Source organism: Spirilliplanes yamanashiensis (genome assembly GCF_016863475.1).
Classification (GTDB): domain Bacteria; phylum Actinomycetota; class Actinomycetes; order Mycobacteriales; family Micromonosporaceae; genus Spirilliplanes; species Spirilliplanes yamanashiensis.
Genome location: NZ_BOOY01000018.1, coordinates 1 through 57,671 on the forward strand (window position 1 = coordinate 1; position 57,671 = coordinate 57,671).

A 57,671-nucleotide genomic window follows, 5' to 3' on the forward strand; every position below is an offset into this window, starting at 1 on the left:
GAGGCCGAGACGCCGCCGCCGGTCACGCCGAAGGCGAAGCCCGACGCCGACACGCCGCCGGCGGCCCCCGCGGCGAAGTCGGCGACCGACACCCCGCCGCCGAAGTCCTTCAAGGAGCTGAGCCAGCACCCGATCGCGCAGGTGGTCGACGAGACCATCGACGAGGCCCTGGAGGAGGTCAGCCAGACGCTGCTGGCGTACATCCCCCAGTTCGCCGCCGGCGACCGCGACAGCATCGACCCCAAGGAAGTCCTCATGGCGCTCGCCGGCGGCGCCATGATCGGCGGCGTCGCGTCCACGGTCATGCAATTGTGGGCGAAGATGCTGCCGAAGTTCGCGCAGACGAACATCGGCCGCGCGCTCGGCTCCGGCGCGGGCGAGGTCCTCGGCGAGTTCCTGTTCAGCACGATCGTCAACGGCGACTTCAACGCCGGCGCCACGATGGTGTCGTCCATGTTCGGCTCACTGGCGGTCGACCTCGCGCACGACACCAACCAGGCCGTGGTCGGCACGCTCCCGCCGAAGGACGACACCGGCCAGGGCACCGTCCCGTTCGACCCGGACACGTCGACCGGCTCGACGCCCCCACCCGCCGGCCCGCCCGCCCCCACCGGCCCGGCCACCGTCGACGGCGGCGTGACGACCACCACCGGCGGCGACACCGTCACGACGGGCGGCACCACCACCACGGTCGACGCCACGACCACCGTCACCGGCGGCACACCCACCACAGTGGACGGTGTCACCACGATCACCGGCGGCACCACCGTCTCGACCGGCGGCACCACGACGACGACGGACAGCACCACCACCAGCACGGGCGGCACGACGTCCACATCGGGCGGCACGACGACGACGGGCGCCACGACTTCAGCGGATGGCACGACCACGGCCGGCGGCACCACGACCTCCACCGGCGGCACGACCACCACGACCGGCGGCGTCACGGTGACCCCGGGCGGCACGACCACCACCACGGGCGGCGTCACCACCATCACCGGCGGCACGACGACCACGAGCCCCGACGGCGTGACGACCACGACGGGCGGCACGGTCACCACGACGGGCGGCACGAGCACCACCACCGGCGGCACCCCGAGCACCTTCGGCGGCACCACCACCAACACCGGCGGCACCACGACGACCACGGGCGGCACCACCACCTCCGCACCCGGCACACCGCCCACGACGGCCGCCGACCCGGTGACGGCGGGCGGCCCCCCACCGGCGACCGCGGGCACGACGACCACCACGAGCGGCCCCCCGGCCACGACCGGCACGACTGGAGACACGGCGGGCAACACGGCTGGCGGACCTGATGGAAACGCCACCGGCGGCACCCCGACGACACCCGGCGGCACGCCGGCCACCGCAGGTGGAAGCACCCCCAACACCGCCACGAGTGGCACTCCCGCGACGACCGCGGGGGGTTCCACCACGGGCGGGACCACCACGTCGGGAGGGACCACCGCAACAGGCGGAACCCCCACCACCACGGGTGGCACCCCCACCACAACTGGAGGAACCCCCACCACCGGAGCAACGCCCACCACCGGCGGAACCCCGACGACTGCGGCCGGCACGACCACCACCGGCGGGACACCCACCACCACGGCTGGCACCCCGACCACGGCCGGCACAACCACCACCGGCGGAACACCCACGACCACCGGCGGCACGCCGACCACCACCGGCGGGACACCCACCACCACCGGCGACACCCCGACCACCACGGCCGGCACAACCACCACCGGCGGAACACCCACCACCACCGGCAGCACGCCGACCACCACCGGCAGCACGCTGACCACGACCGGCACGACCACCACCGGCGGCACGCCGACCACCACCGGCGGCACGCCGACCACCACCGGCGGCACGCCGACCACCGGCGGCAACACGCCGGCCACCAGCGGCGGAACACCCACCACCGCGGGCGGCACGACGACCACCGCCGCCGGGACACCAACCTCGACCGGCGGGACGCCCAGCACCACCGCGCCGACCACCACCGGCGGGACGCCGACCACCCCCGGCAGCAACCAGACCACCAACCCGCCCGGCACAACCCCGAAGGACCCGGCCACCGCGCCCGTCACCCCCACGACCGGCAGCACCCCCACCTTCCCGACCCCCGCACAGAACGGCGCCACCGAAAGCCCCGACACCAGCCAGCCATCCACAGAGGACAGAACCGAGACGACAAGGCCGGACCGCCCGTCGCTGCCGCCCCTGGACACCTCCGTAGGCGACGCGACCAGCCCGGTGTCACCGATCGACGGACCGGCCTACGACGGCGACTCCCCCGTCTCGCCGCTGGGGTCGGACGGCGACATGCCGCCGTGGCAGCAGGCGCCCGACTACGTCACCGTTCCCCAGGGCGGGCTGGTGTTGCTGGACGACGGGCCGGCGGAGCGGGACAACCGGGAGGCGGCGCGGGCCTACCGCACCCACCCGGACCGCTACCCGGTGCTGGTGCACGCTACCCCGGCCGGGCCGGTCGTGGGTGGGCGGCCGGTGGGCCTGGAGCAGTTGCGGGACCTCATCGTCGCCGATCCGCGGTCGGCCGGGAAGACGGTCGAGCTGGTGGCGTGTCACGGCGCCGTGCCGCAGGGTGGCTGGGCGGCGGAGCTGGCGTTGCTGTTGCCGGACGGCACGCCGGAGGTGATCGCGGCGACCGATGCGGCGTGGACGCATCCGACGGCGGACGGGGGGCCGACCCGAGTTTTCGCGTACGCGGCGGGGTTCGGCGCGGACGGCACGCCGACGTTGACGCCGGCGGGCTGGCAAGGGTTCGCGAAGCCGGCCGCGCCGGGGGGCCGGGGGCCGGTCGTCACGCAGTACGGCATCGCGAAGCCGGGGCCGGCGGAGCCGGGGGTCCGGCTGACCGGTCCGGACGGGACGCCGTTGCCGGCGCCCGAGGTGCGCGACGGGTTGGCGCGGCGGCCGCTGGACTTCACGCTGCCCGTCGACTCGGTCGCCGACCGGTCCGGCGCGCACCCGCCGCAGCCGGTGGCGTGGGCGGGCGGGGCCGCGCCGGCGGTGGCGACGCGGTCGTACGACGGCGGGTTGTCGCCGGCGGGTCAGGACGCGGTGGCGCGGGTGCTGGCGGCGGCGGACGGGTTGCCGGGGCCGGTGGCGGACCGGGTGCGGCGGTTCGCCGGGGACGTGCGGGGCGCGGTGTCGCAGGTGATGGTGGCCGCGGACCGGGCGGACGTGGCGCCGCTGTCGCCGCGCCGGGCCGACGTGGTGCTGGCGCAGCTCGCCGACCAGGTGGAGGCGGGCCGGGACCCGTTCACCGATCCGGCGTCGCCGCTGGCCGGCGTCCCCTACGACCCGGGTGCGGCGGACGCGGCGCGCCTGGCGCAGCTGGCCCTGGTCAACCTCAGCCCGGCGGGGCGCGCGGCGGTCACGGCGGACCCGCTGTTCGACCGGCTGGTGGCGGCGGATCCGCGGGTGCTGGCGGCGGCGCTGCGCGGCGGCCCGCACGACACGGTGGACGACGTGACCGCGGCGGCGCTGCGCGGCGGCGCCGGCATGGACGCGCAGCAGTTCCTGAACACGTGCCTGGCGGCGGCGGTGAACAGCCAGGTGCGGTCGCTGGCGCCGTCGATCGTGGCGCAGCTCGCGATCGGCGACGACACCGTGGCGCAGCTGGAGCAGCTGCTGGCCGACGCCCGGGCGGCGAACGCGCCGTGGCTGGCCGGTCGGGACCGGTCGGCGCGGACGCTCGAGCAGCTGGTGGCGGACCGGGTGGCGCAGGCGCGGGGTGCGTTCGCCGCGCTGCGCGCCGACGCGGACGGGCTGGTCACGAACGGGGTCCCCGACCCGGCCGCGTGGGCGGCGCTGAGCGACCGGTGGGGCCGGCAGATGCAGAAGCTGGCCGCGGTGGCGGACCCGGCCGGCGGCGTACCGGTGCTGACGCGCAAGCGGACGAACAGCTGGGCGCTGGGCGCGGTGCTCGCCGCGCCGGCGGGCGTGGACCGCCCGGGGCGCCGGTCGCAGGGCATCGACGAGAACGCGTACGCGCCGAAGGTGGCCCGGCTGCTCGACCCGGACGCCGCGGCGGCGGCCGTGCCCGCGGCGGTGCAGCCGCCGGTGGCCGGGCGGCCGCTCGCGGCGCAGGTCTCCGACGACTTCTGGAACCGGCTGCACCACCACGGCCCGCAGGTGGTGTCGCTGACCCGCACGGTCGCGCCGCTGGGCGGGCACGCCGCCACGATCAGCGCCGTCACCGACGACGACGGCGGGCGGGCGTACCTGATCGGCGACCCGGCGAAGCCGCGCCCGCAGGTGGTCTCCCCGGCCGGGATGCGGTCGTGGCTGGCCGGGTGGGGCAGCGTGGAGATGGCGCCGCTGGCGCCCGTGCCCGCTCCGGTGCGGGCGGCGCCGAACACCCCGTCGCAGGTGCCGGCGTTCCAGGCGCCGGGCACGATCGTGCAGCCGGACGACTACGTGCTGACCAGCGACGGCACGCAGCCGCCGTTCACCCGGGTGCAGCCCGACGCGCAGGTGCGCGACAACGGCCCGGACGCGTTCCCCCGGTTCACCGTCGAAAGACTCACCGTCCACGACGCCAAGCCGCCGCTGCTCGTGTCGCCCGACGGCAGCATCGCGGTGAACGCCGCCGGGCACGAGAACGGCGTCTTCGACAAGGACAACGGGCGCCGGCACGAGTTCTACACCACGCCCGAGCGGATCGCGCACGCCAACCGCCTGCTCGCGGAGGCCGGCAGCGACGTCGAGCTGCGGGCCGTGCCGGGCAACACGGTGCAACTGCCGGGCGGGCCGCCGCTGGTGATGGCCCGGCCCGCGTTCCTGAGCCCGCTGCCGGCGATCTGCCGTGACTTCGCCCAGGGCGTCGCGGGCGGCACGATCTCGCACGCCGTGCTGCGCCCCGCCGGCGGGCCGGCCGCGATCGCCCCGGTGAACGCCCAGGACGGCCTGGAGGTCACCGGCATCTACCACCTGGCCGACGCGCTGACCCGGGCCGTCCTCGACGACGCCGCCGGCACCGTGACGCCGGACTGGGGCGCGGCGGCGATCGCCGCCGACACCCGCCCGGTCGGCCGCACCGACGGCGCGCCGCGGCCCGGCCGCGAGTTCGGGCTGGCCGTCCACGGCGAGCCGGCGATGGACGACGCGCTGCGCCGGCTGGGCCTGAACCACCACACCGGGCCGGTGCACGTCGGCGAGGTGTTGATGACGGCGACCGTCGCCGACCGGGGCGAGGGCCCGGACATCGACCCGACCACGAACTACGCCGTGGACGGCAAGCCCGTCACAACCGGCGCCCCGTGGGGGTACCACTTCGCGCCGGTCGTCGCCACGAGCACCGACGAGGCCACGCACGTCACCCTGGAGAACGCCCGCCCGCAGACCAGCTTCGTGGGCGCCGCCACCGACGAGGCCCTCGCGAGGAACCTGGCCTACCACCGCGACCACCCGCCCACGGGCGAGCTCGGCCCCCGGCAGCAGGCCCTCTACGACACGCTGGTGCAGGTCGACGCCCTGGCCGACCCGGCCGCCCGCGAACAGGCCCTCGTCCGGGCCCGGTTCGACCTGCAGGCGCAGTCGCCGCACCTGCTGCCGGACACCGAGATGTGGCAGGTCCGGGTGTTCGGCGCGGCCCCGGAGCACTCGCACCACGCGTTCGTCCGTACCGGCCGGACGAACAACCCGCTGACCGCCGTCGTGCTCGCCAACGCCGCCGCCACCACGACGGTCGACAGCAGCGTCCCGCCGGCCGCCGACGACCAGCGCCTGCAACGCCTCGCCGACCAGGCCGCCCACGTGGCCCGCTGGAACGCCGACAACGGCCTGCCGCCGCCGGTCGTCGAGGCCACGACGACGGGCGACCGGCACACGCTGCGCATCAACCCCACGCCCGCCGCGACGCCGCCGGCCGCGCCGCCCACCGCGGCCGCCGCCACCGTGGCGAACACCCTGCGGGGCGTCCTCGCCACCACCGCGCCGGCCGTCACGGTCACCCACACCCCCGCCACGCCCGCGCCGGGCGTCCGCGGCACCACCGGCGGCCTGCTGCACCGGTTCAGCGCCGGCGTCCGCCGCGGGCTGCGCCGGGCCGCCCACTGGGGACCCGCCCCCGGCGACGCCCCGGTCCACGACCGCACCCCCACCGAGTTCGCCGAGTACGGCCCGGACGACGCGCCCCGCCTGGTGCTGCTCGACGACACCGGCGACAACACCGCCAACCGGGCCGTGGCCGACGCGTTCCGCACCCACCCGGACCGCTACCCGGTGCTCGTGCACGCCACCGCCGCCGGGCCGGTCGTCGACGGCAAGCTGCTCACCCCGGACCAGCTCGCCGAGCTCATCACCGCCGACCCCCGCAGCCACGGCAAGGACGTCGAACTCATCGCCTGCGAGCTGGCCGACCCCACCGGCAAGCCCGTCACCGACGCCTGGGCCGCCCAGCTCTGGCAGGCGCTGCCGCGCACCAACGCCCGGGTCATCGCCGCCATGGACAAGGCGTGGACACCCCTGCCCGGCGACAGTGCCGACACGGACACCGTCACGCCCGCGGTCAGCGTCACCGCCACCTTCGCCGCGGACGGCACCCCGACCCTCACCGGCTCCGCCGGCTGGCGCGCGTTCGGGGACCCGCCGGGCGCGCCCGCCGACGCGCCGCGCACCCGCCCGGTGGTCACCCAGTTCGGCGCGGACAAGCCCGCCCCGGGCGCGGCCGGCGTCCCGCTGACCGACGCCCACGGCACCCCACTCGCCGACCCGGACGCCGTCCGCGCCGCTTCCGAGACCGGCCCGCCGCCCGCGATCGACGCCCCCGGCGCCACGTGGGCCAACGCCCCGCCCGCCGACCCCGACACCGCCGCCGAGTCGGAGTCGGAGTCCGAGTCGGACGCCGGGTCGGAGTCCGGGTCGGTGGTGTCGACGCGGTCGGAACGCTCGTACCGGGAGGGGTTGTCGGCCGCGGGCGGCGACGCGGTCACGCGGGCGCTGACGGCGGCCGGCGGGTTGCCGGCGCCGGTCGCGGCGACGGTCCGCCGGTTCGTCGAGGACGTGCGCGACGCGCTGGCGCAGGTGATGGTGGCCGCCGACGGCACGGACGTGGCGCCGCTGACGCCGCGCCGCGCCGACGCGGTGCTGGCGCAGCTGGCCGACCAGGTGGAGGCGGGCCGGGACCCGTTCACCGATCCGGCGTCGCCGCTGCGCGGCGTCCCCTACGACCCGGCCGCGGCGGACGCGGCGCGCCTGGCGCAGCTGGCCCTGGTCAACCTGAGCCCGGCAGGGCGGGCGGCCGTGGCCGCGGACCCGCTGTCCGCCCAGCTGCTGGGCGCGGACCCGCGGGTGGTCGGCGCGGCGCTGCAGGGCGGACTGCACGACGCGGTGGACGACGTGACCGCGGCGGCGCTGCGCGGCGGCGCCGGCATGGACGCCCAGCAGTTCCTGAACACCTGCCTGGCGGCCGCCGTCAACACGCAGGTGCGCTCGCTGGCGCCGACGATCGTCGCGCAGCTGGCGATCGGCGACGACGCCCTCGGCCAGGTGCGGCAGACCCTCGCCGACGCCCGGGCGGCGAACGCGCCGTGGCTGGGCGACCGGGACCGGTCGTCGCGCACGGTCGAGCAGCTGGTCGCCGACCGGGTGGCGCAGACGACGGCGGAGTTCGCCGCGCTGCGCGCCGACGCGTCCCGGCTGATCACGGACGGCAGCACCGACCCGGCCGCGTGGGCGGAGCTGAGCAAGCGGTGGGGCCGGCAGATGCAGAAGCTGGCCGCCGTGATGGACCCGGCCGGTGGCGTGCCGAAGCTGACGAAGAAGGTGACCGGCAGCTGGGGGCTCAGCGCCGCCCTGGCCGCGCCGGTGGGCGCCGACAGCCCCGGGCGGCGAACCCAGGGCATCGACGAGAACGTGTACGCCCCCACGCTCGGCCGCCTGCTCGACCCGGAGGCCGCGGCCGCGGCGGTCCCGGCGGCCGTCCAGCCGCCCGTGGCGCCGCGCCCGCTGACCGCGCGGGTCACCGACGACTTCTGGCAGCGGCTGCACCACCACGGCCCGCAGCTGCTGTCGCTGACCCGCACGGTGGCCCCGCTCGGCGGGCACGCCGCCACGATCAGCGCCGTCACCGACGACGAGGACGAGCACGCGTACCTCATCAGCGACCCGGCGAAGCCGCACCCGCAGGTCGTGACGCCCGGCGGCCTGCAGGCGTGGCTCGACGGCTGGGGCAGCGTCGAGATGGCGCCGCTGGCGCCCGTGCCCGCCCCGGTGCGGGCGGCGCCGAACACTCCCTCGCAGGTGCCGGCGTTCCAGGCCCCCGGCACGATCGTGCAGCCCGGCGACTACGAGCTGACCAGCGACGGCGCGCAGCCGCCGTTCACCCGGGTGCAGCCGGACGCGCATGTCCGCGACAACGGCCCCGGCGCGTTCCCGCGGTTCACCGTCGCACGGATCACCGTCCACGACGCGAAGCCGCCGCTGCTGGTCTCCGCCGACGGCACCGTGGCGATGAACGCCGCCGGGCACGAGAACGGCGTCTTCGACAAGGACAACGGCCGCCGCCACGAGTTCTACACCACGCCCGAGCGCATCGCGCACGCCAACCGGCTGCTCGCCGAGGCCGGCAGCGCGGTGACCCTGGAGGCCGTCCCGGGCAACTCGGTGCGGCTGCCCGGCGGGCCGGGCCTGGTGATGGCCCGCCCCCAGTTCCTCACGTCGCTGCCGGCGATCTGCCGCGACTTCGCCCAGGGCGTCGCGGGCGGCACGATCTCGCACGCCGTCCTGCGCCCCGCCGGCGGGCCGGCCGCGATCGCCCCGGTCAACGCGCAGGACGGCCTGGAGGTCACCGGCATCTACCAGCTCGCCGACGCGCTCACCCGGGCGGTGCTCGACGACGACCTCGACGCCGTCACCCCCGGCTGGGCGGCCGCCCAGGTGGCCGCGGACACCCGCACCGCCGGCCGCACCGACGGCGCACCCCGGCCCGGCCGGGAGTTCGGCCTGGCCACGCACGGCGACCCGGCCATGGCGGAGGCCCTGCGCCGGCTGGGGCTGAACCAGCACACCGGGCCCGTGCACGTCGGCGAGGTGCTGATGACCTCGACGGTCGCCGACCGCGGCGAGGGACCCGACATCGACCCGACCACCAACTACGCCGTCGACGGCAAGCCCGTCACCACCGGCGCCCCGTGGGGCTACCACTTCGCGCCGGTCGTGGCGACCAGCGGCGACGAGGCCCTGCACGTCACGCTGGAGAACGCCCGCCCCCAGACCAGCTTCGTCGGCGCCGCCACCGACGAGGCCCTCGCGCGGAACCTGGCGTACCACCGCGACCATCCGCCCACCGGCGACCTGACCCCGCAGCAGCAGGGCCTCTACGACACGCTCGTCGAACTCGACGGCGCCACCGACCCCACCGCCCGCGACCGGGCCCTCGCCCGCGCCAAACTCGACCTGCAGAGCCAGTCGCCCGAACTGCTGCCCGACACCGAGATGTGGCAGGTGCGCGCCTTCGGCGAGGCACCGGAGCACTCGCACCACGCGTTCGTCCGCACCGGCCGGACCAACAACCCGCTGACCGCCGTCGTGCTGGCCAACGCCGCCGCGACCGCCACGGTCGACAGCACCACGTCGCCGGCGTCGCGCGGTCAGCGCCTGCAGCGCCTCGCCGACCAGGCCGCCCACGTCGCCCGGTGGAACGCCGACAACGGCCTGCCGCCGCCGGCCGTCGAGATCACCACGGCCGGCGACCGGCACACGCTGCGCCTCAACCCGGCGCCGGCCACGGCCCCCGCCCCGGCTCCCACCCCGGCCGCCGCGGCCGTGCAGAACGCCGTGCAGGGCGCGCTCGCCACCACCGCACCCGGCGTCACCGTCACCCACACCGCCGACGCCGGCACCCGCGCGCGCAGCGGCACCGGCAACCTGATGCGCCGGGCCAGCGTGAGCATCCGCCGCCGCCTGAGCCGGGCCACCCACTGGGGACCCACCCCCGGCGACGCCCCGGCCCACGACCGCACCCCCACGGAGTTCGCCGAGTACGGCCCCGACGACGCCCCCCGCCTGGTGCTGCTCGACCACTCCGCGGACAATGCCACGAACCTCGCGGTCGCCGACGCGTTCCGCACCCACCCGGACCGCTACCCGGTGCTCGTCCACGCCACCGCCGCGGGCCCGGTCGTCGACGGCAAGGTCCTCACGCCGGAGCAGCTCGCCGAGCTGATCACCGCCGACCCGCGCAGCCACGGCAAGGACGTCGAGCTGATCGCCTGCGAGCTGGCCGACCCGACCGGGCGGCCGGTCACCGACGCCTGGGCCGCGCAGCTGTGGCAGGCGCTGCCGCGCTCCAACGGCCGGGTCATCGCCGCGATGGACAAGGCCTGGACACCGCTGCCGGGCGACAACACCGACACGGTCACGCCCGTGGTCACCGCCACCGCCACGTTCGCCGCGGACGGGACCCCGACGGTCACCGGCTCCGCGGGGTGGCGCGCGTTCGAGGACCCGCCGGGCGCGCCCGCCGACGCGCCCCGGACCCGGCCGGTCGTCACCCAGCACGGCACGGTCAAGCCGGACCCCGGGGCGCCCGGGATCCCGCTCACCGGCGCCGACGGCACCCCGCTGAGCGCGGAGCAGGTCCGCGCGGCCGCGGACACCGCCGGCCGGCCGATCGACCCGGGCGCCCTGGCCGCCCTGTGGGCCGCCGGCATCGAGATCGAGACCCGCAACGTCCTGTCGTTCCCCACCGCCGGCGACGACTCCGACGACGACGGCGAGATCCCGTACCGCACCCCGCTGCTGGTGGGCGACGGGTTCACCGTGATGGTCGACCACTACGGCGGACGTCACCAGCCGATCGCGGAGATCGTCACCGAGCCGCTGCGCGTGTACGACGCCGAGTCGCGCGCCGACGCCGACCGCGTCCTCGACCGCATCGAGGCCGTCCTCGCCCGCTTCGCCTCCGTGCCGCCGGGGCGGCAGCGGTCGCTGCAGGACCTGTTCGGCGACCTGGACGGCGTCCACGTCGCCCCCGAGGTCGCCGGGATCGCCGGCCAGATCCAGGTCGCGGGCGCCGCCGCACCTAACCCCAACACCCAGTTCACCGTGGGTGTGCCGATGGCCGGGCTGGCGCCGTTCCTGCAGCACATGGTCGACCACGCCTACCGCGGGCGGGTCAACGACCCGAAGCAGCAGCTGCTGCGCGAGGGCCTCACCGCCGGGACGACCGTCGCGGACCTGTACCGCCGGGAGCACCCCGGCGCCACCGACGCCGACCTCGACGCGCTGCGCGGCTACACCGCCGTCAGCTACCCGATGGTCGCCGGCGGCCTGCTGTCCGCCCTGGACCAGCGCGCCGGCAACCCGTACCTCGCCAAGCACTATCTCGGCGCCGCCGGCCGCGTCGCCTACCCGGCCGTCCTCGCCGGACTGCCCCCGGCCGTGCGCGACTTCCTGGCCACCCACCACGCCGCCGTCCGCGACGCCCTCGAACAGCAGTTCCGCGCGGCGCACCCGGCCGCCGCCCCGGACCTCACCCGGGTGACGCGGGGGCGCCCGCCGCGGCTGTTCGACACCGAGTTCACCACCCACGACCCCGACCCGGACGACCCCTACCGCCCCGAGGTCCCCGTCACCGTCGACCAGCTCCTCGACAACCTGCTACTCCCACCCGCCCCCGGCCGGCCCAGGCTCACCCCCGAGATCTTCGGCATCTACACCCACTTCCCCACTCTCGACACCGACAACGGCCGCCTGCCCTTCCCCCTACACCTGCTCGAACTACGCACCTACGGCCGCAACACCGGCATCGACGGCATCCGCGCCAACTTCACCACCCTGCGCACCCTGCTCACCGCCCTCGCACCCGCGACGCGCACCCGCCCCGCCGTCCCACCCAAGCCCGCCGCCCTGCGCTCCGGCACCACGTGGACCGCCTGGAGCAGCGGCCCCGCGGCGGAGCCGGAAACCGAGTCGGACGAGGATTCGGACGTCGAGTCGGACGCCGGTTCCGTGGTGTCGACGCGCTCGGAGCGCTCGTACCGGGACGGGGTGTCGGCCGCCGGCACCGACGCGGCGGCCCGGGTGCTGGCGGCGGCCGACGCGCTGCCGGCACCCCTGGCCGACCGGGTCCGGCGGTTCGCCGACGACGTGCGCGACGCCGTGTCGCAGGTGATGGTGGCCGCCGACCGCACCGACGTCATGCCGCTGACGCCGCACCGCGCCGACACCGTCCTCACCCAGCTGGCCGACCAGGTGGAGGCCGGGCGCGACCCGTTCACCGATCCGGCGTCGCCGCTGCGCGGGGTGCCGTACGACCCGGCCGCCGGGCGCACGGCCCGGCTGGCGCAGGTCGCGCTGGTCAACCTGACCCCGGCGGGCCGGGCGACCGTGGCCGCCGACCCGCTGTTCACCCGGCTGCTCGCGGCCGGGCCGGAGGTGCTGGCCGCCGCCCTGCAGGGCGGCCCGCACGACACCGTCGACGACGTGACCGCCGCGGCGCTGCGCGGCGGCACCGGCATGGACGCCCAGCAGTTCCTCAACACCTGCCTGGCCGCCGCCGTCAACACCCAGCTGCGGTCCCTCGCGCCGACCGTCGTCGCGCAGCTCGCCATCGGCGACGACACGCTGGCGCAGGTGCGGCAGACCCTCGCCGACGCCCGGGCGGCGAACGCGCCCTGGCTGGCCGACCGGGACCACGCGTCGCGCACCGTCGAGCAGCTGGTCGCCGACCGGGTGGCGCAGGCGCAGGGCGAGTTCGCCGCGCTGCGCGCCGACGCCGGCCGGCTCGTCGACGACGGCGTCACCGACCCGGCCGCCTGGGCGGAGCTGAGCGACCGGTGGGGCCGGCAGATGCAGAAGCTCGCCGCCGTGATCGACCCGGCCGGCGGCGTGCCGAAGCTGACGAAGAAGCTGACCGGCAGCTGGGGCCTCAGCGCCGCGCTGGCCGCGCCGAAGGGCGCCGACAGCCCCGGGCGGCGCAGCCAGGGCATCGACGAGAACGCGTACGCGCCCGGCGTCACCCGGCTGCTCGACCCGGACGCGGCGGCGCCGGCCGTGCCCGCGGCCGTGCAGCCGCCGATCGCGCCGCGGCCGCTCACCAGCCGGCTGTCCGACGATTTCTGGCACCGGCTGCGCCACCACGGCCCGCAGCTGCTGTCGCTGACCCGCACGGTGGCGCCGCTGGGCGGGCACGCCGCCACGATCAGCGCCGTCACCGACGACGACGGCGAGCCCGTGTACCTGATCAGCGACCCGGCGAAGCCGCGGCCGCGGCTGGCCACCCCCGAGCAGGCGCAGTCCTGGCTGGACGGCTGGGGCAGCGTCGAGATGGCCCCGCTGCCGCCGGTGCCCGCCGCCGCCCGCACGAGGCCGAACGCCGCGTCCCAGGTGCCGCCGTTCCGGCCGCCGGGCACCGTGGTCGCGCCCGGCGACTACGTGCTGACCAGCGACGGCACGCAGCCGCCGTTCACCCGGGTACAGCCCGACGCCCAGGTGCGCGACAACGGCCCGGACGCCTTCCCCCGGTACACCGTCGAGCGGCGCACCGTGCACGACCCGAAGCCGCCGCTGCTGGTCTCCGCCGACGGCACCCTCGCGATGAACGCCACCGGCCACGACGGCGACATGTACGCCAAGGACAACGGCCGCCGGCACGAGTTCTACGCCACGCCCGAGCGCATCGCCCACGCCCGGCGGGCCCTGGCCGAGTCCGGCAGCGAGGCCGACCTCGAGGAGGTGCCGGGCAACACGGTGCGCCTGCCGGGCGGGCCCGTGCTGGTGATGGCCCGGCCGGTGTTCCGCACCTCGCTGCCCGCGATCTGCCGCGACTTCGCCCAGGGCGTCGCCGGCGGCACCATCTCGCACGCCGTCCTGCGCCCCGCCGACGGCCCCACCGCGATCGCGCCGGTCAACGCCCAGGACGGCCTGGAGGTCACCGGCATCTACCAGCTCGCCGACGCCCTCACCCGGGCCGTCCTCGACGACGACCTCGACACCGTCACCCCCGGCTGGGCAGCCGCCCAGGTGGCCGCCGACACCCGCACCGCCGGCCGCACCGACGGCGCACCCCGCCCCGGCCGCGAGTACGGCCTGGCCACCCACGGCGACCCCGCCATGGCCGAGGCCCTGCGCAAGCTCGGCCTCAACCAGCACACCGGCCCGGTGCACGTGGGCGAGGTGCTGCTGACGGCGACCGTCGCCGACCGCGGCGAGGGACCCGACATCGACCCGACGACGGACTACGCCACCGCGGGCCGGCCCGTGACGACGGACGCCCCGTGGGGGTACCACTTCGCCCCCGTGGTGGCGACCAGCGGCGACGACGGCACCCACGTGACGCTGGAGAACGCCCGCCCGCAGACCAGCTTCGTCGGCGCCGCCACCGACGAGGCCCTCGCGAAGAACCTGGCGTACCACCGCGACCACCCGCCCACCGGCGACCTCACCCCCCAGCAGCGGGACCTGCGCGACGCCCTCGCCCAGATCGACGGCGCCACCGACCCCACCGCCCGCGACCGGGCCCTCGCCCGCGCCAAGCTCGACCTGCAGAGCCAGTCACCCGAACTGCTGCCCGACACCGAGATGTGGCAGGTGCGCGCCTTCGGCGACGCGCCGGAGCACTCCCACCACGCCTACGTCCGCACCGGCCGCACCAACAACCCGCTCACCGCCGTCGTGCTCGCCAACGCCGCCGCCACCACGACGGTCGACAGCACCGTCCCGCCGGCCCCGGCCGATCCGCGCCTGCAACGCCTCGCCCACCAGGCCGCCCACGTCGCCCGCTGGAACGCCGACAACGGCCTCCCGCCGCCCGCCGTCGAGATCACCACCACCGGCAACCGGCACACCCTGCGCATCGACCCGACCCCGGCCGCCGCCCCGGCCCCGGCGCCGACCGCCGCGGCGGCCACCGTGGACACCGCGCTGCGCGGCGCCCTCGCCGGGACGGCGCCCGGCGTCACGGTGACCCACACCGCCGCCACCCGCGCCCGCAGCGGCACCGGCAACCTCATGCGCCGGGCGAGCGTCCGCGTCCGCCGCCGCCTCAGCCGGGCCACCCACTGGGGCCCCGACACCGCCGACCGGCCCGTGCACGACCGCACCCCCGCCGAGTTCGCCGCGTACGGCCCCGACGACGCACCCCGACTCGTGCTGCTCGACGACACCGGCGCCAACGCCACCAACCGCGCCGTCGCCGACGCGTTCCGCACCCACCCCGACCGCTATCCCGTCCTGGTCCACGCCACCGCCGCCGGGCCCGTCGTCGACGGCAAGGTCCTCACCCCGGAGCAGCTCGCCGACCTCATCACCGCCGACCCGCGCTCGCAGGGCAAGGACATCGAACTCATCGCCTGCGAGCTGGCCGACCCCACCGGCAAGCCTGTCACCGACGCCTGGGCCGCCCGCCTCTGGCAGGCACTCCCCCGCACCAACGGCCGCGTCATCGCCGCCATGGACAAGGCCTGGACACCCCTGCCCGGCGACACCACCGACACCGTCACACCCGTGATCACCGCCACCGCCACCTTCGCCGCCGACGGCACCCCCACCGTCACCGGCTCCGCCGGCTGGCGCACCTTCGAGGACCCGCCGGGCGCACCCGCCGACGCACCCCGCACCCGCCCGGTCGTCACCCAGCACGGCACCGACAAGCCCGGCCCCGAGGCGCCCGGCATCCCGCTCACCGACGCCGACGGCACCCCGCTGAGCACGGAGCAGATCCGCGCCGCCGCGAACACCACCGGCCGGCCGATCGACCCCGGCGCCCTGGCCGCGCTGTGGGCCGCCGGCATCGAGATCGAGACCCGCAACGTCCTGTCGTTCCCCACCGACTTCTTCGGCCCCGAGGTGCCCTACCGGACGCCGCTGCTCATCGGCGACGGGTTCACCGTAGTGGTCGACCACTACGGCGGCCGCCACCAGCCGGTCGCCGAGATCGTCACCGACCCGCTGCGCGTGTACGACGCCGAGTCGCGCGCCGACGCCGAGCGCGTCCTGGACCGCGTCGAGGCCGTGCTGGCCCGGCTGAACTCCGTGCCCGCGGGACAGCAGCGCTCGCTGCAGGCGCTGTTCGGCGACCTGGACGGGGTCCGCTTCGCCGACGAGATCGCCGCCCAGTCGCCCGGCATCATGATCGCGGGCGCGTCCGCGCCGAACCCGAACACCCAGTTCACCGTCGGCGTGCCGATGACCGGCCTGGCGCCGTTCGTGGAGCACCTGGTCGACCACGCCTTCCGGGGCCGGATCGACCAGAAGAAGGACATCCTGCGCGACGGCCTCGCCACCGGCGCCGCCGTCGCCGACCTGTACCGCCGGCGGCACCCCGGCGCCACCGACGCCGACCTCGACCTGCTGCGCGGCTACACCGCCGTCAGCTACCCCATGGTCGCCGGCGGCCTGCTGTCCGCCCTGGACCAGCGCACCGGCAACCCGTACCTCGCCAAGCACTACCTCGGCGCCGCCGGGCGCATCGCCTATCCCGCCGTCCTCGCCGCCCTGCCGCCGCAGCTGCGCGACTTCCTCCGCGACGAGCACCGCGCCGTCCGCGACCTCATTGAACAGCGGTTCCGCGCCGCCCACCCGCAGGCCGCCGACGGCCTCACCCGCGTCACCCGCGGCCGCCCGCCGCGGCTGTTCGACACCGAGTTCACCACCCACGACCCCGACCCGGACGACCCCTACGCCGAGGAGGTCCCGGTCACGATCGACCAGCTCCTCGACAACCTGCTCCTGCCCCCGGCCCCCGGCACCCCCGCCCTCACCCCCGAGATCTTCGGCATCTACACCCACTTCCCCACCCTCGACACCGACAACGGCCGCCTCCCCTTCCCCCTGCACCTGCTCGAACTACGCACCTACGGCCGCAACACCGGCATCGACGGCATCCGCGCCAACTTCACCACCCTCCGCACCCTGCTCACCGCCCTCGCACCCGCGGCGCGCACCCGCCCCGCCGTCCCACCCAAGCCCGCCGCCCTGCGCTCCGGCACGTGGGCCGGCTGGGCGCCCCCGGCCACCGCCCCCGCGACCGCCGCCGTGCTGGAGCGCGACCTGCGCGCCGCGACGGGCGGCCCGGCCGGTGACGCGCCGCCGCTGCCGGGCCGGCGCGCGGAGCAGGTGCGCCACCAGGTCGCCGAGCAGGTGGCCCAGGGCCGCGACCCGCTGACCGACCCGCGGTCGCCGCTGCACGGCACCGGCTACGCCGCCGGCGACCCCGAGCCCGTCCGGATGGCGCGGCTGGCGCTGCTCAACCTGACGCCCGACGGCCGCGCCCGGGTGACCGCCGACCCGCTGTTCCAGCGGCTGCTCGACGCCGGCCCGGACGTGCTCGGCGCCGCCCTGCGCGGCGGCGCCGGCGTGGACGGCCGGCGGTTCGGCAACGCCGACGCGGCGGCCGCGCTGAACACGGTGGCGCGGTCCGCGGCGCCCACCATCGTGGCGCAGCTGGCGCTCGGCCGGTCGGTCACCGAGCAGATCCGCGAGACCCTGCGCGAGGTGCAGCGCACCAACCCGGGGCTGCTGACGGAGACGGACCGGGCCGTGCCCGCGCGGACCGTCGCGGGCCTGATCACCGACCGGCTGCGGGACGCCGACCGCGAGTTCGGCCTCCTGCACGCCGAGGCCGAGCGCCTGGTCCGTGACGGCGTCGCCGACCCGGCCGCGTGGGCCGCGCTGAGCGACCGCTGGGGCCGGCAGATGCAGAAGCTGGCGCCGATCGTGCCGCCCTGGCCCGCCACGGCGGCCGGCTTCCCCGTCCTGACCCGGCAGCAGCCCGGCCGGTGGGTGGACGCGGTGCGCTCGGCGCTGGCGTCGCGGGTGGACCGCGGGGCGCGGCGCCGCACCCCCGTCGGCCTGGACGCGTACCGGCAGACCCTCGGCCGGGTGCTGGAGCCGGCGGCCCTGCCCTCGCCGGCCCTGGCGCCGCTGACCGGCACGGCCGACATGCCCGCGTTCTGGCAGTCGCTGCGCGACGGCGGGCCGCAGGTGCTCGTCGACGGGCCCCGGCACCGAGTGATCGGCGCCGCCACCGACGCGGACGGGCACGCCGTGTTCGTCGTCGGCGACCCGGCGTCGGCGGGGCCGCCGGTGCGGCTGCGCCCGGCGCAGCTGCCGGCGTGGCTGGGCGACCGCCCCGTCCTGGTGACCGGCCCGGCGCCGGAGCCGGACCCGGCGGACGGCGTGACCCGCAGCTCCACGGCCACGGACTTCTCGTCGCGGACGCCGTCCGACCTGTCCCGGACCGACTCCGTCACCGCGGCCCGGCAGGCCGAGCAGGTGCAGGCGGCCTGGCGGGACGCCACGGCGGGCGCGGACCGGGCCGCGGGCGCGGCGGTCGACGACGCGGTGGCCCGCTGGGTGCGGCACGAGGGCGCCGGCCCGCAGGTCCGCTCCTTCGTGGACGCCACCCGGGCGGTGCTGGCGGCCGTGCGGGCGCTGCCGGTCGACGCCGGCCCGGCCATCGCCGACGCCGCCCGCCGGCTGGTGGCCGACGTCCGCGCCAACCAGTACGCGCACACCTGGCACAACGCCACGTACGCCGACCGGGAGCACGCCGACACCGACAGCGCGCGGTTCGGCACCGAGGTGCGCCGCCACCGCGGCGCCCGCCGCCACCCCGACGACGTGCGCGTGCTGACCGAGCACGCCGACGACTCGCTGGGCGACCTGCTCACCGGCCGGCACGCGCCCGCGGGCGCGTACGTCGTGTCGGCGCACTTCTCCGGCGAGGTGCCCATCCACGCCGCGGCGATGCTGCTGGACCCGGACCGGAAGCTGGTCGTCGAGTACGACCTGACGTACTTCCTCGACGAGCAGCGCGCCCGCGAACGCGCGAGCCTGACCGCCGACGCCGACCGGGTGCCCGCGGAGACGCTCGTGCGCCGCGGCCGGGACCGGGCGCAGGCCCTGCGCGACGAGCTGGTGGCGCTCGGCGTCGACCCGTCCCGGATCACCCTGCGGCAAGTCTTCGACGTCGAGGGCACCGGCTACCGGCGCACCATCAGCGACACCCACCGGCAGGTCGCCGAGGCGTTCGAGGCGGACGAGCCGGGCGCCCGCCGCGCGCTGCGCGACGCCGTCCTGGACCAGCCGGGCCGGCGCACCCGCGCGGACCTCGGCGCCCGCGCGGCGGCGAAGCTGGGGCTGGCCCCGGGCGAGCGGGTGGCGCTGCTGTGGGTGCGCCGGTCGGCGCGCAACGCCGGCGGCAACTACCCCGAGCTGGACATGACCGACGGCATGCTCGGCCGGCTGACGGCCGGGCTGCGCCGGTCCGGCGGGCCGGACGCCCCGCCGACCCGGGTGGTGCTCGTCGGCGACGACCCCGGCGCGCACGCCGCCACCCGCGACGACCACCTCATCACGTTCTGGGACGACCCGGCCCTGACCGGCGGCGGTCCGCGCCTGGACCGCGCCGAGCAGCTCGCCGTCATCGATTACCTCACCGAGCACCACGGCGCCGTCGCCGTCGGCATGGAGAGCGGCGCGCTGGAGCTGCCCGCGCTGCTCGGCACCCCCACCGTCTACCTGGAGCAGCGCGCGATGCGCGGCGACAAGGCGCAGCGGTGGATGTTCGTCTCCGGCGCCGCGATCGGCGACGCCGTCGACGCCCCGCCGGGACCGGCCGGGCCGGTCAGCACCCTGCGCCGCCAGCAGTTCGAGGCCCCCGTCGAGTGGCTGCACCACGCCGGCACCGTCGGCCGGGTGCTGGACCGCGCCGCCGGGCACACCATCGGCGAGGTCACCGCCGCGCTCCGCGACGCCCTGCACGGCTGGCGCGACGCCATCGCCGCGTACGCCGCCGCCCGCACCGCGTCCACCCCCGACGCCGTCGACTGGATCACCCGCGCCGACGACCTCGCCACCGCCGTCACCGGCGTGCTCACCGTCGCCGACACCGGCAACGCGGCCGCCTTCGCCGACCGCGCCCGCACCCTGCTCGACACGTTCCGGGCCCACCTCGCCCCCGCCGTCACGCTGACGGACACCGAGCTGGGCGGCGTCCGCGACCGCATCGCCGTGCTCGACCAGCAGCGCGGCACCGTGCCCGCGAAGGTCACCGTCGCGGACATCGTCAACCGGATGGCCGACGACCGGGCCGCGGACGAGCCGCAGAGCTGGTATCCCGACCCGGCGCTGCACCTGGACACCAACCGCGTCCACGAGCGCGACGACGACGACACGATCTTCCAGCTGTACGCGCTGCGCAACGAGGTCCACACGTTCGCCGCGGACGTCGCCGGCACCCCGGCGCGCGGCGTCCACCAGCCCGTCATGCACGCCTGGGCCGGCACCATCACCCACCTGCGGCACCGGCTCGACGCGCTCGGCGACCGCGCGGCCGGCTGGGTCCCCGCCGGGGACGGCGGGCGCGGCGGCCCGAACCTCGCCGAGCAGCTCCACGACGAGCTGGCCCGGCGGTTCGCCGCCGCGAACGACACCATCGGCGACCTCGTCGCCGAGCGCGCCGCCATCCTGACCAACGACCACGCCACCGCCAAGAAGCCGCTGCCGCCGGCCGTGTGGCGCAACCGGGCGCAGGCCGTCACCGACCTAGCCGCCCGGTACCGCGACGCCGGCCTCGCCCACCCGCGCCTCGACGACGCCCTCCGCACGATGTACGACACCCTCGGCATCGAGCGGCCCGCCGCGGACCAGCCGGCCACCAGCGTCCCGTGGCGGGCCGACGAACAGCCGCCCGCCGGCTGGGTGCGGCCCGTCCCGGCCGGCACGTACCTCGGGGACCCGGCCGACGACGACGCCCGCGCCGCCGCCGAGGCCGTCACCGCCCGGCCCGGCCGGCACGCCCTCGTCGCGCGCGGCGTGCCCGTCGACACCCCGGACGGCGTCCGGCACATGCCCGTGGTCGACGGCCGGCCGGTGCCCGGGCACGTCGCCGCCCGCTGGGTGGCGGCGAACCCCGCGTCGCGCACCGCCGACGGCGGCCGCAAGCCCCTCGACCTCGTCATGGGGTACGCCGCCGCGGCCGGCGCCCCCGGCGACGCCTACCACGCGGCGGTGTCCCGCGGCTGGCGCGACGCCGACGTCCGGGCGTTCCCCGGCGCCGTGTTCACCACCACCGGCGGCCACCTGGTCGGCGGCGACCCCGACACCGGCGGCCCGGCCGCCGGACCCACCACGGCGCACGTCGCGCACACCCCCGCCGGGCCGAACGCGGCCACCGTCCACCGCACCCACGACACCGCGCAGCCCCCGCCGGCCACGGCGTTCCGCCGCTGGGGCGCCCCCACCCCGGCCGCCGAGACCCGCCACCGCCTGCGGGAGCTGCAGGCCCGGCCCGAGGTGCGGGACGCGGCGGCACAGGCGGCGGCGAAGCTGCGCGCCGTCATCCAGGGCCACCACGGCACGGCGGCCGCGCTGCTGCGGCACGGGCCCACGCTGGCCCGCCTGCGCTCCGCCGACCCGGACACCCGGCTCGACGCGGTGTTCGGCGCGCTCAGCTCCGACGGCACCGCCCAGCTGCCGAAGATCGTCCGCGACCTCGTCGTCGCGGGCGCGGACGGCGCGCGGCTCGGGCTGGACCCGCAGCTGGTCGCGCACATCGCCGCCGCCACCGGCGGCCCCCGCCGCGGCGAGCTGACCGCCGACGCCCTGGCCGCCGTCCACCGCGCCACCGCCCAGGACCCGGACTCCCTCGCCGTCGTCCTCGGCGACCGGCCGTCGCCCGAGGCCGCCCGCGCCACCCTGCTGCTGCGCGCCCTGGGCCTCGACGAGGACGCCACCGACGCCCTCGTGCCGGCGCTGACGCTGTGGCTGCGGGTGCGCTCGCCCGGCACCCCCGCGGACGCCGTCCGGGCGGGCGTGCTGCTCGGCGGCGGGATGCCGCCCGTCGACGCGTACACCCTGGACATGGAGCCGACCACGGTCGTTCCCACCGCCCTGACCCGCCGCACGCTGTTCCAGGACTCCGGGCGCATCCAGTCGGTCAGCTTCACCCCCGACCCCGACGAGGACACCCTCGACGTGCGGCGGTTCCTCGCCGGCGACTTCACCACGTACGTGTCGGACCCGGTCAGCAACGAGGACGACACCGCCGCCCGGCTGGCCATCGAGGACGGCGCCGCCGGCCGGACGCACGAGGAGCAGCGGCAGGCGTGGCAGCGGTACAACCGGGAGAAGGCCGCCCGCTCCGCGGTGCGCCCGATGCCCGGCGGGGGCCGCCCCGGGCTCGGCGACGCCGACGTCCTGATCGTCGACAGCCACGCCGGGCCGGAGACGTTCGCCGTCCACGACCAGCACACCGACGCCCACTACCTGCTGCGCGGCGACGGGCTGGCCCAGGCGATGCGGTCGCTCGGCTCGCTGGACCACCTCGGCGCCGACGACCGGGTCGTGTTCCTCGGCTGCAGCTCCGGGCGGCTGCCCCGGCCCGGCGGCGCCGCCCACGACTTCGTCCGGCAGCTGCGCGCCTGGCGGTACCGGGGCCGGGGCACCGCCGCCACCGGGCCGGTGCACGCCCTCGGCGACACCCCGGCGCCCGGCGCCCCCGCCGTCGCCGTGCTCGACGGCGGCGCGTTCGCCGACATCGACCCGCCGGCCGCCGGCGACCCGCCCCACCGGTGGGGCGCCGCCGGCGCGCCCGCCCCGGGCGCCGAGCCGTGGACCGTCCACGACGACCCGCCCGCGGGCTGGCTGCACCACGTGCCCGGCGGCACCTACCTCGGCGACCCCGCCGACGCCGCCGGCCTCGCCGACGCCCGGGCCGTCCCCGACCGGCCCGGCCGGCACGCCCTCATCAGCGAGGGGTACGCCGTGCCGACACCCACCGGCGTCCAGCACATGCCGGTGGTCGACGGCCGCCCCGTACCCCCCGAGGTGGCCGCCCGGTGGACCCGGACCAACCCCGCCGCCCGCACCGGCACCGGCGCCCTCAAGGACCTCGACCTGGTCATCTGCCGCGCGGCCGCCACCACCACCGACGGCGACCAGGACCACGACCCCGACGCCGCCTGGCACGCCGGCGTCTCCCGGGCCTGGCGCGACGCCGACGTCACCGCCTCCGCCCACCCCGTCTTCACCACCCCGCACGGCCACGTTCTCAGCGCCACGACGGAGTACCCCGACGGCCGGCCGGTGCTGAGCGCCGCCACCGCCGCGCCGCTGCACACCGCCCACACCCCCGGCGGCGAACCGCCCGCGACCCGGCACACCCGCACGGCCACCCGCTTCCCCGACGGCGTCGGCGACGTCGCGCGCCGCTGGGGCCCGTCCCGGCCGCCGCGGCGGCCGGACCTGCCGGTCGTGACGTCGCTGGACGCGCGCGACGTCGTCGTGCACCGGTCGCGGGACCGGCACGGCGACGTCGTCGAGCTCGACTTCCCGCTCGGCGAGCGCAACCTGACCGACATGATCTACGCGCGCCGCCTCCAGCAGGAGACGGTGTACGGGGTCCAGACGCCCGACGGCGTGCCCGACTTCGCGCCGATGCCCTGGCGCGGCGACCTGCTGCGCCGGTCCGTCAACGTGTACGCCGACGGCAGCGGGTACGCGCTCGTCGACACCCACAGCCACGGCCGGGTCCGCGTCGACGGGGCCACCCTCGGCCGGCTCGCCGTCGACCTCGGCCTGTTCGACGGCCGGTACGGCGCCGACACCCAGGTCATCCTGTGGGGCGCGCACACCGGCGCCGACGACCGCCCCGGCGGCCTGGCCCACGACTTCGCCGCCCACGTCCACGCCCACGCCGGCGTCGCCGGGCCCGTGTTCGGCCCGACCAGCGCGGTGAACTACGCGAACACCCTCTACCGGGTGCTGATGCCCACCGGCGGCGGGTTCCGGGCCTTCGAGCCCGGTCACCGGCCGGCCGAGCCGGACCACCGGCCCGTCGAGGTCGAGATCGAGGTCGAGGAGCTGGAGTCCTCCGACGAGTCCTCCTCAGGTGACGACGCGGCCGCGCCCCGCCCGCACGACACCGGCGCGGTGCGGGCCGCCGTGCACCCCGGCGCGGGCGGCGACCCCGTCGCCGTGTCGGTGCTCGGCGACCCGGCCGTCGCCGGCCAGGTGCACCGGCTCGCCGCCCGGCTGCGGCCCACCGACCCGCTCACCGTGGTGCACGGCGGCGGCATCGGCGGCGGCACGGTCGAGGGGCAGCGGGCCCCGGCCCCCTGGGACGGCCGGCCCCGCCCCCTGGTGGCGTTCGTCCAGCGCTCCGCCGACGGCACCGGCTTCGCCGTCCCGGGCCCCGCCGGCCGCACCGACACGGTGCCCGCCCGCGACCTGCTCGCCCGCCTCGCCGCCGACCCGGCCGTCGGCGCCGCCGTCCGCACGGACCGGCCGCTGCTGATCGTCCCGGTCGGCGAGGGCGCCGCGGCCCTGCCCCCGGACGAGGTGACCGCCCTCAGCGCCGGTCGCACCGCCCCCCTCTATTACGTGAGCGGCACCGCGGCGACGGTCCGCCCGCTCAGCTCCCGCCTCCTCCTCGCCGACGGCACGATCACCACGGCCCCCACCGGCACCGCCACCACCGCGCCGGCCCCCGCAGGGCGGGCCCCTACCGCGCCGGCCTCCGCGCCGGCGCGCCCGGCGCCGGGGCCCTCGGCCGAGACCGGGCAGGCCGGCACCGGGGGCCGCGCCGGTGTCCCCGCGGACCTGGCGGGCATCCTGCCGCCGCAGGTCATCCGCGACCCCGACGGGGCCAACACCGTCTTCAGCTTCATGACCCGCGACGACGCCCACCCGGACATCCAGCGCTGGGCCGCCGCGCGACCCAAGCTGCGCCAGGGCACGGTCACCGTCCACCCCGGACCCGGCGGCACCGGACCGGCGCGCCAGGAGACCGCCGCCTGGGCGGGCAGCCTCGGCCGCGACCCCATCCTGTTCGCCTTCGACCGCACCGAGGGCGACACCTTCACCGTGCCGACGCGGACCGGCACCCGGGACCTGACCCCCGAGCACCTGGTCCGCCTCCTCGCCGCCGGCGCGAACCTCGGTGCCGCCGCCGAGAACGCCTCCCTGGTGCTGATCGTGCCCGCCGACCCGGCCGGCCCCGACCCGGCCCGGCTGGCCGACGCCGTGCTGACCCTCGCCCGGCGCGACCACGGCTTCCGCGGCCAGGTCCACATCAACACCACCCCGGCCACATTCACCGGCGGCACCCTCACCCTGAGCAACAACGGCACGTTCGCCACCGCGGGCGAACCCGCCGCGACCCCCGAACCCGCCCCGGCCCCCGAACCCGCCGCGGCGGTGCCGCTCGCCGACGCCGACGGGACCGTCTTCGGCGTCACCCTGTCCGCCGACCCCGCCGCCCGCGCCGCCGTCCGGGCCTGGGCCCGGTCCCGGCCCCTCGCCCGGCACCACCGCTACACCGTCCGCCCGGCCGCCGGCTCGCCGGACGCGCCGGTCACCGCCCGGCTCCGCTGGTCCGCCGCCGACGGCCGCCGCCCGTACGTCATCCACGTCGACGCCACGGCCGGAGACCGGTTCCTCGCCCCGAGCCCCATGACGGCGGCCGAGATCGCCGCGTACGCCGACGAGCAGATCGGCCTCGGCGCCGCCGGACCCGACGCGTCGCTCGTCGTCATCGTGTCCGCGCCCGCTCCCGGCACGGACCTGACCGCGCTCGGCCGGAACCTCGCCCGCGCCGCCCGGCAGCGCGGCTTCCAGGGCGCCGTGCACCTCAACGGCGGCCCCGCCACCTTCGAACCGGGCAAGCTCACCGTCCACGACGGAGGCCGGTTCGCGAACATCCAGGTCGTCCCGGCAAAGCCGGAAACGGCACCGGCCGAGCAGGCCCCTGCAAACCCGGCGCCGGATCAGTCCGCCGGCACCGCCGACCGGGAGCGCCGCCCCTACGCCACGACCCCCGCGCCGGCCGCCCCGCGCCCGGACCGGCTGCGCCCCACCGTGCTGCGCGACCGCCGCGGCGACGAGGCCGCGCTCTCGCTGATCGCCGACGGCACCGACGCCGAGTGGGCCGGCACCCTCACCGGCGCCATGAACGAGCACTTCCGCGACATCGTCTACAACAACACCAGCGAGAAGCCCGGCGAGAAGACGACGTTCAGCCACAACCCCTGGGCCGGCCCGCACCCCCACCCGTCCGGCCACCCGCTGCCGCTGTTCGTCGAGTTCGCCGCCGACCGCCGGCACTTCGTCGTGCCGGCCCCGGGCGGCGGGGTCCGCACGGTGACCCCGGAGCGGCTGGCCCGCGAGCTGCAGGACGACGAGGCGTTCCGGCGGCTCACCGGCGGCGACCCGCGCCGGCCGGTGGCGCTCTGCTTCGCCGAGCAGAAGGACTGGCGGCGCGCCGAGATCACCCGGACGGTCACCGCGTTCGCCGACGCCCTCGCCGGGCACGGCGGCTTCCGGTACGTGTGGCACGCGCCCGGCGGCCTGCGGCCCACCCGGCAGTGGATGACCGTGCAGGAGCACCCGTTCGAGCTGGTCCGCGAGCCGCGCCTGGACGACCTGGTGGTGCGGGAGCTGCCGGGCGGCGGCATCGAGTTCCCGCTGGACGACGACGCGTCGGCGCCGGCCGGCGACGCGGCGGGCCGTGGCGGCGTCCGGGTGGTCGCCGCCGGTGACGGGGAGCGGCTGTGGGTGCGCACCCGCGACGGGAGCCGGATCGCGGTGCGGCCCGCGGTGCTGGCCCGCGCCGCCGCCACCCACCCGGTGGTGCGCGCCGCCCTGGACGACCCGGACGCGCCGGTCACGCTGGTGTCGCCGCACGCCGGCGACCGCGACGACGCCGGCCGGGCGGGGTACGACTTCGCCGTCGGCCTCGGCGTCGACACGACGGCCCGCCCGGTGTACGCGACGACGGGCGCGACCGGCGACGCCGTCACCCGGATCGCCGGGGTGCTGTCCACCGCCCCGGAGGCGCTGACCGCGGCCGACAAGTTCGGCATGTCGTCGGTGTTCGTGCTGCCCGGGCACCGGCAGCCGGAGAGCACCGTGCGCGCCGCGATCGACGGCTGGAGCGCGGCGGCGAACCCGTTCGGGCTGGCCGAGTACGAACCCGAGCCCGGCGCGTTCCTCGGGGCGCCGACGGGCTTTGGCACGGGCGGCCCGCTGTTCGTCCAGGTGAGTTCGCCGGACGGCGTGCACCTGGACATGCGCGACGAGCTGTGGCGCCCGCTGGAGGCGCCGGCCACCGACCTGGCCCGCTTCCTGGCGGCGTCCCCCCGGTTCCGGGAGCTGGCGGGCGCGTCGTCGGACCGGCCGGTCGTGCTGCTGCTGCCGGACTCGTTCACGCCCGCCACCGCCGCGAAGGTGCTGGCGGCGGTCAGTGCGGGCCTGCGCGAGCGGGGCTTCTACCGCACCGTGCACGGCCTGCTCGGCGCGCGGCTGACGGACCGCGGCGGGATCAGCGCCCCGACGTGGTCGCGCCGGCTGGTGCCGGGGCCGTTGCAGCCGCACGAGGTGCAGATGACCGAGATCCTGGGCCCGGACGGCGAGCTGGCGGGCGTCGACTTCTGGAGCCGCACGGCCGACCTGGCGTTCGACACCTCGTTCGTGCTGCACAACCCGCCCGCCGGCCCGGGGGCGTACACGAGCCTGGAGTCGAGCGACGGGCCCGACGGGGTGACGCACCAGCTGAGCACGGGCAGCCGGTTCGCCATGATCTTCGAGCACGGGGAGCCGACGGCGAACATCGTGCGGATGGGCAACGGCGGCGACAAGGTGTACGTGCAGGGCGACGTCATCCACGACCTGATGGACCGCGCCGGCATCCTGGCCCGGTTCTCGCCGGACCGCTACGACAGCTTCATCGCGATGATCTGCCTGGTCGGCCGGAACTGGCCGGCGGGGCCGATGGCGGAGTTCAGCCGGCGGCTGCGCCGCCGCGGCGACGACCGGCCGGTGCTGACGGCGAGCAACGTCGTGCACGTCAACCCGGACGGCCCGCTGGCGGTGGAGAGCGGCGGCGTCTACCACACGTTCGCCGCCGACACGTCGCTGCCGCCGACGCCCGCCCTGGAGCCGGTCGCGACGGAGACCGACCTCGACCTGGACCCCGCCCCGGCGCTCGACCTCGACGTCCCCGCGGACGAAGAGTCCGAGTCCGATGTGGACCCGGCGGACCGGCCCGAGAGCCCGGCGCCGTCGCACCCCGCCAACCCGGCCCGGACCCTGCCGCTGCAGAAGCCCGGGTACGGCACCTTCGGGCTGCTGTTCCCCACCCGGGACCAGTACTTCTACACGATGCCGACCGTCGTGGAGACCTTCGTGCGCGAGACCGGCTCCTACTCGTTCTCCGGCTTCGGCGGCGCCGACGGGCTGCCGCTGAGCGCGCCGGTGCCGCCGTGGGGCGGCGAGCTGCCGTTCATCGTGATGGTCGGCTCGCGCGACGGCGCGACCCTGGCGATGCGCAGCGCGGACGGCGACCGGGACCTGCACCGGCCCACCGGCGACCTCGCGGGCCTGCTGGCCGGGACGCCCGACTTCCAGGAGATGACCCGGCGCGAGCCGGGCCGCCCGGTGGTGCTGCTGCTGCCGGACTCGATGGACCGCGACACCGCCGAGCGGGTCCTGACCGAGCTGTCCGCCGGGCTGCGGGACCTCGGCCTGGCCCGCACCGTCCACGGTGTCCTCGGCCACGAGCTGCTGCCCAGCGGCCGGCTGTCCGTCCCGTCGTGGGTGCGGACGCTGCACCCGGACGGGCTCCCGGCGGCGGAGCGGACGGGAGCGCGATGACCACCGGCGTACCCGCCCACCACCTGCTGCTGACCGACCCGCGCTGGCGGCCGGGCGACGACGGCGAGGAGCCGCCACCCGGCGCGGTGGTCGGGCTGTGGCCGGTGCACCCAGACGGCTCCACCGGCCCGTTCAGCGCGAACCCCGGCCACCGCCCCGGTACGCCGGACGCGCCCACCGACCCGCTCGACGCGGCGCTGCGCCTGCTCGCCCGGCGCCGGTTGCCGCCGGCCCGGGTGCGGCTGCTGCTGCGCGAGTCGCTGGTCGACGTCGCCCTCGACGCGTCCGGGGCGCCGCTGCTGACCGCCTCGCCGGACGCGGCGACCTGCGTCATGGTGGCCACGGCCGGCGCGCACGCCGAGCGGATCGGCGCGCCGCGGTTGCTGCGGGCGGGCGTCGCCGAGGTGGCCGCGCTGCTGGACGACGACGTCGACGTCCTGGTCAACCCGGGCGGCCCGGCCCCCGTGCGCCTGACCCGCGACTTCTGGTGCGCCACCGCCGCCCTGACGCCGGCGGACGCCGCCGCCGGCCGGGCGCCCCGACGATCGGGCACGACCGCCGCACCGGAGGGAACGGGCCCGCCGCAGCCGCCCCGGTGACCGGCGCCCGCGACTAGCGTGGCCCGCGGGCATCCGCAGGCGGAGACGAGGAGGGCCGATGGCCGCGACCGACACGGGCACCTGGCACCGGCTGCTGCTGCGCCTCGGCGGCCGGCTGCCGGACGGCGCCCTGGCGGCCGCGCGCGCCGCCCTCGCGGCGTCGGGCCCCGAGCACGCGGCCGCCGTCGTGGCCGGCGCGGTCGCCGAGCACGCGGTGCCGGTCACGCCCGCCGAGGCCGGCGCCCTCGGGCTGCCGCCGGACAGCGGGCCGCGGCAGGACGACGCCGCCGCGCCCGGGTACCGGTTCGCGCCGAGCCGCGAGCCCGTCGGCCGGTCGTTCGACGGCGGCCCCGCGCTGCTGCTGGACCTCACCGGCGCGCACGCCGGGCTGCGGGAGGCCGCCGCCGACCGGGTGGACGACGACGCGATGGCCGCCGCCGCCCGGGCCGCCGACCCGGCCGCCCTGGTGGCGCTGTGGCGCGCCTGGCGGTTCGCCGGCGGCGCGCCCGCCCGGGTGTACCTGCTGGAGGTGGACCTGCCCACGGCCGAGCTGCCGGGCGTCACCGCGCACGTCCAGCGGGCGCTGGCCGCGGCCGGTGTGGCGGACCCGCAGGTCGAGGTGTACGCGCCGGACGAGGACCTGCCGGCGTACCACCGGTTCGCCCGCGGCAGCAGCGCCCTGCTGTGGGCACGGACCCGGGCGGGCGCCATCACCACGGCCCGGGTCTTCGACGGCGCGGACCCCGAGGCGGGGCCCCGGTTCGCCGACGACCACCCGCGGATCGACGACGCGGAGGAGCGGCGGCGGCTGCTGGCCTGGCTCGCCGCCGGCACGGTGCTGCTGGCCACCACCGAACGCGGCCGCGACGTCCTCGACCCGGACCGGGGCGCGGTCGTGCCGCTGAACTACCGCACCGACGGCGCGTGGGTGTGGACCGACGCGGTCGCCCACTACCTCGACGTGCACCACCTGGCCCCGGACCCCGGGCTCGCCGATCACATCCGGTCGCGCGGCCACGCGCTGCCGTCGGTCGACGCGGTCGCCGGGCACCGCGCCCTGGCGTACCTGCTGAACCCGGAACCGGCGCCCGCCCGGCCGTGACCGGTCACGCCCGCCAGACCGGCTCGGCGCCGGCCGGGCGGAACAGGGTGGCCAGCGCCCGGTGCCGCGCCACGTCGCTGACCAGCGCGGGCACCATGACCTGCCGCTCCTGGATGTGGTCGAGCAGGCGGGCGTCGGGCGCCAGGCCGTACTCGCGCACGTAGTAGGCGACCGTGTCGGTCCAGATCCACCGCCCGTCGGTCCGGAACGACATCGGCACGACGGGGCCGAGCTGCGGGGCGATCACGTCGCCCATGAGGTCGGTCGAGCCGAGCAGCAGCACCCCGTCGTCGAGGTAGCGCTGCACCGTGTCCCGGACGGACCCCTCGCCGGGGTGGCCGAGCCACTCGTGGTCGTCGTCGAACCGCGGCCCGGTCACGGGGTCGACGGCGTCGAAGACCCGCGCCACCGCCAGGTCGCCGCCCGGCTCGGCCGCCCACAGCAGGGCGGACGCGTTGCGGGCGGCCAGCGCGGCGGGGTCCGGGTGCTCGCCCGCGCGGTACACGGCGACGTCGGTGCCGGCGGCGCCGTCCGGGTCGAGCAGGCTGGTCAGCAGCCCGGCCACCCCCCGCGGGTCCGCGACGGACGAGTCGGTCTGCAGGACGAACACGCGCCGGCGGGACCCCGGGCCGTCGAGCCGCCAGGCGCGCCACAGCGCGACCGCGCCGGCCACGTCGGGCATGGCGTCGGCGGCGACGGCGTCGACCTGGTCGAGCAGCGCGGACGGCGCGCCGCCCGGCCGCGCGCTGAGGTCGAGGACGGGCGGCATGTCCCGCCCGCGGTAGGCGTCCGGCAGCGCCGGCACGAACGGGTAGCTGCTCACGATCCCCATTCCACTACGGGCGCCGCCGCGACCGGCGCGGCGGCCACGGTTCCTGCCCCTCGTTCGCCCGGCGTCTGCCCTGCCGGACGCTCAGCCGGACGCTCAGCCGGACGGTCAGCCGAGCCCGGGCAGGCCGTGGCAGCGCTCCACCACCCCGGCGGGCAGCTCCGGGCGGTCCGGGCCGGCCGGCCACTGCGCCGCCCAGCGCCGCATGATGTTGGTGACGAGCTCGTTGAACGCGGCCCGCTTGGCGCGGTCGTCATCCTGCTCGTCGTCGGCCAGCTCGCGCAGCAGCACGGTGCCGCGGGCGCCGTCCGGTCCCGGCGGCGCCGCGTCGAGGACCTCGAACCGGGTGCCGGGCGCGAACACGACCCGGTCGGCGCAGCCGCCGTCGGCGGGTTCCAGCACGGTGGTGCGCCGGGCGCCGATGGACCAGATGAGGACGTCGGTGTCGCCGGGCGGGCCCGCGGCCGGGGTGACCAGCGCGTGGGTGAAGCCGGGCTGGTGCAGCACGCCGTGCCCGGCGAGCCGCCGCCACTGCTCCTCGGTCGGTGCGGCGGTCACCGTGACGCTGCCGCGGTGCAGCGGCAGGCGGCGCAGCCCGGCGACGACGTGCCGGGCGAACGCCTCGCAGCCGTCCTGCCCGGCGGCGCCGTGGGCGGCGAGGTGGAGCCGGACGGCGACGGCCTGGGCGAGCACCTCGCCCGGAGTGTCCCCGTCGGGCTGGAACTGCGGGTGCCCGGCGACGGCCTGCCGCACCGGCCCGGCGGCGCCCTCGAACTGCCCGCGCAGCGCCCGCGGCCAGGCCGCGACCTCATCTATCCAGGGTTGCCCGGCGGGCTCCCGCGGCGCGGGGGTCGCCGGCAGGCTCGGCAGGGCCGGCCCGCTGACCTCCGTCCGGCCGCCGACGGGCACCGGCGCCGGCGCGGGAGCCAGGGCGGGCGCGGTCGCCGGGGTCAGCACCGGCGTCTCGCGGGTCGGCTGGTCGACGGTGATGACCAGGTCGACGAAGTTCGCGGGCGCGGCCTTCGGGGCGACCACGGGCGTCTCCCGGGTCAGCTCGTGCACCACCCGGCCCACGTCGGCGGCATCGGCCGTCGGGGCCGGCACCGGCGCGGGAACCGCGGCGAGCACCTGGTCGATGGAGCCGATGACGGTCGCGTCGTCGGCGCCGGCCGGGGGCTCCGCGTCGTCCACGCCGAGCCGGCCCATGGCCTCCCGGCGGGCCGTCGCCTGGGTGAGCAGCTCCGACATCGGCACCAGCGCGCTGCGCTCGCGGGTGGCCGGGTCCAGCCGGGCGAGGACGTCCTCGGCGAGCAGGCGCATCCGCGGCGCCGCCGCGCGCACCGTGTCGTCGAAGACGGTCAGCTGCATGCCGGGCTGCACCGCCTGCGCCCGGACCAGCTCGGTCCGCTTCGACGCCTCCGCCGGGCGGATCAGCAGCCCGGCGGGGACGACCTCGACGACGGCGTCGTTGGCGTACCAGTACACGCCCGCGGCGACCTGGTCGGTGAGGCCGAGCGGCGGGCGGTGGCTCAGCACGACCGGCGGGGCGGCGGGCCGGGTGGCGCCGCCGCGCGGGCTGTAGCCGATCTCGTACGCGAAGACCTGCCAGCCGAGGGCGCCGCCGGCGTCGACGGTGAACATCTGCGGCATGTCGGCGGCGCCGACGGGCAGCCCGCCGTAGCAGACGACGGGCCGGTCGAACAGGTCGGCGAGGGCCTGGCCCAGGGTCTCGCCGGGCGGCACGTCGACGGGCCCGTACTGCACGAACCGGGTGCGCAGGCGGCCGTCGTCGTCGAGCTTGCGCCAGAACCGGGCCACGTCGTCGAGGGTCACCTGCGCGCCGCCGGGCAGGCCGATGACCACGGTCATGGCGTCCGGCAGGCACGGCACCTCGGTGACCAGCCGGCGCCAGTGGCCGCCCTTGTTGTCGTCGGGCCCGTGCAGCCAGGCGCCGCCGGGCAGCGGCTCGACGACGGCGGTGGCGCTGGTGACCCGGTACTCGGCGGCGGCGGCGTCCCAGGCGGGGCTGGGGAACCGCTTGGCCACCCAGGCGGGCGGCTGGCCGCGCCGGTGCCGGACCCAGCCGCTGGTCTCGCCGGCGTGCACGAACACGGTGCCGCCGCTGGTGACGATGGGGTGGCCGTGCGGGGCCACGACGGAGCGGCCGAGGCGGTCGGCGAACCACTGCCCGGCCAGGGCGGCGGTCTCAACCGGGGCGCCGCACACCATCAGGCGGATGCCGCGGCGGCGTCGGGGCAGGGCGGCCGCGGCGGCCTCCCACAGGTCGGTGGACGGCCCGCGGGGCACGTCCAGCACGACGATGTCGTTCTCGGTGTCCGGCGGCACGGCGAGCGCCACGGACTGCGCCTCCAGGCTGATGCGGGCTTGGCCGTGCAGCACGATGGCGTTGCCCACGGTGTGCCGGACCATCAGGCCGCCACCGTTGCGTTCCCGCACCCCTGTCCACCTTCCGCTCGCACCTGTGTGGCGGTGACGCCCGGAAGTGACGGTACGGGCGCGCCCGGTGGCGCGGCCGGGCGGCGCGGGCATCTCTGCCCGGCCGTACCGCACCGCCTTCCCCGGCACACCCGAGGCGCTCCCGGGGCGGCGGGCGCGCCGTTAGCCTGCTCCGATGAGGACGGGGAGATGAGGACGGGGAACCGCGCGTGCGCCCACTGATCCGGGCGACGCTGGAGGCGCGGGTGGTGCAGCTCGTCAACCTGGAGCGGTCCCGGCGCGGCCTGCGGCCGGTGGAGGCGGACGAGCTGCTCGCCGACGCGGCCCGGGCCCACTCGGCCGACATGGCGGCGCGCCGGTACCTGGCGCACGTGTCGCCGGAGGGAGGCACCGTCGCCGACCGGGTCACGGCCGCCGGCTACCGGTGGTCCCGGGTGGGCGAGAACATCGCCTGGGGGCAGCCGGACGCCCGGGCGGTCATGAAGGACTGGCTGGCGAGCCGGGGGCACCGGGCGAACATCCACAACCCGGAGTTCGTGCACCTCGGGGTGGGGGTGGCCCACGACACGCGGTCGCGCATCGTGTGGACGCAGAACTTCGCGGTGCCGGCGGGCTGAGGTCAGCGCACGTAGCGCCAGGAGCGGCGGCCGGTCTCGTCGCACGGGCGGATGGTGACGCCCGCCCCGGGGGCGAGCTTCTCGCCGACGATGTCGACGCACTTGTCGGCCAGCACGCTGACGATCCGGCCGTCCTCGACGTCGAACTGCTGGGCCTCGTTGTCGTTGCACTCCGCCGCCTGCACGATCGTGCCGTCGGCCGTCTCGGCGTTCGCGAGGTCCATGCAGTACCGGCCGAGCCGGATCGTGCCGTCGCCGTTCGGCAGCCACCGCTGGGTCCGGGACCCGTTACAGGTCGACACGATGAGCGGCGAGCCGACGCCCGCGGACTCCGTCGCCAGGCACAGGTCGGGGTCGCTGGACACGAACCGGGGCCCGAGCTTCGCCGCGCGGGTGGGCCGCGCCGACGCCGCCAGGGGCGCCGCGCTGGCCGCGGGGGCGGTGGCGGCGACGTTCGCGGTCCCGCCGCCGCCGGGCGGGGACGCGACGAACCAGGCGCCCAGGCCGAGCGCGACCACCCCGGCGACGGCCAGCGCGATCAACGCCGCCGGGAGCGTGCGCGGCGCGGGCGCCGGGGGCGCCGCCGCGGCCGCGGACTGGTGCAGCCACGCCTGGGCGGGCGCCATCTCGCGCGGCGGGCCGGCGTGCCGGGACGGCGGGCCGCCCGCCCGCCGGTGCATCATGCCGAGGGCGACCCCGGTGGCCAGCGCCACCGCACCGGACGCGAGCAGGACCAGCGCCCACCACGGCCGCTCCGGCGGCGGCGCGGACGCGGCGAACACGACGGCGGTCGGGGCGACGGCAGACATAGGGTTCCTCGGCGTCGGGGGCGGGGCCACCAGGAGCCTACGAGAGCCGGTCACCGGCCACCGGTGGGCCCGCCGACCCCTGCCCCGGCGTGCGGTGCCCGGCTTCCCCAACGCACCCGGCCGCGGCCGGGTGCGCCCGCCGCGCCGCGGCAGGGCCACCACGGCGAGCCCGGCGAGCAGGACGAGCGATCCGGCGGCGGCGGGGACGGTCAGGCGTTCGTGCAGGACGGCGCCGCCCACGAGCTGCCGCAGGGCGCCCAGCGCCCCGGGGCCGGCCGTCGTGCCGGACCGCAGCTGCGCCGGGCCGACGGTCCCCCAGGTCAGGGCGGCGGCCAGCACGGCCCACGCGCCGCCGGCGCCGGGCCGGCCGAAGAACGTTCGTGACGCCCGTCATCGACCGCCTCACCGAACGACCGGAGGTGGCCGACGGCGACACGAGCCTCGTCGACGACCACCTGCGCAGCCCGGTCCTGCACGTCGCGCCCTGACCGGGCCGCCACGGGCCGGCCCGGGCCGCCGCGGGTCACCGCGCGAGCAGGGCGCGCAGCACGCCGATGACCTCGCCGGGCGACTCCTCCGCCATGAAGTGCCCGGCGGACGAGGTGCGGTGCTCCAGGTCGGCCGCCCAGGCGCCCCACACCGCGGCGGCGTCGTAGCCGAGCGCGGCGCCCCAGTCCTGCTGCACCACGCTGACGGGCATGGCGAGCCGGTTGCCGGCGGCGCGGTCGGCCCGGTCGTGCTCCACGTCGACGCCGGCCGAGGCCCGGTAGTCGGCCACGATCGACGGCACCGCCGCGCGGGAGGCCGCCAGGTACTCGGCCCGCACGTCCGCCGGGATCGCCCGCGGGTCGCCGGTCCAGGCGTCGAGGAAGTGGCCGAAGAACGCGTCGGCGCTCGCGCCGATCATCGTCTCGGGCAGGCCGGGCGGCTGCGCCATGAGGAACAGGTGGAACGCGACCGCCGCGGAGGCGCCGTGCAGGACGTCCCACATCTCGGCGGTCGGCAGCATGTCGAGCGCGGCCAGGTGGGTGACGGCGCCCGGGTGGTCGAGCCCGGCCCGCACGGCGACGAGGCCGCCGCGGTCGTGGCCCGCCAGGGCGAACCGGTCGTGGCCGAGCGCCCGGGCCAGGCCGACGACGTCGGCGGCCATGGTGCGCTTGGCGTAGGTGTCCGGGCCGCGTTCGGCGGGCTTGTCGCTGGCGCCGTAGCCGCGCAGGTCCGGGCAGATGACGGTGTGGTCGGCGGCGAGGTCCGCGGCGACGTGCCGCCACATCAGGTGGGTCTGCGGGAAGCCGTGCAGCAGCACGACGGGGCTGCCGGCGCCGCCGACCGCCACGTGCAGGGTGACGTCGTCGGCGACCGCGACGCGCTGGTACTCGAATCCGGGGATGACCGGGGCCATGAGGTTCGCTCCTTCGTCGGTGACGCCCCGAGCGTGCCGGTGGCCGATGAGCAACCGATGAGCGCGATAGGTTGGGCCCGGCGGAGGGGTGGGCCGGACGGGTGGGGATCGGGTTCGGGGTGCTCGGACCGGTGGTGGCCTGGGACGACGCGGGCGCCCCGGTCGACCTGAAGGGGCCGCGGCACCGCGCGGTGCTGGCCCGGCTCGTCGTGGCCCGGGGCCGGGTCGTCCCGGTCGGCGGCCTGGTCGACGCCCTGTGGCCCGACCCGCCGGCGGGCGCGGTGAGCGCGGTCCGCACGTTCGTGGCGGCGCTGCGCCGCAACCTCGAACCGGGGCGCCCGCCGCGCGCCCCGGCGCGGCTGCTGGTCACCGTGGGGCCGGGCTACGCGTTGCAGGCGGCGCCGCACGCCGTGGACGCGTGGCGGTTCGAGGCCGCGGTCGCGGCGGCGGCCTCGGCGCCGCCGCACCGGGCGGCCGCCCTGCTCGGCGAGGCGCTGGCGTGGTGGCGCGGGCCGGCGTACGCGGACTTCGCGCCGGAGTCGTGGGCCGCCGCCGAGCGGTCGCGGCTCGAACAGCTGCGGCTGAACGCCGTCGAGCAGCGCGCGCAGGCCCGGCTGGCCGCGGGCGGCGCGGCGGAGGTCGTGCCGGACCTCGACGCCCACGTCGCCGACCACCCCTGGCGGGAGGACGGGTGGCGGCTGCTCGCCACGGCCCTGTACCGGGCGGGCCGGCAGGCGGACGCGCTGGGGGTGCTGCGGCGGGCCCGCCACCTGCTCGCCGACCGGCTCGGGCTGGAACCGGGCCCCGCGCTGCGCCGGCTGGAGACCGACATCCTGCGGCAGGCCGGCGACGACGGGGCGGGCGCCGGGCCGGAGCGGATCTGGGCCGACGCGGCCGCGGCGTACGACCGTGCCGTCGCCGCCGGCGCCCGGGCGCGCCTGGAGTCGACGGTGGGGCTGCTGCGCGGCCTCGCCGTGTCCGGTCCCGGCGGCCTGGCGGCGGCCCGCGACCACCGCGTCCAGGCGATCGCCGCGGCCGAGCGGCTGGGCGACGCCGACCTCACCGCCCGGGTGATCGGCGGCTACGACGTGCCGACCGTGTGGACCCGCCCGGACGACCTGGCGCAGGCGGCGCAGATCGTCGCCGCGGCGGAGCGGGCCCTGGCGGCGCTGCCGCCCGGCGCCCCCGACGCCACCCGGGCGCGCCTGCTCGCCACGGTCGCGGTGGAGTCGCGCGGCACCGCCGGCCCGCGCGGGCCCGCCGCCGCGGCCGAGGCCGAGCGGATCGCCCGCGCCCTGGGCGACCCGGCGCTGCTGGCCTTCGCCCTCGACGGCGTGTTCGTGCAGCGCTGCCACCGCGCCGGCCTGGCGGGCGACCGGGACCGGATCGGCGCGGAGCTGGTGGGGCTGGCCGCCCGCAACGGCCTGGCGACGTTCGAGATCCTCGGCCACCTCGTGCGCGTCCAGGCCCGCAGCGCCCTGGCCGACTTCGTCGCCGCCGACCGGCACGCGGCCGCGGCGGACGCGCTGGCCGAGCGGCACGAGCGCCCGCTGACCGGCGTCTTCACCGCCTGGTACGCGGCGCTGCGGCTGGCCGCGACCGGGTCGCCGGACGCGGCGGACGCGTACCGGGAGGCGGCGGCGCGGCTCGCCGGGGCGGGCATGCCGGGCGTCGAGCGGGGCCTGCTGCCGCTGGCGCTGCTGTGCCTGCGGGTGTCGCGCGGCGAACCGGCCGACCCGGGCGACGACCCGGGCGACGCCGACGGCTGGGGCCCGTACCGGCCGTGGGCCGCTCCCCTGCTGCTGCACGCCCGCGGCCGGGCCGCCGAGGCGGCCGAGGCCCTGCGCCGGACCCCCGAGCCGCCGCCCGGGCTGCTGCTGGAGGCGCTGTGGTGCCTCACCGGCCGGGCCGCGGTCCTGGTGGGCGACCGGGCGGCGATGGCGCGCGCCCGCGCGGCGCTCGCGCCGGCCGCGCACGAGCTGGCCGGGGCCGGCAGCGGCATGCTCACCGCCGGTCCCGTCGCGCACCACCTCGACCGGCTCGCCGCGGCGCTGGGCCGCGACGAGCCGGACCCGCCGGTTACGAGCCGAGCGGGGTGAAGTCGAGCGTGACCTGCTCGTCGCCGCAGGCGCTGACGGCGCCCTCGTTGCGGTCGTCGCCGCTGTACGTGACGATCCACGACACCGTGCCGTCGGTGCTGACCTTCACGGTGGTGTTCTTCGTGGAGAAGTCGCCGTCGGCGCCGACGGTCTGCGACTCGGTGTAGATCGGGTCACCGGTGCAGGTCTTGTTGCCGTACAGCTTGAACACCACGGTGCCGCCGGACGGCTTGTACAGGCCCTTCAGCGTGGCGGTGTCGTTCGGGTAGACGTACGGCACGGTCTTCAGGTCGGGCACGGCCTTCTTGACGACGACCTGCTCGTTGGCGTCGTTGCACTTGCCGGCGGCCGGTTCGTTGCGCGCGTCGCCGCCGTAGACCGCGATCCACCGGTACGTCCCGACGGCGTCGGGCGTGAACGGGTCGGAGGTGTAGCCGGCGTTGCCGTTCACGGTCACGGTGTCGGTGAAGACGGCCGCGCCGGCGCAGGTGGCGTCGTTCGGCCCGTACACCGAGAAGGTGATCGTGCCGGTCGGGTTGTTGCCCTCCCACAGCGTCGCGGTGTCGGTGACCGGCCCGCCGATCGTCAGCTCGGCCTTGGAGACCTGGGTCTTGATCTTCGGCTTGGCCTTGGGGACGTAGCAGAAGGAGATGTGGCTCAGGTCGGGGAACTTGCCGTTCTTCGCGTTCAGCGGCGCGTGCAGGTTGGTGCCGGCGGACGTGCCCGCCGGGTGGCTGTACAGGTTGGTGTCGGGGCCGCCCTTGACGGCCACGCCGAGCACGACGCCGCCGGTCGCGGCGAAGTCGAAGACCTCGTTGCCGGTCTGGTCGCCGGGGTGGTCGGTGACGTCGGTGGCCAGCGGGTGGACGGTCACCTTGACGCTCAGCGTGCCGTCGCCGTACGTGCCGCTCGCCGGAGGCTCGACCTTGACCTCGCGCAGGTTCGCGACGCCGGGGAACAGCTCGCTGCACTTCTTGTTCCCCTGCACGACCGTGCCGTCGGCCTGCGCGGCGGGTGCGGCGATCACGCCGACGAGGGTGGTGAGCAGCAACGCCACCCCCAGTCCGCCGGCCGCCCGCACGCTGCGCGATCTTCTGGTCATCACGTTGTCCGCCTCCTGTGCCGAAAGAGAGGAACGGCCGTAGCCCCCGTTTCCGCTCCGGATACACGCTGTCACAGCGCGTACGTCCATCAATCGGACGAACGGGCGGCCGCGAGTCCCATTCGGACCACGCGACATTGATTACGGTCAACGCCGATCGGGCGACCAAACGTCTTACCTTTGTGGAGCGACGTGCCTAGGCGTTGGCGTGGAACGTCACCGTGAAGCCGCTGCACCCGATGCAGTTGACGACCGGCGAGGAGTTGGTCGCCTCGCCGTCGCGCGACCAGCTGTACGCCGAGGGGCACCGCTTCTTGATCTCCGTGGCGTACGGGGTCGTGCCGTCGTCGCGCTCGGCGACCGTCCGCTGGGCGCAGACGAGCCCGTCCGCCGACAGCGCCCCCGGGCAGTCGCCGGCCGTGAACATCGGGGTCGCGCAGCCCATCGTGGCGCACGCGCCCTGCGTGGCCGGCGGGACGCCGTCGGGGGCGATCGTGACCGGCAGGTTCACCCCGTCGACGTAGCTGACGTTGTACCAGGGCGCCCAGGCGTCCTTCGGGTCGAAGTTGAACTCGGCGAGGCTGACCGGCGACGGCGCGGTCAGGCAGCGGTCGGCCAGGTTCCCGCAATCGCCGGCGACGCACCGGAACGTGCTGCCCGGCTCGCCGGCGCACCGCTGCCGCGCGAAGAACCGCCCCCGCCAGTGCCCGGCCGGACTGTCCGTGGGGATGACGACCGGCGCGGACGTCTCCCCCGGCGCCAGCACCGGCAGCCCCGTGATGGCGGCCGAGGAGTCCACCGGGTTGTCGGACACGCCCGACCCGATCCAGATCGTCTCGGCCGACCGGTTCACGAACGTGACCGTGGGCTGCGCGCCGGCCCGCGCCGGCTCCAGGCCGATCAGGCCGGCGGCCACGCTGACCAGGACGGCGGCGGCGGCCAGGGCCGCTCGCAGGGGCGGACGCTTCGGCATGGCGGGACTCCCGGGGGTCGACGGCGTCGGTACGGGCCGAGTCTGTGCCACCGGGCGCGGTCGCCGGGAGTGCCGCCGGCCAGGCTTAAGGCGCAGTTCAGGCGCGGTGTCCGTCCGGGCCGGGCCCGCGCGCCGAACGCGCCGCCCAGGGCGGCCGTTGGTTATCCGCCCGAGGCCCCCCGGTCGTCCCGCAATTCCAGCGAAAGCTCCTCAGCTTCGACCCTTTTCCCAGGCGAGGCATCATGACCACGGACATCGGCAGGACGACCGGCGGCAGACGGCGCGGCTCACCGAACTCACGGCGGACACCGGCGACCCCGCCGAGGCGCACACCCGCGCCGCGATGATCGCCGCCACCCGGCAGAACGTCGACCAGATCACGGCCGCGCTCCGCCGCCTCGCCGACGGCCGCTACGGCGGGTGCGAGTCCCGGCTACGCCGCCCGCTCGCCGGTCCCGACGAGGCCGGCCGCCCGGCCGTACAGGCGCAGGTGATCGGCGACCATGCGGTCGGCGGAGAAGCGGCGCTCGGCGGCGTCCCGGCAGGCCCGCCGGTCGATCCCGCCGACGCGGCGCAGGGCGCCGGCGAGCGCGTCGTCGTCGTCGTCCAGGTACCCGGTGAGCCCGTGGTCGACGATCTCCGGAGCGGCGCCGCACGGGGTCCCGACGACGGGCGTACCGCAGGCCAGGGCCTCCGCCATGACCAGCCCGAACGGTTCCGGCCAGCAGATGGGATTGAGCAGTGCCACGGCGTGGCGCAGCAGCTCCACGCGGCGCCGGGGAGGTTCCTCGCCGGGCCGCGGGTCTCCCGGGCGCAGCAGGGGCCGGACCGCGCGCTCGAAGTAGTCGCGCTCGTCCGGTCGCCACATCTTGGTGACGATCCGCAGCGGCAGGCCCGCGCGGCGGGCGATCTCGACGGCGCGGTGCACCCCCTTGTCGGGCGACATCCGGCCCATGAACACCGCGTACCCCCCGTCGCCCGGGCCCGGGCGGTGCGCGACGAGATCGACGCCGTGCAGGATGACGTCGTCGATCCGCACCCCGCGGGCCTGCCGCGCCTGTGAGCGGGAGATCGCGACCACCCGGGCGCGCCGGGCGATCTCGGCGAAGACCCGTTGCGCCTCCGGCGTGTACGGGCCGTGATGGGTGACGACGATCGGCGGCAACCCGCCGACGTGCCGGCCGATCAGCGCGCCGAGCACGGTGTGGTCGTGGATCACGTCGGCGTCGCGCAGCTCCCGGTACGCGGCCAGGACGTGCGCGGCCTCCAGCAGCGAGTCGCCCATCGGCCGGACCGCGGCCGGGTACAGGTGGCTCCTGGGCACGGGCGAGGTCGATTCACCGACGGTGAACAGCCGGACGTCGTGGCCGAGGGCGGCGAGCCCGCGGGCGAGGTTGTCCACGACGGCCTCGGTGCCGCCGTAGGCGGGCGGGGGCACCGGCACCCACGGCGGGGCGATCAGCCCGACGCGCACGGGACACCTGCCCGGCTCAGGCAGCCGGCGCGGTGGCCGCAGTCGGCGCAGGTGGCCGGGTCGACCGGCGCGAGGGCGCCCAGGAACGGCCGCCAGCACCGCAGGCACCCGGCGCAGCGCAGGTTGGACCGGCCCTGGTCGGCGACCGGGGTCAGGTCCGCGTTGCCGCAGGCGGGGCAGAGGCGCGGCACCGCCAGGACGGAGCCGAAGTCGAGAGGGGCGAAGTACGTCTCCATGGACCGACCCAACCGCGCCGGCCCCCACGATCGGCAGGGCCGAATGTCCCGGTCAGCGGAGGCCGGCCGGGATGAGCAGCACCGGCACCGTCGCCTCGGCCAGGGTCCGGCGTACGGTGCGCGCCCGGCCGGGGGCGAGCGTGCCCGACCAGCCGAGGGCGATGAGGTCGGCGGCCTCCACCCTGGCGACGTCGGCGACGTGCTCGCCCGGCACACCGCTGCGCAGGTGCAGCCGGGCCCCGGGCACGGCGCACCAGCGGGCCAGGAACTCGCGTTCCCAGTCCGCGCGGGCGTGCGCCGCCTGGTCCCAGTACCGCGGGACCGTGCGGGCGTCGAAGACGTGCAGGACGACGAGGTCGGCCCCGCCCGCGGCGCAGAGGCCGACCGTGTCCGCGGCCGCCGCGGCCGACTCCGGGCTGCCGTCCAGCGGCACCAGCACCCGGTCGATCGTCACGGGCGGCCGGCGCAGGCGGGGAACGACCGCGACCGGCCGGTCCGCGCCGCCGGCGACCCGCTCCCAGCCGTCCGGCGCGAGGGCGCCGCCCGGCTCCGCGGAGACCACGGCCGCCACGACGTCCCGGTCGTGGACCCCCGCGGCCAGGTCCCGCGGGTCCACGTGCCGGACGTCCGCCGCGAGCAACCGGGCCAGTGCGGTGGCCGTCGCCTCCACGGCCGACGTCGGGTCGAGGGGCGCCAGCACCCGCGTCACGGCCGGCTCCGGCGCGGGAACCGGGTCCAGCCGCCACACCGGCGCGGCGGACTGCCCCCGACCTGCAACCAGGTGGGCGCGTCGGTGTGCACGGCCACGGCGGCGGCGTCGACCGCCACCCGGATGCGGCGCCCGAGGCAGCGGAACCGCACCTCGAACCGCGGCCAGGCGGCGGGCGGGCACGGATCGAGGTGGACGACGCTGCCGCGCACCCGGACACCGGCGAAGCCGGCCACGACGGCCTGCCACACACCGCCCAGGGCGGCGACGTGCAGGCCGCCGGCTGTCGTGCCGGTCGTGTCGCCGAGGTCGAGGTCCATGGCGTGCCGCAGCAGGTGCAGCGCCTCGTCCGGGCGGCCCGCACGGGCCAGCAGCGCCGCGCTGACCGCCGGCGACAGCGACGAGCCGTGGGTGGTGCGGGGCAGGTAGAAGTCGAGGTTCGGCCCGAGCGACCCGGTAGCGGTCTCGTCGGGCACCAGATGGTGCAGCATCAGCACATCGGGCTGCTTGATCAGCTGCGACGCGGCGACGCGGGCGCGGCCGAGCAGCACGTCGGCGGCCACCGGCGGCTCGCCGACGTCGGCGGCGCGCAGCGGGGCCAGCAGCCGGTAGCCGGCGAACTGCTCGTACCGGCCGGTGGCCGGGTCGAACCCGTCGGCGAGCCGGCCCGCCAGCTCCCGCCAGCCGGCCCGTTCGTCGTCCGGCACGGCGGCGAGGTCGGCCGCCGCGCGCAGGTTCCACCGGGCCATCACATTGGTGTACGCGTTGTCGTCCACGTCCTCGTGGTACTCGTCGGGGCCGATCACCCGGTCGATGTGGGCGTTCCCCCCGGCGTCCAGCCGGATCCGCGACGCCCAGTAGCGGGCCGTCTCCGTGAGCAGCGGCGCCCACTCCCCGGTGAGCCGCTCCGGCGTGCCCGTCCACGTGGCGGCGTGCACGGCCGCCCAGGCCACGTCCGCGGTGATGTGCTCCTCCAGCTCCCCGGTGCGGATCGGCACCCGGGTGCCGCCGAGGTATCCGGCGTTCGGGGTGACGTCGTCGCCGGACACCGCCGACTCCCAGGGGAACCGGGCGCCGCGCCGGCCGGCGGCCCGGGCCGCCGCCCGCGCCGCGGGCAGCCGCCGCAGCCGGTACCGGACCATCGCGGTCGCGGCGTCCGGGTCGATGCTGACGACGGCCGGCAGCACGTACGCGTCGGCGTCCCAGAAGACGTGCCCGCCGTAGCCGGTGCCGGACAGTCCGCGGGCGCCGACGGCGCACTCGTCGTGCCGTGCGGCGGTGCCCCACAGGTGGAACAGGGCGAACCGGATGGCGAGCTGGTCGGCGGGCGCGTCGGGGATCCTGATGTCCACGTCCTCCCAGCGCAGTGCCCAGGCGGCGCGGTGCTCGGCCAGGACGCGGGCGAAGCCGCGCCGGGCGGCACGGCGGGCCCGGCCGGCGGCGTCCCGGTCGGCGAAGACGGCGAACCGGCTCACGGTGCGCAGGCCACCGGCGACGGCCTCGGCCTGCACGGCGGCGGCCGTGATCACCGCGCCGGTGCCGGCGTCGGCGGTCCGCCCCCAGACGCAGCCGCCCGCGTCGCCGGTGGTCCAGGACCGGCCGTCGGACCGGGGGCCGGCCGCCGGGGCACGCAGCGGGGCGCCGCCGGTCAGCCGCCCGGCGGGACCCTCGGCGCACAACGCCGCCAGCCCGGGCGAGTCCGCGCTGACCAGGCGCAGCGTCCGGATCGGCGGCCCGCCTTCACCCGTCTGCCGGTACAGCACCCCGGTACGCAGGTCGAGCACCCGCCGGTCCGCCGCCGGCGGCGGGTCGATGTCCAGTGCGGCCCACTGCGGGCCCGGCAGCAGGTGCTGAGCCGGCCCGCGCGCGGTGTACCGGCCGTCGGCGACGGTGAGCGGCGCGGCCTCCGGGCCGTCCTCCTCCACCGACCCGCGGGTGGCCAGCCCGCCGGCGCCGAGCGTGAAGAGGGTCTCGGTGACCCGGTGCCGGAGCCGGTCGGCGCCCGTCTCCACCACGACCCACGCCGGATCCTCGTCGACGCACGGCACCCGGGCCGACCGGCGCCGGTCCAGCTGCTCGTCCAGCAGGGCGAGCACTGTCGCCCAGCCGCCCGGGCGGTGCCGGACGGCGGGCCGGGCGCGGCCCCCCGGGCGCCCGGCGCCCACGGACACCACGACGGCCCGGTCCAGTTCGGGCACGAGCAGCGCCGTGTCGTCGCCGGTGTGGGCGAAATCCCCGGCCACCAGCACGAGACCCGGCCCGATGCCGCGGCTCGCGAACCGGACGAGCAGGTCGCGCATGGCGTCGCCGCGATCCGCGAGCGACACGTCGACGTGGGTCGCACCGGCGCTCACCCGCACGTCCGGCAGCCCCGCGGCGGCGACCGCACCGGCGGCCAGGTCGCGGACCAGCGTCGCCGCCGCTGGCCCGGCGAGGCGGGCCCGGTCCGGCCAGCGCACGCCGACCACCCGGCGGCCGACCTGGCCGGGCACCCGCCGCGACACCACGCCGCGGCCGTCGAGCCGGGCGCGGATCGCCGTAACGGCGCGGTCCAGCGCGGCGTCGTCGGCGGCGGACGGGACACGCCGGCCGACCCGCACGGGCCCGCGGGGGCCCAGCTCGTAGACCTCGCCGCCGTGCCGGCAGACCAGGAGCAGCCGCCCGGGACCCGCGGGCCGGCTGCGCAGCAGGTCGCCGCTGTGGGCGGCCGACGCCCCGGTGGTCACGGCGGCGCTCACACCGGCCGCGACCAGCGCCTCGAGCCGCCGGCGCAGCGCGGCGGCGCCTCCCGGCGGCGGCCCCAGCGCGTCGGCGGCGAGGACGACCGCCTCGACGGTCCGGTCGATCATCCGCGGCTCCGTTCGGCGCGCGGCCGGATCAGGGCGACGTTGCCGTCGTAGCGGCGGTACAGCACGCGTCCGCGGCCGGTCGCCGGGTCGGTGAAGAACAGGAACGGCCGTCCCGGCGCCGATCCGAGGGCGTCGACCGCCGCCGGCACGTCGAGCGCCGGGCCCTCCTCCAGCACCCGGTACCCGGTCCCGCCGTCGGTGTGCACGACACCGTCGCGGCGGGTGGCCGCCTCGGTGAACAGGTGGAACGGGTAGTCGCGCAGGTCCATGGTGAACGCCGCCGCGGCCGGCGGCCGCACCGCGAGCCGGCACTCCTTGATCCGCACGAGCCGGGCCGGTCCGGCCGACGCGGCGACCAGCTCGGGCGGCGGACCGCAGGCGCGCAGCGGCGGTCGCGTCCCGCCGGGCGCTCCCCGGCGCAGCCGGTCGAGCCGTGCCCGCATGCCGGCGACGGCGCGGTCCACGGCGTCTGTGGCGGTCGACGCGGCGACCTGGCTGCGGACGAGGACGCCGCCGGCGACGACCCTGATCTGCGCCACCACGAACGGCGGCCGGCCGGCGTAGCCCGAGATCCGCACGATCGTGTCGCGGGCGGGCGGCTCGCCCCCGGCCGGCAGTCCCGCCACCGCCCACTCGGCGTAGCTCATCTCACCGCTGGAGACCCGGCCGCGGACGATCACCGCGTCGGGCGCGACCGCCAGCCCGGAGGCGCGAGAGTCGGGCATCATGCCTCCCGTGGTGTCGGTCGCGGGTTCACGGCGAGTACATCGACGACCGCGCTCCGTGCGGCAGGGCCGAAAGTCCCGACGTCAGCCGCCCGTGACGCCGATGCCGGTGCCGTCGAGGCCGTCGAGCCGCCAGCCGTGCGCGTCCACCCGCACGTCGACCTCGCGCTCCGCGACCCGCATCCGGTTCACGGTCAGCGGCAGGTAGCGGTCCGGGACGGCGGGGTCGCAGTGCAGCCGCTGCCGGGGCACGGCCGGGTGGAAGCGCAGCAGGCTGCGCAGCAGCAGCAGCGGCGCGGCCGACGCCCACGCCTGCGGCGAGCACGACGTCGGGTACGGCACCGGCACGGCGAAGTCGTCGCGGGCGAAGCCGCAGAACAGCTCGGGCAGCCGGTGTCCGACGTGGGCGGCGGCGTCCAGCAGCCCCTCGGCGACCCGCTGCGCGTGCGCGGTGTGGCCGTACCGCATCAGGCCCGCGACGCAGATCGCGGTGTCGTGCGGCCACACCGACCCGTTGTGGTAGCTGATCGGGTTGTACGCGCCCATCGTCGTCGCGAGCGTGCGGACGCCCCAGCCGCTGAACATGGCCTCGGACAGCAGGTGGTCGGCGACCCGGGCGGCCTTGTCGCGGTCGGCGATGCCGGTCCAGAGGCAGTGCCCGACGTTGGAGGTGAGCGCGTCGACCGGCCGCTTGTCGCCGTCCAGGGCCACCGCGTACCAGCCCCGCTCCGGCAGCCAGAAGGCGTCGTTGAAGGCCCGCCGCAGCCGCCGGGCCCGGCCGCGCCAGTGCCGGGCGCCCCGCTCGTCGCCCGCCTCGGCCGCGAACCGGGACCGGGCGCGGAAGGCCGCGTACACGTACGCCTGCACCTCGGCGAGGGCGATCGGCGCCTCGGCGAGCCGCCCGTCGGCGAAGGTGATGCCGTCGTGCGAGTCCTTCCAGCCCTGGTTCGCCAGACCCGTCGGGGTGCTGCGGGCGTACTCCACGAAGCCGTCGCCGTCGGCGTCGCCGTACTCGTCGATCCAGGCCAGCGCACGGTCGGCGGCGGGCAGCAGGTCCCGCACGGCGTCCGGGTACCGGCCCCACCGGGCCAGCTCGCCCAGCAGCATCACGAACAGCGGTGTGGCGTCCGCGGTGCCGTAGTAGACGCCGCTGCCGCCGAGGGCGAGCCACGCCGCCGGGCCGAAGCGCACCTCGTGCAGGATCCGGCCGGGCTGCTCCTCCGTCGCCGGGTCCACGACGCGGCCCTGCCGGTCCGCGAGCGTCTGCAGCGTGCCCAGCGCCAGCTCGGCGTTGAGCGGCAGCAGCATGTACGAGGTGAGCAGCGAGTCCCGCCCGAACAGCGCCATGAACCACGGCGCGCCGGCCGCCACGACGGCCCGTTCGGGGTGGGCGGCGTCGTAGATGCGCAACGCACCGAGATCGTCGACGCTGCGGGCGAGCACGGCGGCCAGCCCGGCGTCGCCGGTCGTGACCGACGGGCTGCCGCGGCGCCAGGCGCGCTGCATGCGGGCCGGCACGGAGTGCTCCACCGGGTGTCCGCCCGGGTGCCGCAACGCCATGGGCCCGGCGGCGGTGACCGGCACGACCTCGACGGTGATCCGCCGGGCGCCGTGCGGCGCGAGCGCGACGCGCCAGGTCAGCCGGCCTCCGTCCGCGTCGACGGCCACCTCGGCCGGGATGTCGCCGGTCACCGAGACGCCGCACGGATGACCGCGGCGGGTGCCGGTGAGGTGCAGGCCGCCGTCGTGCGCGGTCGCCGTGAACGCCTCCGGCGGCTCGGTCCGGCCCTCCTTGACCTCGAACAGGTCGGCGAAGTCGGCCTCGACGGCCAGCACGACGTCGACGCTCCGGGGCGCCGCAACGAGGTTGCGCACCGTGAGGTCCTCACGCATGCCGTCGCCCACCCAGCGTTCCCGGACGGTGACCAGCCGGCTGTCTCCCCCGCCCGGCGGCGGCAGCCGGCCGACGAAGACGGCCGCGTACGGGTCGGTGACGTGGGCGGCGAGCGCCTCCGCCGGCCGGCCGTCGACGGTGAGGCGCCAGCCGGCGAGGACCCGGGTGTCCCGCACGAACAGCCCCTGCGCGTGCCCGGCGGCGACGTCGCCGTTCTGCTCGCTGATGCAGAAGGTGGACCCCTCCACAAGGGTCACCGTTCCGGCCGCCGGCGCGGCCCCGGGCGCCCCGGCGAAGGTCCACGGCTGCGTCATGCCGCCAGGCAACAGCATCCGGCGACCGCGCGCGAGGGCCGAACGGCCCTCCCGGCGACCGGGCGGACGCGACGGCGCCGGGCCGGACGCCCCGCCCCCGAACCGCCCATCGCCTCTGCCGCCCGGACCGCCGTGGGCGCATGCTTCCGGCGGGAGGGGACCCGCCGTGACACGACTGGTGCCGCTCGACGTGACCCGCGTCGCCGTCATCGTGATGGTGATCGTCCACCACGCCGCGCAGCCGTACGGGCCCACCGGCCCCGGGTGGCCGGTGACCGACGCCGCGCAGAGCGACTGGTTCCGGCCGTTCTACACGGTGAACGCGGCGGTCGGTCTCAGCCTGCTGTTCCTGCTCGCCGGGTACCTCGTCCCCGCGTCCTGCGACCGCACCGGCCCGCGGCGCTTCCTGCGCCGGCGGTGGAGCCGGCTCGGGCTGCCGCTGGTGGTCTTCGGCATCGCGGCGAACCTTCCCATCGCACTGGCCGCCGAGGGGCCCTCCTCGTGGCGGGCCTTCGCCGGTTCGCTCTACGACGACGCGTGGCGGCCCCTCTACCTGCACCTCTGGTTCGTCGCGCACCTTCTGGTGTACTCGGCGCTCTACACCGCCTGGCACGCCCTGGCCCACCGGCCGCGGCGGTCGTGGCCGGTGCCCGGTCACCGCGCGATCTTCGCGTTCACCGGCGCCCTGGCCGCGGTCACCTGGGTGGTGCGGTGGTGGTACCCCGTCGACGAGTGGGTGCCGCTGCTGTGGGTGCTGCCCGTGGAACCCGCCCGCCTCGCGCAGTACGCGAGCCTGTTCGTCGCCGGGGCGATGGCCTACCGCGGCGGCTGGCTCCGCGGGCTGCCGGGCGGCACCGGCCGGGTGTGGCTGGCGGTGGGCCTCGCCGCTTCGGTGACCATGGCCGCGGCGCAGCTGGCCGCACCCGGCGGCTGGCACTACAACGAGCTGGCGAACGGCGGCGCGGGGTGGCAGTCGCTCGTGCGCAGCGGCCTGGAAGCGCTGATCTGCGTCGGACTGGCGGTCGGCGTGCCCGTCGTCGTGCGCGACCTGGTGCACCGGCCGCTGCCGCTGGTGACCGCGATGGCGGCGAGCAGCTACGCCGCCTACATCCTGCACCTGTACATCGTCGTGCCGCTGCAGGTGGCGGTCGCCGGCCCGTCCGCCTCCCCGTTCCTCAAGTTCGGTGTGGTCTCGGTGCTGGCGCTGGCGCTGTCGTTCGGCGCCGCCCACCTGTCCCGCCGGGTGCCGGGTCTGCGCCGGCTGCTCGGCACCGCACCGTCGGGCACGCCCGGCGGCTGATCGTCGCGACCGGACGGGCGCTTCGACCGCGGCGGCCGGACCTTCGCCTCTGCCGGCGCTCCGGGCGGCGACGCACGATCGGGTTGACCAGCGCGACATGCGGCTCAGGAGGTCGTCATGGAGATCCAGGAGAGGACGGTGGACGCCCGCGTCGTCGTGGGCATCCGCGAGATGGTGCCGATCGCCGACCTGAGCGCGTTCTTCGAGCGCGCGATGCCGGCGGTGGCCGCCGAGCTGGGCCGGGCCGGGCTGACGGCCGACGGGCCGCCGCTGTCCGTCTACCACCAGCGGGATCCCGAGGACTTCGAGGTCACCGTCGGCTTCCCCGTCGAGCGGGCGCCCGCGGCCGCCCCCGCCCGGCTCGCCGTCGAGGAGCTGCCCGCCGGACCGACCGTGCAGGCGGTGCACGAGGGCCCGTACGACACCCTGCCGGTCACGTACGCGGCGCTCGGCGACTGGCTGAGCGAACACGACCGCAAGTACGGCGACACGATGTGGGAGGAGTACCTCGTCGGCCCCGACGCGACGGTGGACGCGCTCCGGTGGCGCACCCGCGTCGTGTTCCCGCTCGACTGAACCGCGTCCGCCCGGCGCGCCGGTGGGTCCTTCGGCCCGGACGACGGTCCGGTCGGCCCTGGCCGGACGGCCGCCGGGCGGCGACGGTGAAGGTTGGACCGGGGAGGCGACGTGGAGACTGCAATCCGCACCCGGCGCTTGACCAAGCGCTACCGCACCCGCCCGGCGCTGCAGGATCTGGACCTCGAGGTCCCGCGCAACGTGGTGTTCGGGTATCTCGGACCGAACGGCGCCGGCAAGACGACGACCATCCGCCTGCTCGCCGGGCTGCTGCGGCCGTCCGCCGGCAGCGCCGAGATCCTCGGCCGCGACACCGTGCGCCGGCGCGAGGAGGCGCAGCGCCACATCGGCTACCTGCCCGGCGACTTCGCCGTGTACCGGGACCTGACGGGCGAGCAGTACCTGCGCTTCATCGGGAATCTGCGGGGCGGCGTCGACCGCTCGTTCGTCGACCACCTGGCGAAGCGGCTCGACCTCGACCGGTCCGTCCGGGTCGGGGGCCTGTCCCACGGCAACCGCCAGAAGCTCGGGATCATCCAGGCCTTCATGCACCGGCCCGACGTGCTCATCCTGGACGAGCCGACGGCCGGGCTGGACCCGCTGATCCAGCGCGAGTTCCTCGGTCTCGTGCGGGAGGCACGCGACGAGGGCCGCACCGTGTTCCTGTCCTCGCACATCCTGGACGAGGTGGAGGCCGTCGCCGACATGGTGGCGATCCTGCGCCACGGGCGCCTGGTCGTCGTCGAGTCCGTCGAGAACCTCAAGGCGCGCGCGGTCCGCCGCATCGACCTCGTGTTCGAGGGCCCGCCGCCCGTCGCCGCGCTGCGCGCCGTGCCGGCCGTGCGCGAGGCCCGCAGCACGGGTCACACCGCGCACCTGGTCGTGGAGGGCTCGATGGCCGGGCTGCTCGCCGTCGCGGCCCCGCACGGGGTGGAGCACGTGGTCACCCACGAGCCGAACCTCGAGGAGATCTTCGTCAGGTACTACACGACCGGGAAGGTGTGAGGGCGGTGCTCGGCAGCGTGTTCTCGAAGGCCCTGCGCGATCAGCGTCGGGCGCTGATCGGATGGAGCACCGGGGTCGCCCTGCTGGTGCTGCTGATGGCGGCACTGTGGCCGTCGGTCCGCGACATGCCGGACCTCTCCGAGTTCATCGCCGGCTACCCGGAGCCCATGCGGGAGCTGTTCCGCATGGAGGACTTCGCCACCGGGACCGGTTTCCTCAACGCGGAGCTGTTCAGTTCGATCCTGCCGATCCTCTTCATCGTCTTCGCCATCGGCCGCGGCGCGCGGGCCGTCGCCGGCGAGGAGGAGTCCGGAACGCTCGACGCCCTCCTCGTGACCCGCGTGACGACCACGCGCCTGGTCATGGAGCACGCCGCGGCCCTGGCGGTGACGCTCACCGCGCTCGGCGGCGTCCTCTTCGTCGCCGTGCTGGGCGGATCGGCCGCGTTCGGCATGGGTGTGTCGCCCGCCGACCTGGCCGGCGCGACGGTGGCGACGGTGCTGCTCGGCATCGAGTTCGGCTGGCTGGCGCTGGCCGTCGGCGCGGCGACCGGCCACCGGGCCGCCGCCATCGGCGCCGCGTCGGCCGCGGCGTTCGGGGCCTACCTGCTCTACGCCGCCGGTCAGCTCGTCGACGCGGTCGGGACCTGGCAGGCGTGGTCGCCGTTCCACCAGGCCCTGGCGGACGGCCCGCTCGGCGCGGGGCTGCGCCCGGAGTACCTGCTGATGCCGCTCGCCGCAGCGGTCGCGCTCGCGGCGGCCGCCGCGGTCTTCGACCGCCGCGACATCGCGGGCCCGTGAGAGCGGCCCGCTCCGGCCGGCCGTCGCCTCGGCCGTCGCCTCACGCGCCGCGGGAGGCGGCGGAGGGCCGGCGACGGCGGCCGGGCGGCACGCCGGGCAGCGCACGCACCTCCGTCACGATGTCGCGGGCGAACGCCTCGGCCTCCGGCACGGAGGCGGCGTCCGTGGTGACGCCGAACGACGCCTGCCCCCCGTAGGTGAAGACCGACACGCCGACGCGCATCCGGTCACCGATCGGCACGTACGGCAGGATCTCGCGGACGCGGCGGCCCGTCAGGTACAGCTGCTCGCGCGGGCCCGGCACGTTGGTGGTGACGGTGACGACGGCGCGCTGCGGGAACCGCAGGGCCGCCCGGACGCCGAAGGCGACGGCGGCGAACGGCTCACGGTCGGCGATCGCCAGCAGGGCGGCCTCGGCACGCATCTCGTCGCGGTCCCGCAGTGCCGCGATGCGCCGCCGGACGGCGGTGAGCCGGCCCACCGGGTCGGCGATCTCGACCGGGAGCTGGAGCAGCATCGAGCCGATCCGGTTGTCGATGGTGTCCTGGCCCGCGGCGCGGAGGTTCACCGGCATCATCGTCCGGACGGACCCGGCGACCGGCTCCTCCCCGCGCGCGGCGAGCAACCGGCGGAAGGCCCCGGCGACGGCGGCCAGGTAGACGTCGTTGAGGGTGGCTCCGGACGCGGCGGCGACGGCCTTCAGGTCGGCCAGCGGGACCCGCGCCACGGCCCAGCGCCGGCTGCGCCCCAGCCGCCCGGTGAGGAACGTCGGCGCGGCGGGCGTGAACCCTTCCGCCAGGGCGGCGAGACCGCGCGCGGTGTCGCGCGCCTGACGGCCGAGCGCCCGGGGCGACCGGATCGCCCTGGCCACCCACCGGAGCTGGTCGAAGGGAAGGCGGGCGAGGTTGCCGAGCGCGTCGAGGGTGAGGTCGACGGCGTCGGTCTCCGGGGCCGGGCGCCGGCGGTCGGGCGGCGGCGCGGCGGTGTCCGCGGCGGTGGGCGCGGCGGTGTCCGCGGCGGTGTCGCAGAAGGCCCGGTAGAGCTGGTTGCCGGTGACCCCGTCGGCCATGCAGTGGTGGATCTTGGACAGCAGCGCCCAGCGGCCGCCGGCCAGGCCCTCGATGACCCAGTCCTCCCACAGCGGCCGGTCGCGGTCCAGGCGCTGCGACATGACCCGGCCCACGAGGGCGGCCAGCTCGGCGTCCCCGCCGGGCGCGGCCAGCGCGGTGCGGCGCAGATGGAAGTTCAGGTCGAAGCCGGCGTCGTCGACCCACACCGGGCGGCCCAGGTTCCACGGCACCCGGCGCACCCGCTGCCGGTACCGCGGCACCTGGGGCAGGCGGCCGCCGATGACGGCGGCGAACTCCGCCTGGTCCGGCGGCGGCCCGTCGGCCACGGCGATCGAGGCGATGGCGAGGGATGCGTGCGGGTCCTCGTCCTCGGCGTCGAGGAAGGACGCGTCCAACGGGCTCAGGTAGTCCATGTCAGCCCTCCGTTCCGCGCAGGACCAATCGTTCCGCGGCCGGAGGTCCGCGAAACAGGGCCGGACGTCCCGTGCCCGGCGGCGGTGGTCCGGCGCACGCTTGAACCGTGACGGTGACGGTGACACGGCACGGCGACACACGGATCGCGTACACGGTGGAGGGTCCGCCCGGTGGCGAGCCGCTGCTGCTGATCATGGGCCTGGGCCTGCAGATGGACTTCTGGCCGCCGGGCTTCCGTGCGCTGCTGGCCGGGCACGGTTTCCGGGTGGCCCGGTTCGACAACCGCGACGTCGGCCTGTCGACCCACCTGAGCCACCTCGGCATGCCGTTGCCCGCGATCTACCTGACCCGCCGGTGGCACGGCTACCGCATCGACGACATGGCCGGCGACGCGCGGGCGGTGCTGGACGACCTGGGCTGGGACTCCGCGCACGTGGTGGGCGTCTCCCTCGGCGGCATGATCGCCCAGGCGCTCGCGGGGCGGCACCCGGACCGCGTCCGCACGCTCACCTCGATCTCCTCCACGCCGTCGCCGCTGATCGGCCGGCCGCACCCGCGCACGTGGCCGGTGCTGCTGTCCCCCGCACGGCACGACCGCGAGGCGGCCGCCCGGCACATGGTCAACGTGTTCCGGATCATCGGGTCGCCGGCGTACCCGCTCGACGAGGAGTGGCTGCGGACCGTGTCGGCCGAGAGCTTCGACCGGGCGCACGACCCGGACGGCATCCGGCGGCAGCTCGCCGCGATCGTGTGCTCCGCCGACCGGCGGCCTCTGCTCGCCCGGCTACGGTTGCCCGCGCTGGTGGTGCACGGTGGCGCGGACCTGCTGGTGCGGCCGTCCGGCGGCCGGGCGACGGCCGCGGCGATCCCGGGCGCCCGCCTCGTCGTCCACCCGGGGATGGGTCACGACCTGCCGGCGCCGCTGCAGCCGGTCATCGCCGGCGCGATCGCCGGGCTGGCCGCCGGCGGCGCCGGATTCTCCATCCGTCCTCCACACCGGATGCACATCCCGCCCACCGGGACGAGAGAAGGTGCAGGGAGAGGACCGGCAGAGGAGGAGCCATGAGAGCCACGACAACGCGCCGGACGGTCGGCCTGGTCGCCGCAGGCGTCATCGGCCTGGGCGGGATCGCGGTCGCGGGCCCGGCCCTGGCGGGCGCCGGCATGTTCGCCGCCACCCGCTCCGCGCCGGCCGCCCCCGGCCCGGGGAGCGGCTACGGCCACCACGGAAACGGCTACGGCCACGGCATGGGTGCCGGCATGGGCACCGGCATGGGCACCGGCATGGGTGCCGGGTACGGCATGGGCAGCGGCATGGGTGCCGGCGCCTGCCCCGGCGCCGGCGTGACCGCGCCGCAGGGCACGCTGACCGACCGGCAGAAGAGCACGCTGGCCGCGATGGCCCAGGAGGAGAAGCTCGCGCACGACCTCTACCTGGCGTTCGCCGGCCGGTACCCGCTGCCGGTGTTCGACCACATCGCCGCGGCGGAGGCCCACCACCTCGCCACGGTGCGGGCCCTGCTCGCGCGGTACGGCACGGACGACCCCACCGCCGGCCGGGCGGCCGGGACGTTCAGCGACCCGGCCGTGCAGGCGACGTACGACCGGCTGCTGGCCCGCGGCAGCGCCGGCCGGGCCGCCGCCCTGACGGTGGGCCAGGAGGTGGAGCGCACCGACATCGCCGACCTGCGCCGGGCGCTCACCGGCCTGACCGCCCCCGACGTCACGCAGGCCTACCAGCACCTGCTGCGGGCCTCCGAGCGGCATCTGGCGGCCTTCACCGCCTGGGCGGGCCGGTGACGGACGGATCCGGGGGACTCCCCCCGGGCCACTGCGAGGGGAAGGTGACGACGGCGATGACGTACGCGATGACGGTGCACGTGGCGGGTCCGTTCGAGGACACCGTCGAGCGGGTCCGCGACGCGCTGCGGGAGCAGGGTTTCGGCGTGCTGACCGAGATCGACGTGCAGGCGACGCTCCGCGACAAGCTGGGCGTGGCCGTGGACGAGTACCTCATCCTCGGCGCCTGCAATCCGCCGCTGGCGCACCTGGCACTCGGCATCGACCCGGAGATCGGCCTGCTGTTGCCGTGCAACGTCGTGGTGCGCGGCGGCAGCCCCGGCACGACGCTGGTCCAGGCACTCGATCCGCAGACGATGGTGAGCGTCAGCGGGCGGCCGGCGCTCGCGGCGGTGGCCGACGAGGCGGCGGCCCGGCTGCGGGCGGCACTGGCCACCCTGGAGGGGTGAGCGCCCGCGCCGCGAGCGGCAGGCGGACGGTGATGACGGTGCCCGAGCCCTCGCGGGAGGCGGCGGTCACCGTCCCGCCGTGCGCGCCGATCAGCTCCCGGACGACCGCCAGCCCGATGCCCGAGCCGGCGACGTCCCGGCTGTTGCCGCCGCGCCGGAGCCGGTCGAAGACGTGCGGCAGGTCGTCGGCGGCGATGCCCGGACCGGTGTCCGCGACCTCCAGGACCACGCCGGCGCCCTCGGTGCGCCCGGCGATCGTCAACCGGTCGCCGGGGCGGCAGTAGCGCGCCGCGTTGGTGAGCAGGTTGGCGACGCTCTGGTGCAGGCGGTCCGGGTCGGCGTGCACCGGCAGCGGCACGGGCAGGTGCGTCTCGACCCGCAGCGCGGCCGCCTCCAGGTGGGGACGCTCGGCGTCGAGCGCGGCGCGCGCCACCTGGGCCAGATCGGTGTCGACCGGACGCAGCGACAGCGCCGCCGACTCCGCGGCGGACAGGTCCGCCAGATCGGCGACGACGCGGCCGAGGCGGAGGGTCTGGTCGTGCAGGGCGCCCAGCCGTTCGGCGTCCGCGGGCCGCAGGCCGTCACGGAGCTCCTCCAGCCCGGCCTGCAGCGCGGCGAGCGGGGTCCGCAGTTCGTGGGCGACGTCCGCGGCGAGCCGGCGGCGCACCGTGTCGGAGCGGACCACCTCGTCGGCCATCGCGTCGAAGGCGTGCAGCACCTCGCCGAGCTCCCCGGGCGCGCCCGCGCCGGTCCGGGCGCCGCGTTCCCCCGCGGTGAAGCGCCGGGCCGTGGCGGCCGCCCGGACCAGGGGCCGCGCGAGCCGCCGGGTCACGAATCCGCTGACCAGCAGCGCGGCCAGCAGGGCCGCCGCGGCCGCGGCGGCCACCCAGGACCAGGCGATGTCCCGGGCGGGCGTGGCACCCGCCGGGAAGCTCACCCGGACGGCGCCGACCCGGGTGCCGGAGACCTCGACCGGGGCGGTCCGGGTGTGTGCGGACATCGCCGCCCGCATGCCCCGGCCGCCCATGCCCCGGCCCGGCCACACCGTCGCGCCCGTGTCGTCGAGGACGACGAGGTGGGCGCCCGCGGCGTCGGCGACGGCGGCCGCGCGACCCAGATCGGCTCCGGCCCACCCACCGGCGCCGGTGTACGCGGCGGCCGCCGCGGCGGCCGCCCTGCCGGCGATGCGCTGCTGCTCCGCGCGCATCGCCCCGGACACCCCGCGGTCGGTGGCGATCAGGGCGGCGACGGTGAGCACGACCACCGACGAGAGCGCGACGAGCAGGAACGCCGCCAGCAGCCGCCGGCCGAGCGGGCTTCGCAGGACGCCCGGCTCACGCATCGCGGGACCAGCCGAGCCGGTACCCGACGCCGAGCACGGTCTCCACGATGTGCGCGGCCTCGGGGCCCAGCTTGTGCCGCAGGTTCTTCA

Annotated in this window: 27 protein-coding genes (1 of these 27 running past the window's edge); 12 read left to right on the forward strand and 15 right to left on the reverse strand. The window is 77.3% G+C overall.

The window, feature by feature from the left end; translation table 11 throughout:
- Positions 1-141 precede the first annotated feature (141 nt).
- The 3 genes from Sya03_RS12120 to Sya03_RS12130 are packed head-to-tail and all read left to right on the forward strand — an operon-like array spanning position 142 to position 30,336.
- A complete protein-coding gene (locus Sya03_RS12120) occupies positions 142-28,635 on the forward strand; it encodes a DUF8616 domain-containing protein (RefSeq protein ID WP_203938579.1) in 28,494 nt (9,497 codons plus the stop codon).
- Positions 28,632-29,234 (forward strand): type VII secretion system-associated protein, encoded by a 603-nt coding sequence (locus Sya03_RS12125; RefSeq protein ID WP_203938359.1) that lies wholly within the window; start codon positions 28,632-28,634, stop codon positions 29,232-29,234. The genes Sya03_RS12120 and Sya03_RS12125 overlap by 4 nt, the downstream gene beginning before the upstream one ends.
- 58 nt (positions 29,235-29,292) lie before the next feature.
- Positions 29,293-30,336, forward strand: coding sequence for a hypothetical protein (locus tag Sya03_RS12130; RefSeq protein WP_203938360.1), 1,044 nt, complete (start codon positions 29,293-29,295; stop codon positions 30,334-30,336).
- A 4-nt stretch (positions 30,337-30,340) separates the two neighbouring features.
- Here the strand turns inward: Sya03_RS12130 and Sya03_RS12135 are convergent, their stop codons facing one another.
- Both Sya03_RS12135 and Sya03_RS12140 read right to left on the reverse strand, forming a co-directional pair.
- A complete protein-coding gene (locus Sya03_RS12135) occupies positions 30,341-31,159 on the reverse strand; it encodes a hypothetical protein (protein WP_203938361.1) in 819 nt (272 codons plus the stop codon).
- Positions 31,160-31,273: 114 nt separating this feature from the next.
- On the reverse strand, positions 31,274-33,622 hold the full coding sequence (locus tag Sya03_RS12140; protein ID WP_203938362.1) for a hypothetical protein: 2,349 nt from the start codon (positions 33,620-33,622) through the stop codon (positions 31,274-31,276).
- A gap of 209 nt (positions 33,623-33,831) precedes the next feature.
- On the opposite strand from Sya03_RS12140, the gene Sya03_RS12145 reads away from it, so the two are divergent.
- On the forward strand, positions 33,832-34,239 hold the full coding sequence (locus Sya03_RS12145; RefSeq protein WP_203938363.1) for a CAP domain-containing protein: 408 nt from the start codon (positions 33,832-33,834) through the stop codon (positions 34,237-34,239).
- Positions 34,240-34,241: 2 nt separating this feature from the next.
- Here the strand turns inward: Sya03_RS12145 and Sya03_RS12150 are convergent, their stop codons facing one another.
- Together Sya03_RS12150 and Sya03_RS12155 are read right to left on the reverse strand one after the other, a co-directional pair.
- Positions 34,242-35,387, reverse strand: a complete 1,146-nt coding sequence (locus Sya03_RS12150; protein WP_203938364.1) for an RICIN domain-containing protein — start codon at positions 35,385-35,387, stop codon at positions 34,242-34,244.
- Positions 35,388-35,571: 184 nt separating this feature from the next.
- Positions 35,572-36,450, reverse strand: a complete 879-nt coding sequence (locus tag Sya03_RS12155) for an alpha/beta fold hydrolase (RefSeq protein ID WP_203938365.1) — start codon at positions 36,448-36,450, stop codon at positions 35,572-35,574.
- A 101-nt stretch (positions 36,451-36,551) separates the two neighbouring features.
- Here Sya03_RS12155 and Sya03_RS12160 point away from each other — a divergent pair, with 101 nt between their 5' ends.
- Positions 36,552-38,549, forward strand: coding sequence for an AfsR/SARP family transcriptional regulator (locus Sya03_RS12160; RefSeq protein WP_203938366.1), 1,998 nt, complete (start codon positions 36,552-36,554; stop codon positions 38,547-38,549).
- Here the strand turns inward: Sya03_RS12160 and Sya03_RS12165 are convergent.
- The 8 genes from Sya03_RS12165 to Sya03_RS12200 all read right to left on the reverse strand — a co-directional run bounded on the left by Sya03_RS12165 (position 38,530) and on the right by Sya03_RS12200 (position 48,825).
- A complete protein-coding gene (locus tag Sya03_RS12165) occupies positions 38,530-39,651 on the reverse strand; it encodes an Ig-like domain repeat protein (protein WP_203938367.1) in 1,122 nt (373 codons plus the stop codon). The genes Sya03_RS12160 and Sya03_RS12165 overlap by 20 nt on opposite strands.
- A 196-nt stretch (positions 39,652-39,847) precedes the next feature.
- Complete coding sequence (locus Sya03_RS12170; RefSeq protein WP_203938368.1) at positions 39,848-40,624, reverse strand: thaumatin family protein; 777 nt, start codon at positions 40,622-40,624, stop codon at positions 39,848-39,850.
- A gap of 433 nt (positions 40,625-41,057) precedes the next feature.
- Positions 41,058-42,098 carry a glycosyltransferase family 4 protein gene (locus tag Sya03_RS12175; RefSeq protein WP_203938369.1) on the reverse strand — a complete coding sequence of 347 codons (1,041 nt, stop codon included), beginning with the start codon at positions 42,096-42,098 and terminating at the stop codon, positions 41,058-41,060.
- Complete coding sequence (locus Sya03_RS12180) at positions 42,083-42,334, reverse strand: hypothetical protein (RefSeq protein ID WP_203938370.1); 252 nt, start codon at positions 42,332-42,334, stop codon at positions 42,083-42,085. Before Sya03_RS12180 ends, Sya03_RS12175 begins: the two co-directional genes overlap by 16 nt.
- Before the next feature lie 52 nt (positions 42,335-42,386).
- Positions 42,387-43,043, reverse strand: coding sequence for a universal stress protein (locus Sya03_RS12185; RefSeq protein WP_203938371.1), 657 nt, complete (start codon positions 43,041-43,043; stop codon positions 42,387-42,389).
- Positions 43,040-45,892 (reverse strand): glycosyl hydrolase family 65 domain-containing protein, encoded by a 2,853-nt coding sequence (locus tag Sya03_RS12190; protein WP_203938372.1) that lies wholly within the window; start codon positions 45,890-45,892, stop codon positions 43,040-43,042. The genes Sya03_RS12185 and Sya03_RS12190 overlap by 4 nt, the downstream gene beginning before the upstream one ends.
- Positions 45,889-46,617, reverse strand: a complete 729-nt coding sequence (locus tag Sya03_RS12195) for a sigma 54 modulation/S30EA ribosomal C-terminal domain-containing protein (RefSeq protein WP_203938373.1) — start codon at positions 46,615-46,617, stop codon at positions 45,889-45,891. Before Sya03_RS12195 ends, Sya03_RS12190 begins: the two co-directional genes overlap by 4 nt.
- 84 nt (positions 46,618-46,701) lie before the next feature.
- Entirely contained in the window at positions 46,702-48,825 is a 2,124-nt protein-coding gene (locus Sya03_RS12200) for an amylo-alpha-1,6-glucosidase (protein ID WP_203938374.1), read from the reverse strand.
- Between the two features lie 166 nt (positions 48,826-48,991).
- Between Sya03_RS12200 and Sya03_RS12205 the strand changes: the two genes are divergently transcribed.
- The 4 genes from Sya03_RS12205 to Sya03_RS12220 all read left to right on the forward strand — a co-directional run bounded on the left by Sya03_RS12205 (position 48,992) and on the right by Sya03_RS12220 (position 52,506).
- Positions 48,992-50,125, forward strand: coding sequence for an acyltransferase family protein (locus Sya03_RS12205; RefSeq protein ID WP_203938375.1), 1,134 nt, complete (start codon positions 48,992-48,994; stop codon positions 50,123-50,125).
- Positions 50,126-50,242: 117 nt separating this feature from the next.
- The gene (locus Sya03_RS12210) at positions 50,243-50,701 is read left to right on the forward strand and encodes a GyrI-like domain-containing protein (protein WP_203938376.1); all 459 of its coding nucleotides are present in this window, start codon (positions 50,243-50,245) and stop codon (positions 50,699-50,701) included.
- A 111-nt stretch (positions 50,702-50,812) separates the two neighbouring features.
- Entirely contained in the window at positions 50,813-51,706 is an 894-nt protein-coding gene (locus Sya03_RS12215) for an ABC transporter ATP-binding protein (protein WP_203938377.1), read from the forward strand.
- Between the two features lie 5 nt (positions 51,707-51,711).
- The gene (locus Sya03_RS12220) at positions 51,712-52,506 is read left to right on the forward strand and encodes an efflux permease Rv1217c-related protein (RefSeq protein WP_203938378.1); all 795 of its coding nucleotides are present in this window, start codon (positions 51,712-51,714) and stop codon (positions 52,504-52,506) included.
- A gap of 40 nt (positions 52,507-52,546) precedes the next feature.
- Here Sya03_RS12220 and Sya03_RS12225 read toward each other — a convergent pair whose 3' ends face one another.
- Positions 52,547-53,989 (reverse strand): wax ester/triacylglycerol synthase family O-acyltransferase, encoded by a 1,443-nt coding sequence (locus Sya03_RS12225; protein ID WP_203938379.1) that lies wholly within the window; start codon positions 53,987-53,989, stop codon positions 52,547-52,549.
- 107 nt (positions 53,990-54,096) lie between these two features.
- On the opposite strand from Sya03_RS12225, the gene Sya03_RS12230 reads away from it, so the two are divergent.
- Genes Sya03_RS12230 through Sya03_RS12240 form a run of 3 tightly spaced genes read left to right on the forward strand, consistent with a single transcriptional unit; the run spans position 54,097 to position 56,239 of the window.
- Entirely contained in the window at positions 54,097-55,056 is a 960-nt protein-coding gene (locus Sya03_RS12230; protein WP_239107404.1) for an alpha/beta fold hydrolase, read from the forward strand.
- Positions 55,053-55,790, forward strand: a complete 738-nt coding sequence (locus Sya03_RS12235) for a DUF2202 domain-containing protein (protein ID WP_203938380.1) — start codon at positions 55,053-55,055, stop codon at positions 55,788-55,790. The genes Sya03_RS12230 and Sya03_RS12235 overlap by 4 nt, the downstream gene beginning before the upstream one ends.
- 56 nt (positions 55,791-55,846) lie before the next feature.
- On the forward strand, positions 55,847-56,239 hold the full coding sequence (locus Sya03_RS12240; protein WP_203938381.1) for a DUF302 domain-containing protein: 393 nt from the start codon (positions 55,847-55,849) through the stop codon (positions 56,237-56,239).
- On the opposite strand, the gene Sya03_RS12245 is transcribed toward Sya03_RS12240, so the two are convergent.
- Positions 56,157-57,581, reverse strand: a complete 1,425-nt coding sequence (locus Sya03_RS12245; protein ID WP_203938382.1) for a sensor histidine kinase — start codon at positions 57,579-57,581, stop codon at positions 56,157-56,159. The two genes, Sya03_RS12240 and Sya03_RS12245, sit on opposite strands and share 83 nt — an antisense overlap.
- On the reverse strand, positions 57,574-57,671 hold the end of the coding sequence (locus Sya03_RS12250; RefSeq protein ID WP_239107405.1) for a response regulator transcription factor. Its footprint extends 595 nt past the window's final position; 98 of the gene's 693 nt are visible here — the last part of the coding sequence; its start codon lies beyond the right edge, outside the window; its stop codon occupies positions 57,574-57,576. The genes Sya03_RS12245 and Sya03_RS12250 overlap by 8 nt, the downstream gene beginning before the upstream one ends.

Coding starts and splice junctions, on each gene's coding strand:
- Sya03_RS12125 (WP_203938359.1), top strand. CDS start 28,632: ATGACCACCGGCGTACCCGCCCACCACCTGCTGCTGACCGACCCGCGC.
- Sya03_RS12130 (WP_203938360.1), top strand. CDS start 29,293: ATGGCCGCGACCGACACGGGCACCTGGCACCGGCTGCTGCTGCGCCTC.
- Sya03_RS12155 (WP_203938365.1), bottom strand. CDS start 36,450: ATGGCCCCGGTCATCCCCGGATTCGAGTACCAGCGCGTCGCGGTCGCC.
- Sya03_RS12165 (WP_203938367.1), bottom strand. CDS start 39,651: ATGACCAGAAGATCGCGCAGCGTGCGGGCGGCCGGCGGACTGGGGGTG.
- Sya03_RS12170 (WP_203938368.1), bottom strand. CDS start 40,624: ATGCCGAAGCGTCCGCCCCTGCGAGCGGCCCTGGCCGCCGCCGCCGTC.
- Sya03_RS12180 (WP_203938370.1), bottom strand. CDS start 42,334: ATGGAGACGTACTTCGCCCCTCTCGACTTCGGCTCCGTCCTGGCGGTG.
- Sya03_RS12190 (WP_203938372.1), bottom strand. CDS start 45,892: ATGATCGACCGGACCGTCGAGGCGGTCGTCCTCGCCGCCGACGCGCTG.
- Sya03_RS12195 (WP_203938373.1), bottom strand. CDS start 46,617: ATGCCCGACTCTCGCGCCTCCGGGCTGGCGGTCGCGCCCGACGCGGTG.
- Sya03_RS12200 (WP_203938374.1), bottom strand. CDS start 48,825: ATGACGCAGCCGTGGACCTTCGCCGGGGCGCCCGGGGCCGCGCCGGCG.
- Sya03_RS12210 (WP_203938376.1), top strand. CDS start 50,243: ATGGAGATCCAGGAGAGGACGGTGGACGCCCGCGTCGTCGTGGGCATC.
- Sya03_RS12225 (WP_203938379.1), bottom strand. CDS start 53,989: ATGGACTACCTGAGCCCGTTGGACGCGTCCTTCCTCGACGCCGAGGAC.
- Sya03_RS12235 (WP_203938380.1), top strand. CDS start 55,053: ATGAGAGCCACGACAACGCGCCGGACGGTCGGCCTGGTCGCCGCAGGC.
- Sya03_RS12240 (WP_203938381.1), top strand. CDS start 55,847: ATGACGTACGCGATGACGGTGCACGTGGCGGGTCCGTTCGAGGACACC.
- Sya03_RS12245 (WP_203938382.1), bottom strand. CDS start 57,581: ATGCGTGAGCCGGGCGTCCTGCGAAGCCCGCTCGGCCGGCGGCTGCTG.